Annotated in this window: 56 protein-coding genes, 1 tRNA gene and 1 pseudogene (2 of these 58 running past the window's edge); 21 read left to right on the plus strand and 37 right to left on the minus strand. The window is 57.4% G+C overall.

The window, feature by feature from the left end; all coding sequences use genetic code 11:
• From cyoA to QN399_RS05080, 6 genes are all read left to right on the plus strand, one after another.
• Positions 1-495, plus strand: the 3' portion of a protein-coding gene (gene cyoA, locus QN399_RS05055; protein ID WP_323565746.1) for a ubiquinol oxidase subunit II. 444 nt of this gene lie to the left of the window's left edge; the window shows 495 of its 939 coding nt (coding positions 445-939); its start codon lies beyond the left edge, outside the window; its stop codon occupies positions 493-495.
• Positions 496-498: 3 nt separating this feature from the next.
• Positions 499-2475, plus strand: coding sequence for a cytochrome o ubiquinol oxidase subunit I (gene cyoB, locus QN399_RS05060; protein WP_322215143.1), 1977 nt, complete (start codon positions 499-501; stop codon positions 2473-2475).
• A 3-nt stretch (positions 2476-2478) separates the two neighbouring features.
• The gene (locus QN399_RS05065; RefSeq protein ID WP_219060991.1) at positions 2479-3093 is read left to right on the plus strand and encodes a cytochrome o ubiquinol oxidase subunit III; all 615 of its coding nucleotides are present in this window, start codon (positions 2479-2481) and stop codon (positions 3091-3093) included.
• A complete protein-coding gene (cyoD, locus tag QN399_RS05070) occupies positions 3094-3426 on the plus strand; it encodes a cytochrome o ubiquinol oxidase subunit IV (RefSeq protein ID WP_219060992.1) in 333 nt (110 codons plus the stop codon).
• A gap of 10 nt (positions 3427-3436) precedes the next feature.
• Complete coding sequence (gene cyoE, locus QN399_RS05075; protein ID WP_322178095.1) at positions 3437-4324, plus strand: heme o synthase; 888 nt, start codon at positions 3437-3439, stop codon at positions 4322-4324.
• Between the two features lie 191 nt (positions 4325-4515).
• Positions 4516-5142 (plus strand): hypothetical protein, encoded by a 627-nt coding sequence (locus tag QN399_RS05080; RefSeq protein WP_322178096.1) that lies wholly within the window; start codon positions 4516-4518, stop codon positions 5140-5142.
• A gap of 45 nt (positions 5143-5187) precedes the next feature.
• Here the strand turns inward: QN399_RS05080 and QN399_RS05085 are convergent, their stop codons facing one another.
• From QN399_RS05085 to QN399_RS05105, 5 genes are all read right to left on the minus strand, one after another.
• Complete coding sequence (locus QN399_RS05085) at positions 5188-5763, minus strand: DUF6701 domain-containing protein (protein ID WP_322178097.1); 576 nt, start codon at positions 5761-5763, stop codon at positions 5188-5190.
• A 119-nt stretch (positions 5764-5882) separates the two neighbouring features.
• The gene (locus QN399_RS05090) at positions 5883-6215 is read right to left on the minus strand and encodes a hypothetical protein (protein ID WP_330200635.1); all 333 of its coding nucleotides are present in this window, start codon (positions 6213-6215) and stop codon (positions 5883-5885) included.
• Between the two features lie 276 nt (positions 6216-6491).
• On the minus strand, positions 6492-6806 hold the full coding sequence (locus QN399_RS05095; protein WP_330200636.1) for a hypothetical protein: 315 nt from the start codon (positions 6804-6806) through the stop codon (positions 6492-6494).
• Complete coding sequence (locus QN399_RS05100) at positions 6790-7404, minus strand: hypothetical protein (RefSeq protein WP_330200637.1); 615 nt, start codon at positions 7402-7404, stop codon at positions 6790-6792. Before QN399_RS05100 ends, QN399_RS05095 begins: the two co-directional genes overlap by 17 nt.
• 204 nt (positions 7405-7608) lie before the next feature.
• Entirely contained in the window at positions 7609-9957 is a 2349-nt protein-coding gene (locus tag QN399_RS05105; RefSeq protein ID WP_330200638.1) for a tetratricopeptide repeat protein, read from the minus strand.
• Between the two features lie 489 nt (positions 9958-10446).
• Between QN399_RS05105 and QN399_RS05110 the strand changes: the two genes are divergently transcribed.
• From QN399_RS05110 to QN399_RS05120, 3 genes are read left to right on the plus strand one after another with little or no spacing between them, the layout of a single operon-like run.
• On the plus strand, positions 10447-11997 hold the full coding sequence (locus QN399_RS05110; RefSeq protein ID WP_322183043.1) for an arylsulfatase: 1551 nt from the start codon (positions 10447-10449) through the stop codon (positions 11995-11997).
• Positions 11998-12053: 56 nt separating this feature from the next.
• Positions 12054-13331: an OmpP1/FadL family transporter gene (locus tag QN399_RS05115; RefSeq protein ID WP_323569508.1), complete on the plus strand. Its 1278-nt coding sequence runs from the start codon at positions 12054-12056 to the stop codon at positions 13329-13331.
• 47 nt (positions 13332-13378) lie between these two features.
• Complete coding sequence (locus tag QN399_RS05120) at positions 13379-14053, plus strand: DUF3313 domain-containing protein (protein ID WP_330200684.1); 675 nt, start codon at positions 13379-13381, stop codon at positions 14051-14053.
• Positions 14054-14287: 234 nt separating this feature from the next.
• Here QN399_RS05120 and phnE read toward each other — a convergent pair whose 3' ends face one another.
• The 5 genes from phnE to QN399_RS05145 form a co-directional block, all read right to left on the minus strand.
• On the minus strand, positions 14288-15055 hold the full coding sequence (gene phnE / locus QN399_RS05125) for a phosphonate ABC transporter, permease protein PhnE (protein ID WP_322215139.1): 768 nt from the start codon (positions 15053-15055) through the stop codon (positions 14288-14290).
• Positions 15052-15879 (minus strand): ABC transporter permease, encoded by an 828-nt coding sequence (locus tag QN399_RS05130; RefSeq protein WP_322215138.1) that lies wholly within the window; start codon positions 15877-15879, stop codon positions 15052-15054. The genes phnE and QN399_RS05130 overlap by 4 nt, the downstream gene beginning before the upstream one ends.
• The gene (locus QN399_RS05135; RefSeq protein ID WP_322178105.1) at positions 15873-16670 is read right to left on the minus strand and encodes an ATP-binding cassette domain-containing protein; all 798 of its coding nucleotides are present in this window, start codon (positions 16668-16670) and stop codon (positions 15873-15875) included. Before QN399_RS05135 ends, QN399_RS05130 begins: the two co-directional genes overlap by 7 nt.
• Positions 16667-17518 (minus strand): putative selenate ABC transporter substrate-binding protein, encoded by an 852-nt coding sequence (locus QN399_RS05140; RefSeq protein WP_219061017.1) that lies wholly within the window; start codon positions 17516-17518, stop codon positions 16667-16669. Before QN399_RS05140 ends, QN399_RS05135 begins: the two co-directional genes overlap by 4 nt.
• 156 nt (positions 17519-17674) lie before the next feature.
• The gene (locus tag QN399_RS05145) at positions 17675-19090 is read right to left on the minus strand and encodes a diguanylate cyclase (protein WP_330200639.1); all 1416 of its coding nucleotides are present in this window, start codon (positions 19088-19090) and stop codon (positions 17675-17677) included.
• Between the two features lie 227 nt (positions 19091-19317).
• On the opposite strand from QN399_RS05145, the gene QN399_RS05150 reads away from it, so the two are divergent.
• A complete protein-coding gene (locus tag QN399_RS05150) occupies positions 19318-19989 on the plus strand; it encodes an ATPase (protein ID WP_330200640.1) in 672 nt (223 codons plus the stop codon).
• 55 nt (positions 19990-20044) lie between these two features.
• On the opposite strand, the gene QN399_RS05155 is transcribed toward QN399_RS05150, so the two are convergent.
• On the minus strand, positions 20045-20905 hold the full coding sequence (locus QN399_RS05155) for a CAP domain-containing protein (RefSeq protein ID WP_322178108.1): 861 nt from the start codon (positions 20903-20905) through the stop codon (positions 20045-20047).
• A 286-nt stretch (positions 20906-21191) separates the two neighbouring features.
• Here QN399_RS05155 and QN399_RS05160 point away from each other — a divergent pair, with 286 nt between their 5' ends.
• The 4 genes from QN399_RS05160 (at position 21192) to QN399_RS05175 (ending at position 23231) form a co-directional block, all read left to right on the plus strand.
• A complete protein-coding gene (locus QN399_RS05160) occupies positions 21192-21563 on the plus strand; it encodes a hypothetical protein (RefSeq protein ID WP_330200641.1) in 372 nt (123 codons plus the stop codon).
• Between the two features lie 3 nt (positions 21564-21566).
• On the plus strand, positions 21567-21749 hold the full coding sequence (locus QN399_RS05165; RefSeq protein WP_322178110.1) for a DUF1289 domain-containing protein: 183 nt from the start codon (positions 21567-21569) through the stop codon (positions 21747-21749).
• Between the two features lie 115 nt (positions 21750-21864).
• A complete protein-coding gene (locus QN399_RS05170; RefSeq protein ID WP_322215132.1) occupies positions 21865-22245 on the plus strand; it encodes a hypothetical protein in 381 nt (126 codons plus the stop codon).
• A gap of 191 nt (positions 22246-22436) precedes the next feature.
• Positions 22437-23231 carry a hypothetical protein gene (locus QN399_RS05175; RefSeq protein WP_323569155.1) on the plus strand — a complete coding sequence of 265 codons (795 nt, stop codon included), beginning with the start codon at positions 22437-22439 and terminating at the stop codon, positions 23229-23231.
• A 52-nt stretch (positions 23232-23283) separates the two neighbouring features.
• On the opposite strand, the gene QN399_RS05180 is transcribed toward QN399_RS05175, so the two are convergent.
• From QN399_RS05180 to QN399_RS05195, 4 genes are read right to left on the minus strand one after another with little or no spacing between them, the layout of a single operon-like run.
• Positions 23284-23505, minus strand: a complete 222-nt coding sequence (locus tag QN399_RS05180; protein WP_322215130.1) for a formate dehydrogenase subunit delta — start codon at positions 23503-23505, stop codon at positions 23284-23286.
• On the minus strand, positions 23502-26390 hold the full coding sequence (gene fdhF, locus QN399_RS05185; RefSeq protein ID WP_330200642.1) for a formate dehydrogenase subunit alpha: 2889 nt from the start codon (positions 26388-26390) through the stop codon (positions 23502-23504). The genes QN399_RS05180 and fdhF overlap by 4 nt, the downstream gene beginning before the upstream one ends.
• Positions 26387-27955, minus strand: coding sequence for an NADH-ubiquinone oxidoreductase-F iron-sulfur binding region domain-containing protein (locus QN399_RS05190; RefSeq protein WP_330200643.1), 1569 nt, complete (start codon positions 27953-27955; stop codon positions 26387-26389). The genes fdhF and QN399_RS05190 overlap by 4 nt, the downstream gene beginning before the upstream one ends.
• Complete coding sequence (locus tag QN399_RS05195; RefSeq protein WP_330200644.1) at positions 27952-28428, minus strand: formate dehydrogenase subunit gamma; 477 nt, start codon at positions 28426-28428, stop codon at positions 27952-27954. Before QN399_RS05195 ends, QN399_RS05190 begins: the two co-directional genes overlap by 4 nt.
• Before the next feature lie 575 nt (positions 28429-29003).
• Between QN399_RS05195 and QN399_RS05200 the strand changes: the two genes are divergently transcribed.
• Positions 29004-29486, plus strand: coding sequence for an OsmC family protein (locus QN399_RS05200; RefSeq protein WP_330200645.1), 483 nt, complete (start codon positions 29004-29006; stop codon positions 29484-29486).
• A gap of 353 nt (positions 29487-29839) precedes the next feature.
• A complete protein-coding gene (locus QN399_RS05205) occupies positions 29840-30535 on the plus strand; it encodes a tRNA (adenine(22)-N(1))-methyltransferase TrmK (protein WP_330200685.1) in 696 nt (231 codons plus the stop codon).
• A 767-nt stretch (positions 30536-31302) separates the two neighbouring features.
• On the opposite strand, the gene QN399_RS05210 is transcribed toward QN399_RS05205, so the two are convergent.
• From QN399_RS05210 to QN399_RS05295, 18 genes and pseudogenes are all read right to left on the minus strand, one after another.
• Positions 31303-32568: an MFS transporter gene (locus tag QN399_RS05210; protein WP_322178118.1), complete on the minus strand. Its 1266-nt coding sequence runs from the start codon at positions 32566-32568 to the stop codon at positions 31303-31305.
• A 33-nt stretch (positions 32569-32601) separates the two neighbouring features.
• Complete coding sequence (locus tag QN399_RS05215; RefSeq protein ID WP_330200646.1) at positions 32602-33672, minus strand: TIM barrel protein; 1071 nt, start codon at positions 33670-33672, stop codon at positions 32602-32604.
• A 112-nt stretch (positions 33673-33784) separates the two neighbouring features.
• Positions 33785-35290, minus strand: coding sequence for a PLP-dependent aminotransferase family protein (locus QN399_RS05220; RefSeq protein ID WP_322215125.1), 1506 nt, complete (start codon positions 35288-35290; stop codon positions 33785-33787).
• 546 nt (positions 35291-35836) lie between these two features.
• Positions 35837-35995, minus strand: coding sequence for a hypothetical protein (locus tag QN399_RS05225; protein ID WP_330200647.1), 159 nt, complete (start codon positions 35993-35995; stop codon positions 35837-35839).
• A 64-nt stretch (positions 35996-36059) separates the two neighbouring features.
• A pseudogene (locus QN399_RS05230) lies at positions 36060-36566 on the minus strand (chromosome segregation protein SMC); the annotation flags it as partial.
• A 1201-nt stretch (positions 36567-37767) separates the two neighbouring features.
• Positions 37768-38781: a hypothetical protein gene (locus QN399_RS05235; protein ID WP_330200648.1), complete on the minus strand. Its 1014-nt coding sequence runs from the start codon at positions 38779-38781 to the stop codon at positions 37768-37770.
• Complete coding sequence (locus QN399_RS05240; protein WP_330200649.1) at positions 38781-40682, minus strand: DUF3696 domain-containing protein; 1902 nt, start codon at positions 40680-40682, stop codon at positions 38781-38783. Before QN399_RS05240 ends, QN399_RS05235 begins: the two co-directional genes overlap by 1 nt.
• A 355-nt stretch (positions 40683-41037) precedes the next feature.
• Positions 41038-41487 carry a tail assembly protein gene (locus QN399_RS05245; protein WP_330200650.1) on the minus strand — a complete coding sequence of 150 codons (450 nt, stop codon included), beginning with the start codon at positions 41485-41487 and terminating at the stop codon, positions 41038-41040.
• Between the two features lie 343 nt (positions 41488-41830).
• Positions 41831-42019, minus strand: coding sequence for a hypothetical protein (locus QN399_RS05250; RefSeq protein WP_330200651.1), 189 nt, complete (start codon positions 42017-42019; stop codon positions 41831-41833).
• A complete protein-coding gene (locus QN399_RS05255) occupies positions 42020-42508 on the minus strand; it encodes a terminase small subunit (protein WP_330200652.1) in 489 nt (162 codons plus the stop codon).
• A gap of 126 nt (positions 42509-42634) precedes the next feature.
• Entirely contained in the window at positions 42635-42841 is a 207-nt protein-coding gene (locus QN399_RS05260) for a hypothetical protein (RefSeq protein WP_330200653.1), read from the minus strand.
• Between the two features lie 50 nt (positions 42842-42891).
• Complete coding sequence (locus QN399_RS05265; protein ID WP_330200654.1) at positions 42892-44133, minus strand: phage major capsid protein; 1242 nt, start codon at positions 44131-44133, stop codon at positions 42892-42894.
• A 140-nt stretch (positions 44134-44273) separates the two neighbouring features.
• On the minus strand, positions 44274-44507 hold the full coding sequence (locus QN399_RS05270; protein WP_330200655.1) for a DNA-binding protein: 234 nt from the start codon (positions 44505-44507) through the stop codon (positions 44274-44276).
• Entirely contained in the window at positions 44500-45801 is a 1302-nt protein-coding gene (locus QN399_RS05275) for a site-specific integrase (RefSeq protein ID WP_330200656.1), read from the minus strand. The genes QN399_RS05270 and QN399_RS05275 overlap by 8 nt, the downstream gene beginning before the upstream one ends.
• A 185-nt stretch (positions 45802-45986) precedes the next feature.
• The gene (locus QN399_RS05280; RefSeq protein ID WP_330200657.1) at positions 45987-46277 is read right to left on the minus strand and encodes a hypothetical protein; all 291 of its coding nucleotides are present in this window, start codon (positions 46275-46277) and stop codon (positions 45987-45989) included.
• A complete protein-coding gene (locus QN399_RS05285; RefSeq protein WP_330200658.1) occupies positions 46277-47557 on the minus strand; it encodes an AAA family ATPase in 1281 nt (426 codons plus the stop codon). The genes QN399_RS05280 and QN399_RS05285 overlap by 1 nt, the downstream gene beginning before the upstream one ends.
• The gene (locus QN399_RS05290; RefSeq protein WP_330200659.1) at positions 47554-47961 is read right to left on the minus strand and encodes a CHC2 zinc finger domain-containing protein; all 408 of its coding nucleotides are present in this window, start codon (positions 47959-47961) and stop codon (positions 47554-47556) included. The genes QN399_RS05285 and QN399_RS05290 overlap by 4 nt, the downstream gene beginning before the upstream one ends.
• 2 nt (positions 47962-47963) lie before the next feature.
• Positions 47964-48260: a DUF3077 domain-containing protein gene (locus tag QN399_RS05295; RefSeq protein WP_330200660.1), complete on the minus strand. Its 297-nt coding sequence runs from the start codon at positions 48258-48260 to the stop codon at positions 47964-47966.
• 89 nt (positions 48261-48349) lie between these two features.
• Between QN399_RS05295 and QN399_RS05300 the strand changes: the two genes are divergently transcribed.
• Positions 48350-48508, plus strand: coding sequence for a hypothetical protein (locus tag QN399_RS05300; RefSeq protein WP_330200661.1), 159 nt, complete (start codon positions 48350-48352; stop codon positions 48506-48508).
• A gap of 559 nt (positions 48509-49067) precedes the next feature.
• Here QN399_RS05300 and QN399_RS05305 read toward each other — a convergent pair.
• The 4 genes from QN399_RS05305 to QN399_RS05320 all read right to left on the minus strand — a co-directional run bounded on the left by QN399_RS05305 (position 49068) and on the right by QN399_RS05320 (position 51697).
• On the minus strand, positions 49068-49277 hold the full coding sequence (locus QN399_RS05305) for an AlpA family phage regulatory protein (protein WP_330200662.1): 210 nt from the start codon (positions 49275-49277) through the stop codon (positions 49068-49070).
• A 104-nt stretch (positions 49278-49381) separates the two neighbouring features.
• The gene (locus QN399_RS05310) at positions 49382-50194 is read right to left on the minus strand and encodes a hypothetical protein (protein WP_330200663.1); all 813 of its coding nucleotides are present in this window, start codon (positions 50192-50194) and stop codon (positions 49382-49384) included.
• The gene (locus QN399_RS05315) at positions 50191-51402 is read right to left on the minus strand and encodes an integrase arm-type DNA-binding domain-containing protein (RefSeq protein ID WP_330200664.1); all 1212 of its coding nucleotides are present in this window, start codon (positions 51400-51402) and stop codon (positions 50191-50193) included. The genes QN399_RS05310 and QN399_RS05315 overlap by 4 nt, the downstream gene beginning before the upstream one ends.
• A 210-nt stretch (positions 51403-51612) precedes the next feature.
• Positions 51613-51697, minus strand: a tRNA-Leu gene (locus QN399_RS05320).
• A 108-nt stretch (positions 51698-51805) separates the two neighbouring features.
• Between QN399_RS05320 and queA the strand changes: the two genes are divergently transcribed.
• The 4 genes from queA to secD form a co-directional block, all read left to right on the plus strand.
• Positions 51806-52870: a tRNA preQ1(34) S-adenosylmethionine ribosyltransferase-isomerase QueA gene (queA, locus tag QN399_RS05325; protein WP_322215206.1), complete on the plus strand. Its 1065-nt coding sequence runs from the start codon at positions 51806-51808 to the stop codon at positions 52868-52870.
• Positions 52871-52884: 14 nt separating this feature from the next.
• Entirely contained in the window at positions 52885-54000 is a 1116-nt protein-coding gene (gene tgt / locus QN399_RS05330) for a tRNA guanosine(34) transglycosylase Tgt (protein WP_219061312.1), read from the plus strand.
• Between the two features lie 53 nt (positions 54001-54053).
• A complete protein-coding gene (gene yajC, locus QN399_RS05335; protein WP_219061116.1) occupies positions 54054-54389 on the plus strand; it encodes a preprotein translocase subunit YajC in 336 nt (111 codons plus the stop codon).
• A 63-nt stretch (positions 54390-54452) separates the two neighbouring features.
• On the plus strand, positions 54453-55575 hold the 5' portion of the coding sequence (gene secD, locus QN399_RS05340) for a protein translocase subunit SecD (RefSeq protein WP_322178123.1). Its footprint extends 746 nt past the window's final position; 1123 of the gene's 1869 nt are visible here — the first part of the coding sequence; its start codon is at positions 54453-54455; the stop codon falls past the right edge of the window.

Here is a 55575-nt window from a genome sequence, read left to right on the forward strand (position 1 = left end):
GTCAATGAGATCAAGTTCCCGGCCAATGTCCCGGTTAACTTCAGGATCACATCCGACTCCACCATGAACTCGTTCTTCATCCCGGGCCTTGGCGGTCAGATCTATGCCATGGCCGGTATGGAAACCAAGCTGCACTTGATCTCCAACGAAGAGCATGTGTACGACGGCATGGCGGCCAACTTGAGCGGCGAAGGCTTCTCGGACCAGAAATTCAAGGCCTATGCCACGTCGCAAGCGGACTTCGATGCTTGGGTCGCAGCAGCCAAAAAAGCACCACACCCGCTTGAAATCGCTGAATTCAATCAGTTGGCCAAGCCTAGCGTGAAAAACCCTGTTGAGTACTTCGCCAGCGTTCAGCCCAACCTGTTCCAGACCATCATTGATAAATATGAAGGGATGAACAAGGCCAAGGGGATGCACCACAAGGCGGACGATGCACCAGAAATGACGGGCATGGACATGAAAATGCATTCGGCTGCCGGCGCAGAGGAGTAAGAGATGTTCGGTAAATTAACGCTGGAAGCCATTCCCTTCCATGTACCGATCGTAATGGTGACGCTGGTTATCATCATGCTGGTGGGTGCGGGATTGGTTGCTGCAATCTCCTATCACCGCAAGTGGTCCTACCTGTGGACTGAATGGCTGACCTCGGTCGACCACAAGAAAATCGGTGTGATGTACATCATCGTTGCGCTGGTCATGCTCCTGCGCGGCTTCGCCGATGCGATCATGATGCGCTCGCAGCTGGCCCTCGCCAGCGCGGGTTCCGAAGGCTACTTGCCTCCGGAACATTACGACCAGATATTCACCGCTCACGGCGTGATCATGATCTTCTTCATGGCGATGCCTTTTGTGGTCGGCCTGATGAACATCGTCGTACCGCTGCAGATCGGCGCTCGCGACGTTGCCTTCCCGTTCCTCAACTCGTTGAGCTTCTGGTTGTTCGTGGTCGGCGCGGTACTGGTCAACCTGTCCTTGGGGCTCGGCGAGTTTGCCCGTACCGGTTGGGTTGCTTATCCGCCGCTCTCCGGCCTGGCGTATAGCCCAGGTGTCGGGGTCGATTACTACATTTGGGCATTGCAGTTGTCAGGATTGGGTACGTTGCTGACGGGGGTGAACTTCGTTGTCACCATCCTGAAAATGCGCACCCCTGGCATGACGTTGATGAAAATGCCGGTGTTTACCTGGAACTGCCTGTGCACCGCGATCTTGATCGTGGCGTCGTTCCCGATCCTCACCGCGACCTTGATTCTGCTGACGCTGGACCGTTACCTGGGCATGCACTTCTTCACCAACGAGCTTGGTGGCAACCCGATGATGTACGTCAACCTCATCTGGGCCTGGGGCCATCCCGAGGTGTACATCCTGATCCTGCCGGCCTTCGGCATATTCTCGGAAGTGACCTCGACGTTCTCCAAAAAGCGCCTGTTCGGTTACACCTCGCTGGTCTACGCGACCATCGCCATTACCGTGTTGTCCTTCGTTGTCTGGCTGCACCACTTCTTCACCATGGGCTCGGGGGCCAACGTCAACGCCTTCTTTGGCATCATGACGATCATTATCTCCGTGCCCACGGGAGTGAAGATTTTTACCTGGCTGTTCACCATGTTCCGCGGGCGAATTCAATTCACCACGCCGATCCTCTGGACCCTGGGCTTTATCGTGACCTTCAGCATCGGCGGCATGACCGGCGTACTGCTGGCGGTTCCGGGTGCTGACTTCGTGCTGCACAACAGCCTGTTCCTGATCGCGCACTTCCATAACGTGATCATCGGCGGTGCGGTGTTCGGTTACCTGGCGGGCTTCGCCTACTGGTTCCCGAAAGCGTTCGGCTTCACGTTGAACGAGCGTCTGGGCAAGTATGCGTTCTGGTGCTGGATCGTCGGTTTCTACCTGGCATTCATGCCGCTGTACGTGCTCGGCTTCATGGGCATGACCCGTCGTCTGAACCACTACGACAACCCGGCATGGACACCGTGGCTGATCGCTGCGTTCTGTGGTGCGCTGGTCATCATGGTCGGCATCATCTTCCAGATCGCGCAACTGGTGGTCAGCATCCGTGATCGCGAGAAAAACCGTGACCTCACAGGTGACCCGTGGGATGCCCGCACGCTGGAATGGTCGACCTCTTCGCCGCCGCCGTTCTACAACTTCGCCGAGCAACCGCACGTCAATGACCTGGACGCCCACTGGGAGACCAAGGAACGCGGTGTACAGAGCAAAAAAGCAGCCGATTACAAGAAGATCCACATGCCGCGCAACACCGGTGTTGGCGTGTATATCAGCTTTGGCAGTCTGGTCTTTGGCTTCGCGTTGATCTGGCACATCTGGTGGCTGGCCGCCGTCGGTCTGGTCGGCATGGTAGCCACCTTCATCATGCGCAGTAACGACGATGACATCGACTACTACGTTCCCGCCGAAGAAGTGGCGCGAATCGAAAATGCACGCCTTCAAACTTTGGCTAAGCAGGCTTAAACCATGTCGAACTTAGTATTAGAAACTCAGATTGCCCATGCTGAGGAGCATGGGCACGAGGATGCCGGGTCCATGACCGTGTTCGGTTTCTGGATCTACCTGATGACTGACTGCATCCTGTTCGCGACGATCTTCGCCGCATACTCGGTGCTCAGTAACAACGTCGCAGGTGGCCCGTCGGGCAAAGACATCTTCGAACTGCCTTACGTGCTGGTAGAAACCTTCTGCCTGCTGTTCAGCAGTATCACCTACGGCTTCGCCATGCTGGCGATGCACAAGGGCAACAAGAACGGGGTTATCGCCTGGTTGGCGGTAACGTTCTTGCTGGGCCTCGCGTTCATCGGCATGGAAATCAATGAATTCCATCACCTGATCGCCGAGGGCTTTGGCCCTGATCGCAGCGCCTTCCTGTCAGGCTTCTTCACGCTGGTCGGTACTCACGGCCTGCACGTGACATCCGGTCTGATCTGGATGGCGGTGCTGATGTTCCAGATCAAGAAGAAAGGTCTGACCGCAACCAACAACACGCGTCTGAGCTGCCTGAGTCTGTTCTGGCACTTCCTGGACGTGGTCTGGATCTGCGTGTTCACCGTTGTCTATCTGATGGGAGCGCTGTAAATGGCTAACGCACATATCAGCCATGGCGGTGCCGACCATGGCAGCCTGAAGTCCTACGCCGTCGGGTTTTTCCTCTCCGTGATTCTGACGGTGATCCCTTTCGGTCTTTTGATGCACCCGGTGTTCCCCAAGACGATGACCCTGGCCATTGTCGTGGCCTTCGCTGTGGTGCAGATATTCGTGCACCTGGTGTTCTTCCTGCACATGAACAGGTCGTCCGAACAGCGCTGGAACATCATCGCCTTCGCCTTTACCGCCCTGATCATTGCGATCGTGGTCGGCCTGTCGTTGTGGATTATGTACAACGTCCACACGAACATGATGGCGCACTGAGGATCTCCCCATGTCGCTGAAGCACTTTATCCAAATCACCAAGCCGGGGATCATTTTCGGTAATGTGCTTTCGGTGGCAGGTGGCTTTTTCCTGGCGTCCAAAGGGCATGTCGACTTTGGCCTGTTCCTGGCTGCTGTCATCGGCACTTCGTTAGTGGTGGCATCCGGGTGCGTGTTCAACAACTGCATCGACCGCGACATCGACGTGAAGATGGAGCGCACCAGGAATCGGGTACTGGTGCAGGGTCTGGTTTCATTGAGACTGGCCCTGATCTTCGCCAGCGTGCTTGGCATCGCCGGGGTGGGCTTGCTGTATACCAAGGCCAACCCGCTGGCGGCGTTGTTCGCGGTGATCGGTTTTGTGATTTACGTCGGCTTCTATAGCCTGTACCTGAAACGCAAATCGGTGCACGGCACACTGGTCGGCAGCTTGTCCGGGGCAATGCCGCCCGTGATCGGTTACGTCGCGGTGAGTAACAGCTTCGACTTGGCGGCACTGACCCTGTTGGTGATGTTCAGTTTGTGGCAGATGCCGCACTCGTACGCCATCGCGATCTTTCGCTTCAACGATTACCTCGCTGCGTCGATTCCGGTCTTGCCGGTGAAGCGTGGCATCGTCGTCGCCAAGCGTCATATCCTGATCTACACCCTGGCATTCCTGCTGGCCACCTTGATGTTGACCGTGGGGGGTTACGCCGGTCTTAGTTACCTGGCCGTCGCGGCCATCATGGGCATGTACTGGTTGTACATGGCCTGGAGCGGTTACAAGGCAGTGGATGACCGGGTCTGGGCGCGCAAGCTGTTCGTCTTCTCGATCTTCACCATTACCGCGCTGAGCGTGATGATGTCGCTGGATTTTCAGGCGCCCAGTGAGCTGCTGCTGACTTACGCACCTTGAGTTGAGCCAGCCGTTGCACCAGAAACGCCCCGTTCTTTGGATGAAGAACGGGGCGTTTTTTTGTGAGCCCATTGCCCCGGACAAACACGCACGTGCTGCTATCGTTTACACAGATATTTCTAGTGGCCGCAGAGCAAATTCTGGTTTTATGCATGTCTATGTGAAACACGTCTATAAAGGTTGCACGCGATATGAGGTTGGCAGACATCACTCAGTACGGCGGAATCACGGTCATGCTTCCGGCGGCAGTGGTCATCGGTGCCTGGCTTTGGTTTTCCAGGTCCAGACAGTCGGCGCTGTTATGGGGCGCATTACTGCTGTTTGTGTACGCGATTGTCGGGGCGAGCAAAATCCTCTTCAAAGGATGGGGCATAGGCCTTGAAAGCCTGAACATTGCGGTCATCAGCGGTCATGCCACGAATACTAGCCTGGTGCTACCCGTGGCGATGAGCCTGCTTGCGCGACAGATCAATCCTCGTCTTCGCTGGCCAGGAGCTGGTTTAGGGTTATTGATCGCGTGGTGGTTCAGTATCAACTGCGTGGCACCCTATATCCATCCGCTGCAGGAGGCGATTGCCGGGGCTCTCCTGGGGTCTGTCGCTGCCTGTGGGTTTTTGTATTACCTGGAAAACACAGAGATCAAAAAAATCCCTCATGCGGTGCTGGTGATTGGCCTTGTCCTCATCGCCCTCAACACGACCACCAAGAAATACACCGCCGAGCACGTGCTGAATCGTATCGCTGTCTCCATCTCCGGAGCGGAGACAGCGTTCAAGCGGCCTGAGTGGCGAGCACCAGTCGATACAACAAAGCTTTAAGCGCTTTGTCGATGTGAGTCGCCAGCGCCCGTGAGTAGCAGGTCGCTAGCGATACACTTCGCGGCGAAAAATCATTGGCGATGAGCCTCGATAGATGCCGAATCTGGCCAGCCCCGTTGCAGCTTCACGGCCCTTGCCATTCCAGTCGTAGAAAAGCCAGGACGGTGTTGCCGGTAATCCACCGAGTACCGATCCGTTGATCCCGGGAGGCTGCAAGCGCAACAGCCCCAATCCTGCGCTGGGTGCGATCAACGTAACCTTGTCATTGCCATAGACCTGTTGGCTGAGTTGCCCGGTGTAGCTACTCAGCGCGGGCGTTTGCAAAACGGCTGCCGTGGTGCAGGTATCCAGGCCTTCGACCCGAAAGCTGCCGCCCGCAAGGTTCTGCCACGTCTCGATGCGCAAGGGCAGATCCAATGCCTGCAACTCAGAGCCATGGGCATTGTCCAGACGCAAGCGTCCCAGACGAACTTCGCTGCCGGGGCTGTCGCTAAAGTCATAGCTGTACGCTGAACAACTGTTGCCATCGCCAAAACAGGCACCATCGGTATCGGTCAGTGTTGCAGCGCTGAAACCTTGACGAATGGCCGCGATAAACGGGTAATCATCGGCCAGCGGCAAGAGTGCCGTGTTGCGCGACGGACAGGCGTGCCATGGCGATCACCACCAGGGCGACCACGATGAGTAGGAACATCGCTGCAACCAGGCCAAAAACCTGGGCGCGATGGGGCCAGCGGGGATCAGGGCGCATTGTCGATGTGGACCTGTTGCAAGAGTTGAAAGCTTTCGCCGTCGAGGGTGGTATGCAGCATCAGGGACAGCAAACCGGCGCGCGCGGTGCTGCCGGCCTGGTAGGTAAAGCGTGTTTGCCCACAATCGACATTCAAAGCCAACGGCTCAGGGTTGGAACCGGGCGGCGGGGCGGCGGGCAGTGTAGAAAGCAGTTGGTTATAGGTATATCGAAGCAGTTGGCCATTTTGGCAGCGAAAGCCCACGACCGTCTGGGCCAGATACACACGCTGCTGCGGCGACGCATAGGCAAAGCGAAAACCGGTGGCGGGCAGGTTGCCCACCGCGATAATGCTTTCTCCAGCCGGTGCGCCTGGAAGCAGTACTGAAAGTACTGCCTGTTGGGGTTATCACACCTGGATTGGCCGGTGCCCAGAGATTACTCCCGACAACCGGGTTGCCACCGGACTCGGCACCGATGTTGTACATCACCATCCAGCGGGCCCCGGTCGGATCGAATGCCCCGTCCAGCACCTGCACCGCGAGGCAGCCCAGTAGCTGGAGTTTCTGCGGTCCGTGGTGCGCGTTTTTTTCTACCTGATAAAGGTTGAGGTTCTGCATCAGGAAGCCGTCTGGCGCAGAGCTGCGCCGACGGCTGCCATGCAGAGAGCCTGCATCTGTTCGTCCAGTTCAGCGGCGGGTTGCCCGCTGAACAATTCGCGCAGGTCGAGGGCCTGCAGTTTGACGGTCAGTCCATTACCCAGCGCTTGCAGTGCGGCTTCGCCATCGCGCTTCATGGGCAGTAACAGCAGGCGATTGATGTGCCCCTTGCCTAACTGGCTCTCGAAATAGTCAAGGGAACGCTGGATCTCCAGGGTGGCTGAAGAAAAATCCTGGCCAGCCTGTTCCAGTCGATGCTCAATGACGCGCGCCATGTACAGATCCGCGCCATGCTGCACGCAGATCAAGCCCTCGCTGGAACGCAAGCGCAGCAGTGCGATGTTCAGATTGTCGGCACCGGCCCAGACCAAGATTGCGAAATGCCATTTCGGTAACGTCGATGCTGACCAGATGGAGACCGGCGTGCTTGATCAGCTTGGCCCAGTCCTGCATGCGCGCTTTATTGAGCACTGCGCAGTAGGCCCTGCGCGAGCGGCCACGGTAGGCATCTTCGGGAAGAGCAAATGCGTCAACGACGACATCTTCAAGGGGCTCACTGATAAGGTCCTTGATGCGCCAGCGCATGGCGGCGCCCAAGTCTTCAGCGGGGACATAGGGGCTGTCGAGAAGCAGCATCTGGTAGGCAGCGGGGTGCAACACAAGGTTGACCGGCAAGCCGCCAAGGCCTGATTCGTCGACCATATTTTTCAATACGGTGGGGTGTTGTTCGGGCGTGGCTGCGCGGAAGTTGCAGTGGAGCAGGCGTGGAGCTTCGCCTTGGCTTCTCTGTACGTGGGCTAGAGCTATTCCATTTGGACCTGTTTCAACACCCACCAAACCGCGCGCTGTGGTTTTACTTCTTGGAAACCACATTAACTTCTTATCTCTTTACCTGGCGCACCTCGCCAGGATCACCGATCTTGCATACAGCGTGATGTCAAAACAATATCACGTATTGTAGGTCGATCATAATACTTAGATGGGCGGTCCAAAAACTGTGGTTTTGGGCAGCATTTCCGGCGATCCGCTTCATGCTGGCTGGCATAAAGAAAAGGGCATTTAAGTGGCGGAAAGGAATCATTTAAGGGCAGGGTCTTCAGGGTTGATGTGCGTCCATGCGTCTATCAACTTTCGCGCCTTTGGCTCATGACCGTTCTTCAGATCGTACTGGATCAGCAACAGCCTGGCATCGCGGTTGGCTGGCTGGTGTTCGAGCATCTGTTCCAGTTGTGAGCAGGCTTCATCGACCTGGCCGTTTTCGTACAAGGCCACTGCCAGCACGTAGCCATACTGAGCGTTTTGCGGTTCGAGTCGGGCAGCCCTGCGTAACGCGGGGATGGCCTGCACCCGCTGTCCCGCGCGAATCATTGCCAGGCCTTGGGCCTGGTGTAGCAAGGCGACGTCAGGGTGTTCGCGCAGGCCGTCGTCCAGCAACTGCCGAGCTTCTTTGCCGCGAGCATTTGATTCCAGCCACTCGACCAGCGTGACCAGCGCCGGAAAGAAATCCGGGTCACGTTGCAAGGCTGCACGCAGGCGGGGTTCGACATCTGCATTGCGGCCACTGGCCTGGTAGAGCATCGCCAGGTTGAGGTTGGCTTCGGCGCGTTCCATCAGGCTCAACTGCACAGCCTCGTACTCGCCGATGGCTGTATTCCAGCTTGGCTGCGATGCCCCCAATCCGCCATTCGCAGCGCCTGGCAGAGCACGGGCGGCGGCGATTCGTACGGCGCGGACCGGGTCATCGAGCCGCGGTGATAGCAACGCCAGACGTTGCGCCTCGGGCATAAGGGCGCTGACCGCGCGAATGGCACTTTCGCGCACATGCGGTGCCGGATTGTTCAGATCCTTGGTGACCAGCCTCAGCGCTTGTGCGCTGGGGTAGGCGGGCAGCTCGGCGAGTAGTGTTGCACGTTGGATGGCGGGCAGATTGCTACGTTGCAGCTGCTCGTACAACGCCTGTGCTGCACCGACCTGACCACCGCGAATCAGCGAGAGGCTTTCGTCGTAGCGCGATGCCTGGTCAGGCCGGTCGCCGGTCCAGAGCTTGAATTGCTCAATAATTTTGTTGCCCGCCACGCTTTGGTGGCAGCTCAAACAGGCATCCGGCGTACCGAGCGTCTGTGCGCGCAGGGGGTTGGGGATACTGAAACTGTGGTCGTGGCGAAAGTCATTGCCCATGTACCGCTTGCCAGGCATGTGGCAATCGACACATTGCGAGCCTGGCTTTCCAACCTGATGCCGATGGTGCTCGGGAGAGTCGTAGTTCTTCGCTTGCAGGCCCTTGCCATTGACACGCTCGACGGAGGTTTTGCCTGCTGTGTTGTGGCATTGCACGCACACACCGTTGCCTGGGGCCTTGAGTGCGGTGCTATGAGGGTTGTGGCAATTACTGCAGCGCACGCCCTTGTCGAACATTTTGCTTTGCAGGAAAGAACCGTATTCGAACACTTCATCCTTGATCTTGCCGTCCACCGTATAGAGTTCGGGCGTCAGCAGGCTGGGCAGGTAATCATCCATCAACCGTTTGCCGACCTGATAACCGTCGTCCAGCGGTGCGCGACGAGCATGGCACCGGGCGCAGGTCTCGATCTCGGTGGTGGCGTCTTTGTCTTTGAGGTCGACGACAAAGCCGGCATGCGTCAGGTCATTGGGCTTTGTCGCCCACGCTAAATGATTGGAGGCCGGACCATGGCAGGCCTGACAGCCGACTCCCAGACTGTTCCACTGGCTGGCAAAACTATTGCTCACGGCGTCGAAATTGCGTTTGAAGCCAGTGGTATGGCATTCGACACACATGAAGTTGGCGTTCTGGCTCGGCTTGCTCCAGTGCAAGGGATTCTTGAAGTTCACACCTTGGCCTGGATAGAGATGAAACCAGCGATGTTTCTCGGTATCCCAGGCCACCCCCAACGCTTGCAACCGCCCGCCGGGTGTCTCTATCAAATACTGCTGCAAGGGGGCGACGCCGAAGGTGTAAGCGACTTTGAAATCAGCGGGTTTACCGTCTGCGCCAGGAGTATTGACCCAGAAGCCGTCATTTTTATGAGAGAAGCGGGTGGTCTCTCTCTTGTTTTTGAACGTGACGTCACTGAAATTGGCGAGGACCGTTTCAGCGTTAGCCGGTTGCATGGCCAACTGGTGATGGGAGCCTTGCCAATCTTTTACCTGCGCACTGTGGCAACTCTGGCATTGCTGCTCGTCGACCATTTTTGCTGCTGGCGCGGGGGGGGGGGTCAGAGACGGCGGTGCTGATGTGATGGCGGGTGAATAGATCAAAGGTGCGGGCTTACTGTGTTGGAAGAACAGCCAACTACTAAAAATTGCCAGGGGTAACAGGATCGCTAAAACGATACGCAGAGAGGGCGTCATGAAAGTGCGTCGTAAACCCGATGTGGAGTGCGCTGATTTATTTTTATGTTTCGGCATTCCGTTGTCCTGATAGAACATTGTCCAATGCTGTTGCAGCTTTGACGCAGGATAGAGGTCTGTCAAATATTCATTCTGTGTTTTCTCACAGTATTTACACTAACGTGTTCGGCGGTTTTCGATATTCATTCCTGTTTATCTGCGGGCGCGGGGGTTCGTGTTCATAGTGAAACTGAATAATTATTATGTCTAAACGTTATGAATCTCTGTGAGGGCCGACGAAAGAGTGTCGGTAACGAACCTGCGCGATAGAGGGTTTTGCGAGCATATTGCAGGCCTGGAAGTTGGCAGCCGTTCCAGGGCGAGCGATAAAAAAGAAAGTGGCTATCTGAGTATTCTCGCCTAGGATTAAATTCAGCTACTGTGTGTATCCCGAATTTTCACGTTGTAGGCTAGTCCTGAGACTTTCATAAGAGTACTGAGGAACTGACCGTGACAAAAATAATCGATTTTTTGGCGCTGACAGTAACAACACTTCTGCTTACTGCCATGCCCCTGCACGTGCAGGCCGCGTCCGATAAACCCAACATTGTTGTCATCATGGCCGATGATGTCGGCTGGTTTAATATTGGCGCCTATCATCAAGGCATGATGGCGGGTAAAACACCGAACCTCGACAGTCTGGCGGCCCAGGGCATGCGGTTTACCGATTATTACGCCGAGGCGAGTTGCACCGCTGGCCGGGCCAACTTCATCACCGGTGAGTTACCCATCCGCACGGGCATGACCACCGTAGGCCAGGCCGGTTCACCGATTGGTATTCCCGATCAGGCATTGACCCTTGCGACAACGCTTAAGTCGATGGGCTATTCCACGGGGCAGTTTGGCAAAAACCATTTGGGTGACTTGAACGAGTTCCTGCCAACGGTTCACGGCTTTGACGAGTTCTTTGGCTACCTCTATCACCTTGACGCGATGGAAGATCCGGCCCACCCAAACTATCCACAGGCGCTTAAAGATACGGTCGGCCCGCGTAACATGGTGCACAGCTGGGCAACCGACACTGATGACCCTACGGTGATGCCGCGTTGGGGCAAAGTGGGCAAGCAGAAAGTCGAAGATGCCGGCACACTCTATCCGGAGAGAATGAGAACGGTCGACGAGGAGATTCGCGACGTTGCCTTGAGCTTCATTGATAAGGCCAAGAAGGATGACAAGCCGTTCTTCCTCTGGCTCAACCCTACACGTATGCACGTCACCACGCACCTGTCGCCCAAATATGAAGGGATGCGTAACGCGGACAACGACTGGACTATCCAAGAGGCCGGGATGGCCCAGCTGGATGACATCGTTGGCGATGTCCTGAAGAAGCTCAAGGACATGGGCCTCGACGATAACACCATCGTTGTATTCACCACCGATAACGGTGCCGAGAACTTTACGTGGCCGGACGGTGGTCAGACGCCATTTGCTGGCGGGAAGGGGACGGCGCTGGAAGGTGGCTTCCGTGTCCCGGCCATTCTGCGCTGGCCAGGGAAAGTTCCGGCCGGTAAGGTCGAGAACGGGATCATGTCAGGGATGGACTGGTTCCCGACGTTTGTCGCTGCGGCGGGTAATCCGAACATCGTCGAAGAGTTACTGAAGGGTAAACAAGTCGGCAGTCAAAGCTACAAGGTGCACCTTGATGGCTACAATCAGACCGACATGATCATGGGCAAGGGACCGTCGACGCGCCACGAAGTCTTCTATTTCACCGAAGGCACGCTCTCCGCCGTGCGTATCGACGATTTCAAATACCGCTTCACTGATCAACCCGATGGCTGGATCGGCAGTACCGTGAAGTTGGACATGCCGGTTCTCACCAACCTGCGCCTTGATCCCTTCGAGCGCACGGGCTTTACCAAAGGCGCTCAAGGCTCATACCAGTACATGAACTGGTTCCTCTACGAATTTTGGCGCTTTCAGTTCGTGCAAAAAGAAGTCGCCAAGGTGGCGGCGACTGCGATTGAGTTTCCTCCAATGCAAAAGGGTGCCAGCTTTAACCTGGATGCAGTGAAGGAGCAAATCCAGCACGCGATGTTGAGCCAGTCAGGTAAGTAACTCACTCAAAAATCGATCGGGTAGGCGGTGTGCGCCTACTTGATCCTGGAGTTCTTATGCCGTCAAAAACAGGTACGCTGCCGGTCTCCGCGTTTACTCTGCTGACGCTCTGTTACAGCCAACAGGCGCTGGCAGGAGGCATCATGCTTTATGAGATCGGTAGCGATAATACCGGTCTGGTCAATGCGGGTGCCGCGGCGCGTGCGCAAGGGCCGTCTACCATTGCGAGTAACCCGGCAGGCCTCAGTTATCTGGAGGGCACCCAGATCGCGGCCGGTGCTCAACTTATTTACGGCAATGTGAAGTTTGATGCTGACGGGGACACTAACGTGGCTGGCAGTGGCAGCGGCGATGTTATTGAACCGACACCGGGTGCCAGCTTCTTTATAAGCCATAAACTGGATGAACACTGGAGTGTCGGCTTTGGCACGTATGGCGACTTCGGTCTGGCGCTCAGTTATAAGAATGACTGGTACGGTCGCTACTTCAGTCAATATGGAAGTATTGGTGGTTTGTCATTTGTACCCAGTGTGGCCTATCGGTTCAATGACGAGTGGTCAGTGGGCGTTGGCATAAAGGCCATGTACGGCATGTTGCAAGCTCAGGCGGCGATCAATCGGTCTCCTTTTGGATTAACGGATCGTGCTGACGGGCAGTACAAATATGAGGACAGTACATGGGGGTACGGCGCTAACCTGGGGGTTATTTATGCACCCAAGCCGGGCACCCGGATTGGTTTGGCTTATACCAGTAAGATCAATCTTGATTTCAAGGACCGTATAGACGTTCAAGGGAATGGCCTGTTACTGGACCGCGTGAATGGTACGGACACCACGCTCGGTGTGCAGGTCCCACAAACGGTCACGCTCAGCCTCTATCAGCAACTCGACGCGCAATGGGCCGTGCTGGCGACCGTCAACTGGCAGGACTGGTCACAGTTCGGCGAGATCTATATCGATGTCGATACGTCCAGGGCGGGTGGGCAGTCAACCACCGTTAATGCGCCTTATAAGGACACCTATCAATTAGCGCTGGGCACACAGTACCGAGCCACACCGAAACTGCTTTGGAGTGGCGGTGTCGCCTACGATACCTCGGCGGTATCGAACAGTGATCGAACCTTGAATGTCCCTATGAGTGCTCAATGGCATGTGGGGGCCGGGGTCACTTATGCAGTGGATCATGATACCGACCTTAACCTCGGCTGGGATTTTGTGTGGATGGGCGATATGCCTGTCGACCAGAGCAAACGTCTGTCAGGTGACCGCGTTTCCGGCCAGTTCAGTAGCGCCTGGATTCAGTCTGTTACCGGCAATATGACGTGGCGTTTCTAACGCCTGACAACAATAAATACCCTATTAATCCCATGAGTACAAAGCACATGAAAGCATCACGTAAATTGCTTGTCGGCATTGCGCTGAGCAGCTTGTTGCTGGGTGGTTGTGTCTCGAAAGTGACTGAAAAGGAGCAGTTCTCAGGCTTTTTGCCGAATTACGATGGACTCCAGGAAACGACGTCGTCGAGCGGGAAGGAAGTGCTGCGCTGGGTGGCTCCCGACTTTAAACCCGGGGCGTACTCTACGGTGGTGTTCAACGAACTTGAGTTGTACCCCGCACCCAAGCCGACGGATCGGGTTGACATGAAAACGCTGAAGCAAATACAGGCGTATGCCAGCAGCAGTGCCAAGGGCGTTCTTTCACAAAGGTACCGGGTGGTGAACAGCCTGCAGGCTGTACCACCCGGTTCGCGAACCTTGATCATGCACGCGGCAATTACGGGTGTAACGGCCTCTAACGAAGGTATGCACTGGTACGAAGTGGTTCCGGTCGCGGCGGTTGTGGGGGCGGCCAGCGCTGCTTCCGGCCATCGCGATCAGAACAGTGAACTTTACATTGAGGCGAGTTTTGTCGACGCCGCCACGGGTTCGCCAGTGGTGAAAGTCGTGCGTAAAGTTTTCGGTAAAACCCTGAAAAATGAAAGCCAGGCGATTACCGTGGATGACTTCAAGGCCGCGATCGACGGGCTGGCAGGTGATATGAGAGCGTTCATCAAGTAGCGATAGAGTCACTCCGGAGCAACAAGGCCGCTTAAAGCGGCCTTGTATAACGGTGTCTATATGCTACTGAACAACACTTTTATTACCCTGCGCTCCTCAACGTCGACCACCGTGCCGGAATCGACCCGGAGCTGCCAGCCGTTAGTAGTCGAGAGCGAGCTATGGATGGCGTTTTTCAGGGCCATTCGGCGTCTTATCGTCACTTTTATGATTTTACCTGTTCGGTGGACACGATCAGGCCTTGACCCAGCGCTGGCGGCTCCAGCCGCTCAGGGCATCGACGGCGAATACCAGCAACAGCATGGCCAGGATCACCGTGCTGGCTTGGGCTTCCTGGAACAGACTGAGGCTGACATAGAGCATCTGCCCCAAACCGCCAGCGCCGACGAAGCCGAGCACGCTGGCCATGCGGATATTGTTTTCCCAGCGGTACAAACAGTAGGCCAGCAGTTGTGGCAACAGGTTGGGCAGTGTGCCGTAACAGAAGGCCCACACCGGATTACCGCCCTGCAGGCGGATAGCCTCGGCGGGTTCTGGCGGAGTGTTTTCCAGGGCTTCAGCGAACAGCCTGCCGAGTACACCGGTGGTGTGCAGGGCCAGGGCCAGGGTGCCGGCATTCGGGCCGAGGCCAGCGGCCAGTACCATCAGCGTCGCCCACACCATTTCCGGGATCGCGCGCAGGGCGTTGAGCACAAGGCGCGATGCGCTCTGCAGCGGCCAGCCAAAGCGGCCGGCGGCGGGCAGTGCCAACAGCAGACCGAACACGGCGGCGAGCAGGGTGCCGAGGGCGGACATGGCCAGGGTTTCCAGGGCGCCATAACCGATGGCCTGCAGATGGCCAGTGCTCAGGTCCGGGCTGAGAAAACGCTGCACATAGGCGCCCATCTGGTTCAGGCTGCGGGTGCTGCCCAGCTCACCGAAGTCGATGCCCAGATAGGCGAACGAGGCGATGACTGCTGCGCCGATGCCGAGGACCAGCAGCAGGTTGAACAGGCGATTCATGCCAGCCTCCAGCGCAGCAGGCGGCTGAGTTGGTCGGCGAGCATGACCAGGACGAAGAAGGTCAGCAGCATGCTGGCCACTTCGCCCCCGGCGAACATGCGCATCGACAGGTCGATCTGCTGGCCCAGGCCGCCGGCGCCGACGAAGCCCATTACCACCGAGGCGCGGATCGCGCATTCCCAGCGGTACACCGTGTACGACAGCAGCTCTGCAGCGACATTGGGCAGGATGCCGTAGCAGAAGGCCGCCAGCCGACCACTGCCAGCCTGCATCAGGGCGTGGGCCGGGCGCTGGTCGACCGACTCGAATATTTCCGCGTAGACCTTGCCGAGCATGCCGCTGTAGGTGATGGCAATGGCCAGTACCCCAGCAGCCGGGCCGAGGCCGACGGCACGGACGAACAGCAGGGCCCAAACGATTTCCGGCACGCTACGCAGGAAGATCAGCAGCCCGCGTACTGGCCAGCGCAGCAGTTGTGCCCAGCGGCTCGGGTGCCCGCCACGAGAGGCGGCGGACAGTGACAGCGCGCGACTGGCCAGCAGGCTGGCGGGTACTGCCAGTAGCAGGGCCAGGGCCATGCCGGCCGTGGCGATGGCCAGGGTCTGCAGGGTGGCTTGCAGCAGCAACTGGATGAACTCCTCGCCATGGGCGGGAGGCCAGAACGCGGAGACGAAGCGGCCTATCTCGCTCTGACTGTCGGTCGCCAGCAGAACGCTCAGGTCCAACTCGCTGAGCCGGATACCCGGCCACAGCAGGGCGATGGCCAGCAGGCTGAGCAGCAGACGAGGCCCGGCGGCCGGGTCGCGGTTGTCGCGCGTCAGCATCGGGGAATCTGCACGCTCAAGGGTGTATCTGGAACCGGTGCAGGCTGCAGAGATTCGTTGGCATAGAGCGTGTCGAGTAGGTCGCGGCTGACGTCGCTGGCTGGACGGTCAAACAGGATTTGCCCGTCGCGCACGCCAATGATGCGTGGGAAGTGCGACAGGGCCAGGTCCACTGCATGCAGACTGGCGACCAGGGTGACGTCGTGCTCCTGCGCATGCTGGCAGAGGACTGCCAGGGTGTGCGCCGCCAACACCGGGTCCATGGCCGACACGGGCTCATCGGCCAGTAACACCTCGGGAGCTTGGTACAGCACACGGGCAATGCCTACGCGCTGTAGTTGGCCGCCGGACAGTTGCTGGCACTGGGCGAATAGCTTGTCGCTAAGGTCCAGCCTGGCCAATGCCGCGCGCGCACCGGGAATATCCAGCGGATGCAGCAGGTTCAGCAAGCTCTTGCCCAGACCCCACTGGCCAAGTTTTCCGGCCAGTACCGCAGTGATTACGCGCTGGCGTGGTGGCAGTGGTGGCGACTGATGCACCAGACCGATGCGCGCGCGCAGGCGCTGACGCTGGTGCGCAGAAAGCTGCCAAGGCCGCTCGCCGAGCACCTGGACCTCGCCGCTGCTGGGCCGCAGGGCGGTGGCCAGCAGGTTGAGCAGGCTCGACTTGCCCGCGCCGGACGGGCCAATAATGGCGACCTGTTCGCGGGCACCGATGTGCAGGTCCACGCTGCGTAACGCGTGGACTCCATTGGCGTGGCTGAGGCTGGCCTGGATAAGGCGCAGGGTCATTTCAGCAGGTCGGCGGCGCGTGCGGCTTCCTCGATACCCTTGTAGTTCTCAGGCTTGGTTTCGATGAAACGGCTGGCGGCCTGCAGGTCGAGGATTGCCTTTTGCTCCGGGTTCGCAGGATCGAGGGCGAGGAAGGCGGCCTTGATTTTGGCAGTCAGTACCGGGTCGAGGGTGCCGCGCACGGTCCAGTTGTAGTCGTAGTAGGTCGGGGTGGTGGCGAATACTCTGACCTTGCTGGTGTCGACCTTGCCGGCGGCGACCAGTTTATCCCAGACGCTGGCGTTGAGTACCCCGGCGTCGACCTTGCCGGCCTGGACCCAGGCGACGGTGGCGTCATGGGCGCCGGAGTAGCCTACGCGGCTAAAGAAGGTTTCCGGCTTGATACCGTCCTTGAGCATGAAGTAGCGCGGCATAAGGCTGCCGGAGGTGGACGACACTGAACCGAAGGCGAAGGTCTTGCCCTTGAGATCCGCGAGGGATTTGACCGCAGGGTCGGCGGTGATGAACTTGCTGGTGAACTGGGCATCCTGCTCGCGCTGTACCAGCGGAATGGCGTTACCGGTTTTCAGGCGTGCCTGAACGAAGGTAAAGCCGCCCAGCCAGGCCAGGTCGATACGGTCGGTGGCCAGCGCCTCAACCACGGCCGGGTAGTCGGCAACCGGAATGAACTCGACCTTCATGCCCAACTGTTGTTCCAGATAGGCGCCCAGCGGCTTGAACTTGCGCAGCAGTTCGGTCGGGGCTTCATCAGGGATGGCGCTGACTTTCAGAGTGTCGGCGGCCTGTGCGAACAGGGTTGAAAGGGACAGGGCAAAGCCTGCGGCCAGCACCAGCGTACGCTTGAGCATGGAAGTTCTCCGGTTAAATAGCGGAAAAATGTCGAGGCGCCTGGCGCGAGCTGTTTGCTGCACGGCGCTTCGTGAGGGTAGACGAAACGGCGCGATTATATGACCCCCTGCGCGAAAGACCAGCTTTGCAAACCAGGGGGAGATTCAAATCATGTTCTATTCACAAAACCGAATCGTGTTTCGTCCATGCTCTTTGGCCTGATACATCGCTGAGTCAGCCGAATCTATGACGTGTTCTTCACTTGCTTCGCGTCCCTTGAAGAGGGTTACACCGATGCTGGCCGTGCAGCGATGCTCAATGGTGAGACTCAGCAAATAGGGCGTCGACAAACTGATGCGTATCTTTTCGGCAATGCGTCTTGCCTGAGCAATGGCTTCGCGCTTGTCGCAGCTCAGGTCACATAGCAGTACGACGAATTCGTCACCGCCAAAGCGGGCGACGGTGTCCGCTTCGCGTACGCAGGCTTTCAGGCGGTTGGCGACCTCGATCAGCAGCAGGTCGCCGACGCTGTGGCCGTGCGTGTCATTGAGTGGCTTGAAGTTATCCATGTCGAGGAATAACAGGGCGCCGTAGCAGTTACTGCGGTGACTGGACGACATTGCCTGGGTGAGGCGATCTTCCAGCAGGCGGCGATTGGGCAAGTGGGTCAGCGTGTCACGGAACGCCAACTGGTTGACCTGCTCTTCCAACAGCTTGCGCCGGGTGACCTCTCGCGTAATACCGTGGTAGCCGATAATCTCACCCTGTTCGTCAAGGTCCGGCTTCGACAGCACCTCCCCCCAGAGCAGGCTGCCGTCTTTACAGCGATGCTGTACCTCAAAGGTCACAAAGTCATCCGACGAAGGTCGCCGTTCAGATCGCCGTCTTTCCTCCATCAGGTGCTTGACCGTGGCCACACCCTCGTCGGTAAACAGTTCAAAGACGTGATGCCCGACTACCTCGTCGGCCTTGAAGCCACGCAGGCGTTCGTCGGCGGGGTTGATGTAGGTGATGAACAGGTCACGGTCTGTTTTCCAGTGGACATCGCGAGTGTCCTCGGTGAGCTGGCGATAGAGAGCTTCGCTTGCATGCAGTGCCTGGGTGCGTTCCTCGACCAGTGCCTCCAGAGTGCGGTTGCGCTCCTGCAGGCTCTTGAGGGGATACACCTCGCCATCCTCCGCCCGGTGATAGGGAATGGAGATACCGCTGTGAACGATTTTCCACTCCTCACCTTCGAGGCGGAAAATCAGCACCAGGCGTGCCGCTTCCTTTGCAAGCATATCGCCGTCAACGGGCAAGTGAATGCGGAATAAAGCGGTGGCAACCACCACCTCTTCACCCAGGTCCTGCAGAGAGAGATCGAGCATCTCAATGCGGATACGTTCAGGCACTTGAGAGAAGTCCTGGCGAGTGATCATCTGCCAGTCGGCGAGATCCTTGACCAGAAAATCGCCGCTCCCCGTATACCCACTGAAGTTTTTACTGAAGCGGGTCGTCAGGCGCTGATCACGAGAGGCGTACATCTCGATGTACTCTTCAAACAGGGCGCGAATCAGGCGCTGTCGATCCGGAGACTGGGTGCTGATGGTCATGGCTGGTGTGTACTCTGTTCTGCACCCATGGCGAAAAACCTGTTCGAGGCGTTTTTTTGGAGCACTTTACACGTTGCCCTCAATCAATAAACCAATAAACCAATAAACCGCTTCTGCTTTTACCATTCGTTTAGTTGATAGTTACCATCGACGAATGCGAGTTTTGTTTTTCCAGCGAAGGAGGAAGATAACGCCATACCGAATATGCTTCTAAGGGAAATAACGCGATGAGAATTTCCACCCTGCTGGCTCTTGTCGCCGTATTGACCGGTGGCGCTGCCGCCACTGTGCCTTCTTACGCTGCAGACGCGCCGTCCTGCCATTTGTTATCGGTGGCCGACAGTACCGCTGGCCTGCAGCATGCACAATCAGTCGGTGTGCTCTACAGCGAAAACACCCTCAACACCCTTGAGTACCTTGAGCATTACCATTCTGTCGCGCTGAACGGCGTGAAGAATGGTGCGATTGACTCTCGCATTAGCGACGCGTTCGTCAACAGCTCCGATCCGAAACTCGCGATCAATTGGCTCATGGGTTCGCTGCAGAAAGAATTCTCCTCAGTGACCGTCTACGACAACCTTGATGCGCTGGTGCAAGCCCACCCAGACGTAGTGGTCATGCTGGACACCTACAACCGTCTGGTGACACAGCGCAATACCCAGGTCGAAGCGCGCTTCGTCGCCAAATTTTACGATTCGAACCTGCAATACATTGGCAAGGCCGAAGGTTTGGGTGAAAAGCAAATGTCCGCTGTCTGGGTGCATGGCAAAGCCGCTCCAGAGATTGCCGCGCAAATCGACCAACAACGTGAGCTGCAATTAAACGCCCTGAAACAGTTCGATGCATCGTTGAAGGCGCTCGTGACATCCGGCGGGATGGCTCAAGTCGCAAGCAACTGACGGTGTGGTTCCATTGACGGCCTGTCCGTAAAAGTCCACAGCCCGTCCACGATCATCAGGGCGCGCCGAACAGCATCGTCCAATAGATACCCAAGTCGCTACGCGAGGCCGTGGCATAAGCAGCACCCACTTGGGTAAACATCGGGTTCATCAGGTTGGCGCAATGCCCAGGGCTGGCCAGCCACCCCTGCATCGCCTGGCTCGGGGAACCCTGCCCAGCAGCGATGTTCTCGCCGATCTGCCGACCACGGTAGCCAACGGCCCGAGCCCGGGCCGCTGGCGAGTCACCGTTTGGATCTTGGTGAGCGAAGTAATTGCCATAGGCCATCGCCCGGCTATGCCCCTGCGCTGCCGCCCCCAAGGCATTGTTCCACGTCAGTGGTCGTGCGGCGGCGAAGCGCTGATACCCACACAGACGCGGCTTCGCCCGTGCCGCATTGACCTCTGTCAGCAACGCTTTATCCGCTGTCCGCCGATCAGTCAGGTGATCATCGACCAAGGGGCGCGCCAGTACCATCTGCCACCGATTACCGACGTGAGTGACACCAATATCGGTCGCTTGGGTATTGAGTAGTTTGTCGCAGTAGTTGTTCTTGATCACGGCAAAGGCCGTCTCGGCATCGCGCGCACCTGCCACTTGGATGGCTTGCACTTTCCCTGCTTGATAACCGGCGGCCTTCAACCCGTCCCGTAAATCGCCGCCATAACCGACGGGCAAGGCCACGCTGGACTTCAGCGCCAACGGTGTCATTGCAGGGGTCATGCGTCCCTCGCAGCGCTGGGGGTGGGCGCGGTAGCCGTTGATGGCTTGCACCAGTTGCTGCTCCCCTTCGGCATAAGCGGGATTGGCGAGCAGGGGGAGCAAAGGTACGAGGCAGAGCGAAATAGAGCGGGAGGAACGAACGGTTAGGCGCATGAGTCGAACAGCTCAGATGGAATGACAGGGGGCTTGGCAGCAAAGGGGCTGCGGTAGTGACCGGCAAAGCCCGAATAGGACTGCGGGCTTCCACACAAGTTTCACTGGCAATAGATACAAATTCGCAGTTGAGGCCATGCGTTTGCTGAGCACTGTTGGTTTTATTCCTTTGCGTCTCAAGGTGCTGCACATCGATACTGGCAAAAGAGGCTCGCAGCAGCGAGCCGCGCGATATTAGACCGAGCGCCCCTCGGCAAGCCTTCGACACTGATTCAAGGATCAAACAATGCTGTTAAGCAAACGCGATCAGGCGCAGATCGAGCGTCGTCTGGTGGTGGCCCTGACCGACGCCTGTGAGACGGCCAAAGCCGAAATAGCAGGGTTCTGCTGGCTGACCCACGAGGTTGATTACACCGTATTCCCGTCCAGCCTGATGGTCGTCTGGGTCTTTGACACGCAGGCCAAAAAGAACCAGGCCCTTGCGAGTGGGCAGGGTGAACGCATGGTCGAACTGACGGCCGTGGCGTTAAGCGAAGCGGATATCCACGTCAGTCCGGTGTCGGCCCATGTGCACGTCGATACTGAAGAGCAATGTCAGCATGCCAATGCCGGAAACTGGCAGCAACGCTTGGCGCGCAAGCGCTCGACTCGGGGTTGAGTCGTGGCCAAGGACATCGAAAATCCCTGTATTTCCGTTTGCCAGTTGAGCGGTGATTTATGTGTAAGTTGTGGTCGCACCAAGGAGGACATCAGAAAATGGAAACGCATGAAGCGACCCGAAAAAATGGCCGCTGTGCAACGGGCGGGCCTGCGCCTGAAGAGCCTGCAGAAAAAGGACGCTTGAAATGCGGGTCTCAGTGCGGCTTCAGGTTCTGATCGACGCACCCTTGGGTAAAGCCTGATCCGCCTGAAAAAACGCATTCCCACAACTACACTGCGTGAACACCTCGGGAGCAAACATGAGCAACGCGAAAGAAGCGACTGCAATAAAATGGCTTCCAGATGTGGAAGAGCAGGACTACCCAGCCGCACAGTCCTACCTTCTTCTGCTATTCAGCGAAACCCGGGTGCAGAAAATAATTTCCGCCCTGCGTGCTGCAGACCTTACCCAATTCAAGGCAAAGGACATTTTCCGCGCGTCAGAACTTTCCCTGCTTGGCATCAGCAACTCCCATGTAGAGAAAGACCGCAGCAAAATCAAGAACGGAACGCCACTGTCACCGTTGCTGCTGGTCAGGGGAGAGAAGAACGACAAGCTGGTCATCGCGGACGGCTATCACCGCCTCTGCGCCATCTATGGCGTTGCCGAAGATGCCTGGATCAAGTGCAAGATTGTTTAGGCCGGGCCGCGTGAGATATCTGATTAGCGCCTTGTTTCATAGACTTGTCTTATGAGCGCTGCTGGCGGTGTTCGGCATAACCTCCGCGGAATCTCTTGCGGGTGCGCATAATGTGGCGTTGATGTGTGTAGACCAATGCCTAGAGTCCAATAGCTTCGCCGGTGGTGGAGTCAGTAGATCAATGGAGAGCCATGCATCAGCAAAAGACTAAGCACCGAATGTGGCCACTCAAACCGATCCTGCTGATGTGCTCACTCTACCTGCTGGCAGCAAGTGCCGTCGCCGCGCAGATGCCGCACGAGACGCTGACGATCATGGTCGAGGATGCTGCCGATCCCTGGTCGAAGAGCGACGGTACAGGTTACGCCAATGACGTAGTTGTCGCCGCGTTCAAGGAGATGGAGGTTGAGGTGCGCCTGAAAGTCGTGCCTTATTCACGTTGCAAATACATGGTGCTCAATGGTGAGGTCGCGGCCTGCTTCAACATGAGTTGGCTGCCCGAGTTCGATGGCAAGATCAAGCTGGCGGCGCTACCGATCTACGCGGCGAATGACGACATCTTCGAACATATCGAAGCCCCCTTGCCGAGGCCTCCAGACGGCATATGCACGTTGCCGCCCGGGACTGTACTGGGCATCACCAACGACTACGAATATTCGCCCCAGGTCATGGCGCTACAGAAGTCCGGAGTGCTGTTCGAGAACGTTCACTCGGACTTACTGAATCTGAAGAAGCTGGCCGCCCGGCGCTTCCAGGCGGCATTGATCATTACCACCGACCTTGAGGCAGAGGCTTATAAGGCCAGGCAGTCGGGCACAGAAAATTCGGTGCGCTTCGCCTTCAATTGCGGTGTGGTAAGCGCAACGATAGGCTTTAGCCTGGCCCACCCGGATGGATTGCGTGCACTGAAGACGTATGAAGAGGGATACCAACGTATCGGGGCCAAAGGCGTACTCAAGCAGATTCATGCACGCTGGTTTCCTTAGTTGCACCGCTGCCCGACAGGCAGCAGGTGCTCCGTAAGGGATCGTGTGAGCCTTAAGCCTCCCAGCCCGCCCCACTGACCGCAGCCTGCGCCAGTGGGTGCAAGTCGGCCCCATGATGCGTCGTCTGCCAGCCCAGCAACTCCTTGCGCATGCCGGGCGTCCAGAACATCTGCAGATGATTGCGCACGCCAAGCACGGCCTGTTGCTGGTCCGGTTCGCTGGCGAAGTACTGGGCGATCTGGTTGGCCATTTTGATCAGGTTGGCAGTGCTCATCGGCGTACCTCGGCCTTTGTTCCTGCTGTGCGTGCCCGGCGACGTTCGTCGAGTAGGCGTTGTTGTTCGTCGCTGAATGCCTGGTAACGTTTTTGCCACTCGGAAGGGTGGTAGACGCGGCTGACTTCCACGGCGGTGACCTTGTACTCCGGACAGTTGGTGGCCCAGTCGGAGTTGTCGGTGGTGATGACGTTGGCCCCCGATTCGGGGAAGTGGAAGGTGGTGTACACCACGCCTGGAGCGACCCGTTCGGTGACCCGCGCACGCAGTACGGTCTGTCCGGCGCGGCTGCCGATGCCGACCCAGTCACCTTCATTGATGCCACGGCTCTCGGCGTCGGTCGGGTGGATTTCCAGGCGGTCTTCGTCGTGCCAAGCGATGTTTTCGGTACGCCGGGTCTGGGCGCCGACGTTGTACTGGCTGAGGATGCGTCCGGTGGTCAGCAGCAGGGGATAGCGGTTGTTGACCTTTTCCTCGGTGGGCACGTAGCCGGTGAGCATGAAGCGCCCCTTGCCGCGCACGAATTCCTCGATGTGCATGGTCGGCGTGCCGTCCGGCGCTGCGGCGTTGCACGGCCATTGCAGGCTGCCGTGGCTATCCAGTGCGGCGTAGCTGACGTTGCTGAAGGTCGGCGTCAGGCTGGCGATTTCATCCATGATTTCCGACGGGTGCTGGTAGTTCATCGGGTAACCCAGGGCGTTGGCCAGGGCCACGGTGCCCTCCCAGTCGGCCTTGCCGCCCAGCGGTTCCATGACCTTGCGCACGCGCGAAATGCGTCGCTCGGCGTTAGTGAAGGTGCCGTCTTTTTCCAGGAACGAACTGCCCGGCAGGAATACGTGGGCGAACTTGGCGGTTTCGTTGAGGAAAATGTCCTGCACCACGATGCATTCCATCGCCGACAGAGCCGAGGTGACGTGCTGGGTATTGGGGTCGCTTTGGGCGATGTCTTCGCCCTGGCAATACAAGCCCTTAAAGCTGCCGTCCAGGGCTGCCTCGAACATATTGGGAATACGCAGGCCCGGGTCGGGTTGCAAGGTGACGTTCCAGGCCTGCTCGAACTGCGCCCGAACCACCTCGTTGGAGATGTGTCGGTAGCCAGGCAACTCGTGGGGGAAGGAGCCCATGTCGCAGGAGCCCTGAACGTTGTTCTGCCCACGCAGCGGGTTCACGCCCACGCCTTCGCGGCCGATGTTGCCAGTGACCATGGCCAGGTTGGCGATGCCCATGACGGCGGTGCTGCCCTGGCTGTGTTCGGTGACGCCCAGGCCGTAATAGATCGCCGCGTTGCCGCCGGTTGCGTACAGACGCGCGGCGGCACGGATGTCGGCAGCGGCGACACCGCAGATGGCGCCAAGGACTTCCGGCGAGTTTTCCGCGCGGCTGACGAACTCGCGCCAGTGGGCGAAATCGCTGCCTTCGCAACGGGCGTCGATAAAGGCCTGGTTGAGTAGGCCTTCGGTGACGATGACGTGGGCCAGGGCGTTGAGCATGGCGACGTTGGTGCCCGGGCGCAGGGCCAGGTGCAGTTCAGCGCGGGCATGCACCGAGTCCACCAGATCAATGCGACGTGGGTCGATGACGATCAGCCGTGCGCCTTCACGCAAGCGGCGCTTGAGCTGGGAGGCGAACACCGGGTGGGCGTCGCTGGGGTTGGCGCCCATCACCAGAATCACGTCGGCTTGCATTACCGAGTCGAAACTCTGAGTGCCAGCGGACTCGCCAAGGGTTTGTTTCAGGCCATAGCCGGTCGGCGAGTGGCAGACCCGCGCACAGGTGTCGACGTTATTGTTGCCGAACGCGGCACGCACCAGTTTTTGCACCAGATAGGTTTCTTCGTTGGTGCAGCGGCTGGAGGTGATGCCGCCAATGGAGTCGCGGCCGTATTTTTGCTGCAGACGGCGGAATTCGCTGGCGGCGTAGGTCACCGCCTCATCCCAGCTGACTTCCTGCCAAGGGTCGTTGATGTGCTTGCGGATCATCGGCGTGGTGATGCGATCCGGGTGGGTGGCGTAGCCCCAGGCAAAGCGCCCTTTGACACAGGAGTGGCCGTGGTTGGCCTGGCCGTTCTTGTCGGGAACCATCCGCACCAGCTTGTCGCCTTTCATCTCGGCGCGGAACGAGCAGCCCACGCCGCAATAGGCACAGGTGGTGATCACGGCGCGTTCGGGCTGACCCAGTTCGACCACGCTTTTTTCCATCAGGGTCGCGGTGGGGCAGGCTTGCACGCAGGCGCCGCAGGACACGCATTCCGAGTCGAGGAAGCTCTCGCCACCAGCGGCCGCGACCCGGGATTCGAAACCGCGCCCGGTAATCGTCAGGGCAAACGTGCCCTGGGTTTCTTCGCAGGCGCGTACGCAGCGGTTGCAGACGATGCACTTGCTCGGGTCGTAGTCGAAGTAGGGGTTGGAGGTGTCTTTCTTGTCGGCCAGATGGTTGTCGCCTTCATAGCCGTAACGCACCTCCCGCAGGCCGACCTGGCCGGCGACGGTTTGCAGCTCGCAGTTGCCGTTGGCCGAGCAGGTCAGGCAGTCCAGCGGGTGATCTGAGATGTACAGCTCCATGACATTGCGGCGCAGGGTGGCAAGCTTCGGCGTCTGGGTGTGCACGCTCATGCCTTCGCTGACCGGCGTGGTGCAGGACGCCGGGTAGCCGCGCATGCCGTCGATCTCGACCAGGCACATGCGGCAGGAGCCGAAGGCTTCCAGGCTGTCGGTGGCACACAGTTTGGGAATGGTAGTGCCCAGCAGCGCGGCGGCGCGCATCACCGAGGTCCCTTCGGGCACGCTGATGCTGCGGCCGTCGATGTTCAGGGTGACTTGCACCTGGCTGTCGCGGGCCGGGGTGCCCAGATCGATATCGGTTTTCGGGTCAAAGAGAGTAATCATTGCTCGGCCTCCGAGGCCAGCAGACCGAAGTCGGCGGGGAAGTGCTTGAGGGCGCTGGCGACCGGATAGGAGGTCATGCCGCCCAACGCGCACAGCGAACCGTAAAGCATGGTGTCGCACAGGTCCTTGAGGATGATCGCCTGCTCATCACGACCGCTCTGGTCAGGTGCGGCCAGCAGGCGGTCGATCACCTCCACGCCCCGGGTCGAGCCGATGCGGCATGGGGTGCATTTGCCACAGGATTCCTCGGCACAGAACTGCAGGGCGAAGCGCGCCATACGGGCCATGTCCAGGCTGTCGTCAGCCACCACCACACCACCGTGACCGAGCATGGCGCCGATGGAGGCGAAGGCTTCGTAATCCAGCGGCGTGTCGAATTGCCCTGGCGGCACCCAGGCGCCGAGGGGGCCGCCAACTTGCGCGGCCTTCAGCGGCCGGCCACTGGCAGTACCACCGCCGTAGTCTTCCACCAGTTCCCGCAGGGTCAGGCCAAACGCCCGTTCCACCAGACCGCCGTGACGAATATTGCCCGCCAATTGGAAGGGCATGGTGCCCAACGAGCGGCCCATGCCGTAATCGCGATAGAACTGCGCGCCCTTGGCCAGAATCAGTGGCACCGAAGCCAGGGTCAGCACGTTGTGCACCAGGGTAGGCAGGCCGAACAGGCCCTTCAACGCAGGAATCGGTGGCTTGGCGCGGACGATCCCGCGCTTGCCTTCGAGAGAGTCCAGCAGCGCGGTTTCCTCACCGCAGATGTAAGCGCCGGCACCGACGCGTACTTCCATATCGAAGGCCTGGCCGCTGCCGCCGACATTGGCGCCGAGGTAACCGGCGGACCGGGCGATGTCCAGCGCCTCGCGCAATGTGGCCACGGCCTGTGGATATTCCGAGCGCACATAGATGTAACCGTAGCTGGCCCCGACGGTGAGACCGGCAATGGCCATGCCTTCGATCAGCAGGAAGGGGTCGCCTTCCATCAACATGCGGTCGGCGAAGGTGCCGGAGTCGCCTTCGTCGGCGTTGCACACAATGTACTTCTGCGCAGCCTGGGTGGCGCGCACCGTGCGCCATTTGATCCCGGCCGGGAAGGCTGCGCCGCCACGGCCACGCAGGCCCGAATCGAACACGGCGGTCGCGGTCTGCTCGCCGCCCAGGGCGATGGCCTGGGTCAAGCCCTCGAAACCGCCGTGGGCCCGGTAATCCTCCAGGGACAGCGGCCGGGTAATGCCAGCGCGGGCAAACAGCAGGCGTTGTTGAGTCTTTAGATAAGGCAGTTCTTCCACCAGACCCAAGGCCAGTGGATGGGCGGACGACTCGCCTTGCAGCGCATCGAGCAGGGACGGCACATCGGCAGCGGTCAGCGGGCCGAAGCCGATACGGCCTTGCGGAGTGTCCATTTCCAGCAACGGCTCCAGCCAGTACAGGCCGCGCGAGCTGGTGCGTTGCAGGTCCAGGGACAGGGACAGTTGGCGTTCCTGGGCCTGAGTGGCAAGGGCCACAGCTACATCATCGGCACCTACGGCACGGGCAAGAGAATCAATCGGCAAATAGAGGCGCGGCATCATGCGTCCTCCTGGCAAGCGTCGAGCAATGCATCAAGACGCTCGGCACTGAGCCGCGCATGCACCTGGCCATCCAGCTCCAGGGCGGGCGAGCAGGCGCAGGCGCCGAGGCAATACACCGGGCGCAGACTGATGCTGCCGTCGGCGCTGCTGCCGTGGTCGTCCAGTTGCAGGCGTTCGCGCAACTGCGCTGCGAGCTGCTCGGCGCCGCGGCTCTGGCAGGACTCGGCGCGGCACAGACGCAGGATATGCCGCGCCGGGGGCGCGGTGCGGAAGTCATGGTAAAAGCTGATCACCCCGCGAACCTCGGCCTGACTCTGGTTGAGGGCGTGGGCAATCTCGGGGATGGCGGCATCCGGGATGTAACCGATGCCCTCCTGAATCTCATGAAGAATCGGCAACAGTGCGCCAGCAGAGCCCTTGTGGCGCTCCAGCACGCTGTTGACCACAGGCAATTGCAACATCTCATCAGGCATACAGCATTCCTCACGATCACGGGCAAACCAGGCAGTTGCCGGTTGTCCGAAAGTGTCGGCTGCGGCACTCACACCACGTCACGGTATCGTGGCATGTTCAGGCCGTTGGCCAGGGCACCCTTGGCGGGCATCTTGTTGGGCCCGATGCGGTCTTTGCCGCACCTCTTCAGGGCATAAAAGGCAGCTTGCCACGCCGCCTTTGATTCAACGGCACCAAAGCGACGTGTTCGGTTCTTTCTACGACCATGCGTTGAGTCTAGAAGAGGGTGGGCCGAGGTGTTGTCCTGAATGCTGTCGCACGAGCTGCGACATGTACAAGAAATGAGCCGAGACACTTTGACAAATGCGCTGCATGCCAACCACGTGGCGCGGTGCTGGCCTGGCTCGTCGCGGCGACTCTGCTGGTGGCGTTCTGGATTTGGTTTCACGGGTAACGCTGGAACTCAGGGTGTTGAGTTGCTAAATCCATGCGAAAGGCGGAAGTATCGAGCAAAGGCACGGGCAATGTTCAGCTTTCAATTCATAGGGCATGTACCGTAGCCTTTGGACGCAAAAACATGCTCAGGGAAGATCAAATGGCAGATAAATTTCACCGCTACGATGTCCAGGTCGTCTGGACGGGGAATGAGGGTACCGGTACCTCCTCTTATCGTGGTTACAGTCGCTCGCATGTTATTCAGGCCAAGGGCAAACCCCCTATTAATGGCTCATCCGACCCCAGTTTTCGAGGCGATCCGACTCGCTGGAACCCGGAGGAGCTTCTTCTCGCCTCCTTATCTGCGTGCCATAAACTGTGGTATTTGGGCCTTTGTGCTGAGGCCGGGATTGTGATCGTGGCCTACTTGGATAATCCGCAGGGCACAATGGTCGAGCAAAGCGATGGCGCTGGCCAGTTCACCTCAGTGGTGTTGAGGCCCAAGGTGACCCTGGCTCCCGGAGCCGATATCGAGAAAGCCCTAGCGCTGCATCATGCCGCCCATGAAAAATGCTTCATTGCGCGCTCTGTTAACTTTCCGATCAGTCTCGCTCCCGAAATATCGATAGGCTTGAGTACCTAGTCGTTACCAGCCTGTAACGATACGTCTTCTTGTGATTAGGTTGATTTTCACCCATTCCGCATCTCTATCATTCGAGTTGCCTGCTGCACAGGTCTTCCCCGCAACCTTGATCGGCCCCGCATGGGTAGACGCTTTCGAGTGTTTGCTAGGGGCGCTTTCCGCCGGTCGCAACAGACAAACGTCGACTAAAAGCCGCCCATGACCAGGGTTTGCTTTGGGCCGATACGCGAGCGGTAGGACGGGGCGAGCCATGGCCCCGGTCGCAGGCGTTTGAAATGCACGGCGTTACTCGACAGAATCTCGTCCCGATCCGGCCAAAGGTGCTGGACGTTCGTGGTGAAAAGGGGCTGCAGTTGAACGAACAAACATTGTCTATGCGCCTGGAGCGCGTGGCGGCGCATGTGCCAGCCGATGCGCGCCTGGCCGATATCGGCTCGGATCACGGCTACCTGCCGGTGGTGTTGATGCGCCGTGGAGCCATCACAGCAGCGGTGGCCGGCGAGGTGGCGTCGACGCCGTTCCGCTCGGCCGAACGCACCGTGCGCGAGAACGGCCTGGACCAGCGGATCACCGTGCGCCTGGCCAATGGCCTGGCGGCGATCGAGCCGGGAGACGGGATCACGGCGATCAGCATTTGTGGCATGGGCGGCGAGACGATCCGTGACATCCTCGACAGCGGCAAGGCGCGCCTGAGCGGCCAGGAGCGCTTGATCCTGCAGCCCAACGGCGGCGAGCAGCCACTGCGCCAATGGCTGATGGAAAATGGCTACCGCATCCTCTGCGAGGAAGTGCTGCGGGAAAACCGTTTCGACTACGAAATCATCGTCGCCGAGCGCGCCGGGCTGGTGATATACACCGCCGAGGAGTTGTACTTCGGCCCGCTGCAGATGCAGGCACGCAGCCCGGCGTTCCTGGCCAAGTGGCGGCGCATGCTGCGCCATAAGCAGCAAACCCTGACCAACTTCGCCCAGGCGCGGCAGGCTGTGCCCGTGGAGAAGTCGCAGGACATCTCCCGGCAGGCCCGGTGGATCACCGAACTGCTGGCTTGAGCCCGGTCTAGGGTTTGTACGAAAAGTCGTCGAGCGGCAATCAGGCAAGGCGATTTTTCGTACAAAACATAAGGCAAAGCGAGGGCCAATATGAATCGCCCTCTAATTCGTAGACACCGCTGAATAACAGCTTTTGGCCGACTCTGTTGAAAAGCCGGCCTTAGTTTCCATGCCAAAAAAGTAATCGCCTGAGATTTAAATCCAGAGTTTTCGCAGAGGCATTCGGACTGCGATTTCACCTGGCGGCGTGTCAAAAGGCGCTTTCACCGATCAATTTTGCGGCAGTTTGAGAAAATCGACTTTCTCAACACAATCGGCCGTTTTCTGCCTGTCGCGAAGGACGGCAATCGACCCGTTTCTGCCTGTCGTAACCGGCAGCTATCGGCCAAGGCTGTGTGAAAACGCATGCACCGTTTTCAAGTCTGCATTGCTACGTAAAATCTGCCAGCGTCTAGTTGGTCAGCAGATCTGAAATTTGCGTAGGAACGCGATTTTCGTTGCGGTTCTGACTGTCAAACTCGCTCTAAAACGTTTTCACACAGCCTCGGCCGATAGCTGCCTGTCGCGAAACGCTGCAGTCTCAAGCCACCGATCAAGAGTGCCAACGGTCGCCCAATAAGCCGGTGCGTCGCCATAAGATGAAAAAGCGTTCCGTCGCGCTAACGCGTTATCCAGATTGTGCGCAAGCTTCGGTTCATTCCTGCGTTGTGGCCGGAGGAGGGATCGGCGTGGTAGACGATTCCTCCTCCTGGAGTCCTTGGCGATGATCAGGCTTGCGCCGCGCTCATCCCGCCAGTGGCCATGGATTTTTTGCGCACCGCTTGATAGAGCAGGCTGGACACCATGAAGCCCGCAACGGCCAGTATGCTCATCAGGCTGAAGACATAGTTGTAACCCTGTTGACCGGGGAAGTGATCGAGGATCGCGCCATAGATGACGTAGGCAAACATGCCGGGTGCATAGCCGATCAGGCAACCGATGCCGAAGGCCGAGCCGGTGATGTGTTGGGGAATGCCGACTTCACCCATGGGGGCCCAGAACACGCCGCGCATGGAGAACACGATCAGGGCGAAGGACAGGGTGGCGGCCATGCCCGCATAGATGAAGCCCGGGCTTTTCGGAATCAGCATGATCACGCCCATCAGCGGCAACAGCGCCAGGAATGCCCATTTCAGGTAGCGGCTGGTGCTCTTGAACTGCTTGTCGGCAATGAAACCGCCGGCAGGCCCGCCGAGGATCTTCAGGAAGTACTGGTTGATGATGCCGTAGGCGCCCACCAATGCCACGGGCAACCCGTACATTTCCTTGAGGTAGGGAATGAAATAGGTCAGGCCGCAGTAGACGATGTAGACCATGAACACGTTGAGGCTGACCAGCCAGATTCCCGGTACCTTGATCGCTTCCATCAGGTTCGCCAGACCATTCTTTGGCTTGGCCACCGACTGCGCGTTGCCGCCCTTGAGCAGGAACCAGGTCAGGGTGCCGGCCAGAATGTCGATGACCGAGTAGAACAGGATCGCCGACTTCAGGCCGGTTTCGCCCGAACCCATGGCGACGAACACGCCCAGGGCGGAAAAGGCCACCAGTGTATCAACCACGCCACGCCCGCCTTCGAGCAGGCCGAACAACCGGCCTTGCTCCTGATCGTCACCCAGGTTGCGGATGGCTTTGAGCAGCGATGGCCAGAACAGGCAGTCGGCACAGACGGCCAACAGACAGAACACGATCAGCAAATTGCTGAAGGGCGGAAAGGTCGCCAGGTACAACCCCAGGCTACCGGTCCCGATCAGGCCGAGGGGGATTAGTTTGCGCGTGTCGTAGCGATCGGCGAGCAGGCCGCCAATCACAAACAGTGCAGTAGCGATGATCGCGTTGGCGCTCAGCAGCATACCGATTTCAGTGTGGCTCAAGCCCATCAATTCCTGCATGGGTACATAGAAGGCGTCCTTGAGGTTCGCCAGCTTGTAGATGGTGCCGCCACCGAGGATGAGGATCAGGAATCTGAGCCATTTGGCCTTGTTTTGAGTTGTCATTATTGTTCTCCGGGCGTAATCGGGTCGTCAGGTTCAGGCGTTGGAAGGGGTGGCAAGGGTCAGTTCGGCCAATGTGCGCAATTCGGCCAGCAGGCTACGGACATAGGCGACCTGGTTGTTCGCCCAGCGGTGTTCATCGGCCAGCATTCGCTCAAGCGAGTAGCCGTTCGGGAGCGGCGTTTCGCTCATCTCCCGGTAAGTAATGAAGGGATCGGCCGCCTCAAGGCTCTGGCGGAAAGCCGGGGCCACATAGTGGTTTTCCTGCTCGAGAATGAATGCGATCACCTGCGGGGTTGCTTCGCCCAGCATCAACAGCTCGAACAGCATGCGGGCGCTGGGCAGATCGTCCTCGTCGCTGCCCTGCAATACGCCGTAATGGCCGAAGCCGTTTTGTTCGGGGACGATGCGCACACCCTTGAGGTGAGTCTGGCGGATGTGTGGCGCCAGGTTACGCAGGGCCTGCAGGGGCGGTTCGCAGGCATTGATCATGTTGCCGAAGTCGAACAGAGCATGCAGGCGAGGGTGGTTGAGGCGGTTGAGCAGTTGCGCGATTTCGCCGCTCTTGAGTTCTTCATGCTGCTCGAAGTCAAAGTACAGATCGTGTGCGTCGGCCTGTTGTGCGAGGTAGTGCAGGTCAGTCTCGATCACGTCCATGACCCGCGACAGCGTGCCCTCGTAACGTGAGTAAACACGGATGTTGCGCACCCCCAGGGCCCTGGCGATGGCGATCACCTGGTCGACATCCTTTTTCAGCGTGCTGCTGATTTCCAGGTGCACATCCAGCCCCAGCGCTTTGGCCTTGGCGGCAAACGCCTGGAGCTGCGCGGGTGACATTTGGCTCAGGCTGTTTTCCTCGCCGTCGAGCAAGTGCAGGCTCAGGCCTTGCAGCTCGTGGCGATAGGCGAAGTCCAGCAGGTCGGCAGGGGTGACACGACCGTGGGTGAGGTTGGTCAGTAGCGGGTAGGCGTGGGCAAACAGGCGCAATTGCCCGAGACGCTCAAGCAACCGCTGGGCCAGTGCGTCCGTCAGCACGGGAGCAGCCCCGTGTTCGACCACCTTATGGCTCAGCAAGGCGTTGAATCGTTCCTGGATCTTATTGTTCATTAGAGTCGTTCCTGGTTCAGACACCGGGTCTACCGGCGCAGCCTTTATCGCGCCAGTCAGGAACTCTCGATAGATCCATTATCAGTTAATTGATAAGACCACTTGCCTCGCATCAAGTGGTCGGCGGCAGATAACCTAATGTGCGCAAGGCCCGGGCCAGCGCCTCGACACGCTCCCGGGCCTGGTTTTCAGGCGTGCCGGCAAAGCCGATCAACAGGGCCGGCGACAGGGCATGCTTGATGCGGTAGTCGCTCAAGGCGTAGGTGTGGATGTTGTGCTGGGCCAGTTGCCGGGCGATATCAGTGTCACTGAGTTCGGGGGACAGCCAGGCGATCAGGTGCATGCCAGCATCCGTCGGAGTGATCCTGAAGAAGCTGCCAATCTGCTTTTCAAGCTGTTCGATCAATGCCTGCTGGCGCGCCTTGTACAGCGCACGCATGCGGCGGATGTGCCCCAGAAAGTGGCCTTCGCACATGAAGTCCGTCGTTGTCGCCTGAAGCAGTGTGGGCGGACTGCGATCCATGACCGCGCGCAAGGTGCAAAAGGGTTCGACCAGGGCCTGCGGCAGAATCACGTAACCCAGTCTCAGTGACGGAAAGAGAACTTTGCTGAACGTTCCGACGTAGATCACCCGGGCCATCTGGTCCATGGCATACAACGCCGGGAGGAGGCGGCCACTGTAGCGAAACTCACTGTCGCAATCGTCCTCGATGATCCAGCTCTGATGTTGCGCAGCCCAGTCGATGAGTGCCTGGCGCCGCGCATAACTCAGCGTGACACCCAAAGGATGCTGGCGCGAAGGCGTACAAAACACCAAACGGGCATCAGGGCACTCGGTCAGGCCTTGCTGGACATCGATCCCCTGTTCATCGATACGCAACGGAATCACCTGAGCCCCCTGGGCTTGCAGCGCAATGCGCGCGGCGATGTGCCCCGGGTCCTCCATCCAGACACTGTCCTGCGGATTGAGCAGCAGCATGCCCAGCAGGTTGAACGCTTGCTGCGCGCCGGAAACGATCACCACTTGCCCGGCACTGCAGTCGATGCCACGCGCATCGAAGACGTATTCGGCAATCGCTGTGCGAAACGCGTGCAAGCCTTGTAACTCGCCATAACCCAGAATGGCCTTGGTTGGCTTGAGCAGATGACGGTTCATCAGGCGCCGCCAGATCGCCTGCGGGAATGCATCATAGGTGCTGTGGCTGGGCAGGAAGGAGGTCGGGGTCGCGGGGTCCCAGTCGGCATAGGACACCCCACGAAAATGATCGCTGCGCAGCGACAGCATCGACTGGCTCAGGTCGGACAGGCGTGGTGGCTGGCGCTGTTGCTCGTCCTCGATACCCCGGCTTTCCCACTCAGTGCCGACATACGTACCGGCGCCAGTGCGCGAGGCCAGGAAACCTTCGGCAATCAGTTGATCGAAAGCATTGAGAATGGTGATCCGCGACAACCCCAACTCGTTGCTTAAGGTCCGGGTCGACGGCAGGCGCACGCCCCCCTGGATTCTGCCGTTGAGTATCTGTTTGCGAATCTGCAGATACAGTTGGCGGTACAGGGGAATGGCACTGGCACGGTCCAGCTTGATAGCCGACAGCAGCAAACCTGCGGGGAATTTCATGACATGCTCGTCTGGGTGAAATGGGATTTGATCTGGAAACCGTCAGGCGACGGGGAGGTAAGGGTATCGAGCGATATCCGATAAGTCATCCGTCTGGCGTTGATGTCCGGCGCAATCCGGTCCCTAGATACCACTGAACAGGCCGATGATCACGGCATTGACCAGGTCGATGAAAAAGCCAGTGTTGTAATGCGTCTTGAAAACGGCGCAGTTCTCACCTCAAAGAAACGATAAAGCCCTGTAAAATCATGGGTCTGTCGTATAAGGATGGCGGAGGCGATGTCTGACTGACAGGTTCTTTCAAAGTCCCAAAAAGGGCAGATTCACGTCACCTCATAAGCGTCCGCTTCTGGCCCTGAGTGTGTAAAAACGCAGCCACTGTTTTGAAGTCTGCGTCGCTACGTAAAATCTGCCAGTGATTGGTTGATCAGTGGATCTGAAATTTGCGTAGGAACGCGATTTCGGCTCCGATTCGGACATTCAAACCGGCTCTAAAACGTTTTTACACAGCCTCGGCCGATTGCTGCCGGTCATGAATGACCGGAATCAACCCATTTCTGCCTTGATCGTAGTGATTGTGAGCTTCTGCATCGCTGTGCTTTTTCCGATGTTGGTATCCACGATCTTGAGTAGGGCGGTCAGGTGGGCTCTTCTCGCTCTAAGCGTTTCGGATATGGATGAGCTGTTTTGTGTCGCAGCGTTCATGGCTTCGATCCTTGGAGTGATTTAAACAGCCCGCGAAAGCAGGCTGTTTCAGGGTAAACGGCTGTTACATCGCGAGCAGATCGCGCGTGCGATGCTTGCTCCCACGGTCTACCAGGTCGCGCCACCTCCAACTGCCCGAGTTTTCACCCTGCTCAGGGATGTCGAGCTTGAACAAGGACACTAGGTCGCGGCCAATCAGGTTGGCTGCAGCGTAAAGCTTACCTCCCACATCAAGCAGCGCTTGGGCGGCTTCATTCCACGTTTCCTCCAGGGCGTCGTGGGCCAGTCGCAAGGCGGTGATGATCAGTAGCTGGCGGCGATGTTGTTCGGTCGCGGTAGTGAGGTTTTTCGCCGCTTTCTGAGCGTCTGTGCTGGCTGCTTTTTCGCCTTCGACGTCGCCCCAGGCCACTGCCTGTGCGTAAGCGGTAGCGGCCCGAGTCTCAGCCTGCCGTGCGCTGGCCATCTCTTCCTGCGTTTGCTGGCGAATTTCCTCCAGGCGAGTGCTCAGGCTGTGCCGTTTAGCGTTGAGTTCCAATTCATCCGCCATCCAGTTCGCCATGTCGGCAATGTAGACCAGCCATGCAGCTTGCCGGGCTCACAGAAGGGAGATAGGAACGTGGTGATGCCGGTCGTCACTACGAAATTTGCTGGTCGATGGCGACGCAGCAGGCCACGTGCGATGCGATTACGAATCACGAAAAGAGATTTCGCTCCGTCTTCGGTTCGGCTATGTCGTCCGGCGAACTCGGTGTGGTGGAGCCGGATTGCCCAGGACGGGTCGGCACGACCTTACAGCGGTGTTGAATTCATTCTTTTGTCAGCGCTTCGGTCGGACGCGACCCCGGCTAGATCGCAGACAAGTCAGCTCCTACGCCCTCCGGGCAGAATCGGCTCCCAGTTTGCTGCGCGACAGCGCGGCGACGAAGGTGGGGCGGGATCTCCTACCGCCTGGCGGCCAGAAGCGGATTTGTAGTGCGACACATACTGCTCTGTGGGGAATGGTTGCGGCGCGTTGTGTCTGGCAGACCTCATTGCCTGATTCGCAGGCACGTCTGCGCCCGCAGATTTGCGAAAATTCGCTTTCTATATTTCAGATAAAAGAAGAGTTTCAGGCACAAAAAAACCGGCTCAAATGGCCGGTTTCTTTGGATCTGTGAGTCGGTAGAAACTCACAATGTGTAGCTATTTGGTGCCCGAGGGAGACTCGAACTGTAGCCCTATAGCCCTTGAAGAGTTGGCTTTGAGTGTTCGGACTGAGTTTCTCTACTCCCATTCCTACTCACATAACTTGGCCATGCTGGCTATATGGTTTTGCCATCAATTCGGACGATCGCCTTGCCGCTATCCGAAGCAGGAATTCTCACTTCTACGAGCTTCCCCGAATCCGTAGTCACCTTGATGATCACGCTTGTGGGAGGTGGGCGCAGGTCGTCTCCACATACTAGGTCAACCGCGTCCTGGCATGATGCATTGTCTTCGTCCAGTGGGTCCCACAAATCCCCATTCACTAGTGGCGCAGTTATCTGGATGATCGGCATTTCCTTTCTCCTATTCAGGTTTGACGTCGCTTCATGGCTGAGCCAACGATCGGGGATCATAGCGAATATCTAGCGGGTCAGAGACGGAATCGAACCGTGCTTTTACAGCCTTATAAATAGTAGGCAAATTCAGTTACGTTTCTCGGCGTGCCCCCAAATCCGCCCCCAAAAATAAATCCTCTCCATAAGCGTTGCGCTGTCACGGAGTTCTACCTCTCATGAATAGACATCGGCCTAGAAGATTTCCAAGGCGTTCTTATTGCCAACATTTGCCAGCTCGATACTACCATCAGAGGTCGTCCAGGACATGAGCCTGAGTGCCTGCATACCTTTTGTGACATGGGTACGCCATGCTAATTGACCATTTCGAACTATTTGTTTCCCTCTATCAGCTCCAGTACAGAAAGGACTGTTCTCGTACTTCTCCAGTCTAGCGACAACATGTCTTAGAACGTCAAAGCAGGTACTGGCGAAGTTTTGTGTCCCGTAGCATTGGTGAGATTTCAGCGACTCTATAAATCGAGGCCCCAAGGTGAATGTCTGCCAAACGTCAAGGTCGGTATGATGACCTCTGTCTCGGAGCGCAGTGAGTGCCCCTACAAATATCGCAAGCTTGAGCTCATAATCAGAAACCGCCGCCTCATAAAGCTTGTAAGCATCCAAACCTAATAGATAGTCTTTGTAGGATTGGTAAAGCGGGATATTCACCGACACGTCGAAAGGTATGGTTTGTGTGCCGATAGGCTCTAGAGATTCAACAGTGCCATTAAATTCGATGTTTGCAGCACCTGGTGCAACTGGGTGATGAAGGAATGATATAGAACGTTGGTGTATCTTCATCGCAAGTGACACCTCCTCAAACATCTCGTTAAGCTCGGAGGTGCGAACCATATTACGACCAGTTACGTTAGGATTTAAGCTCCTGTTTGTCCAGTCAGCGACACAGTATGGTGGCGCGATTTCTTTATTCAAGTGCATTGACAGAATATTATTCACCGTCCTGGCAATGTCTCTTCCCGAATAGTCAGTGTTTCCCATGGAGGCAAGGTTACTATTGAAGGCCTGAGCGCTGGGAAACAAATTTTGCGCAGATAGCTTGTTTATTGCATCATCTTCTATCAGCACGCTGCTAGACTCATTTTCTAAGTCTCGCTTTATGGCTATTAGGCTTTCAACAAGAATCCCAATTTCCGCGTCGGTGCAACTAGCTGGTGCGATCAAGAAGTCGCAGCTTACCAAGACTTGCATCAGCCGCGCTCCGCAAGGCTTTTACTTTCCCGTTTTTTCTTTGTTGCTTCGAGCAATATGTTTTCGACTTCGATGTCTGTTTGATCAAAGAACTCGTCGGGCCATTCGGTGATCGCGCCGTACTCTGAAATATCAACAGGCCTGAACGATGACTTACCGCCACTCTTCTCTATAAAAAGTATAGATGACGAGTTCTGTATTTCATTCGAGCGGCTTTGAGCGATCCTAAGTCGAAGCCTATTGATCAAGTACTCACTATGCGTCTCGACTATGCATTGAACCTTTCGCTGCGAAATCGCGATGAAAAAATCGCACAGCCTTGACTGCACCTTCGGGTGCAAGTGCAATTCTGGTTGCTCGAAAATTAGTATGTCGTTCGGAACAGCAAGTAGGCACATGATGACAATTGGCAGGATCTGGCTGACACCGACTCCAACGTGTGTCAAATCTTGCCAATTGTCTGTTTCTGTTGTTTTTACTAAGAGCTCGTACCCGAGCTTCCCTTTGTCGGATGTTTGTACGGATGTCACCACTCCAAGGTGGGTTAGCCAGTCCGTACACGCCTGCTCAAGGGTGGCACCTTTAATCTCAAAGCTAAGGCGATTATTTTCGAGTACGGACGGGGCCGGATACCAAACTCTTTTAGTCTTGTTTATGTGAAGAATTGCCGCAGTATATTCGCCTTTCAAACCAACTTTGGTTGGGTCGGTTAGGTCGAAAGCCTGATACATGGCTTGCGGTTCATTTCGCAGTGGGCCAAGATATTTCACGCTTCGCTCAAAGTAGAATGACAGATAATTATCTACTTGATGGAAAGAACTGAGTTCGAAGTTGGTACGCCTTCGGTTCTTCTTCGCATTCACATACCAAAAGCCCTGCAGCTCGTCTCGATTTCGGATCAAAAAATCAAATAGCGCTTTACTGTCTTTTTCATCTAAGCCCGAGACGAAGGCGCGCCAAGTGCCTATGTCTGCCCCTTCTTCGCTTAGCAGTTCTTTTGAAATTACTTCAGGTCGCAACACAATCGCATGGGTTGCAAATAACTCCTTCACTTTAGCGAGGCTCAGATTTTTGTCTTTTTTTCCATCAATTAGACTCAAAATATCTTCTGGGATAACAAAGTTTCTTAGTCGCTCGTCATTTTCGGTACTTATGAGATTTCTTAGTTTGTCGAAGAAGGATTTTGGTAATACAAGTTTGTCTAGGTCGATGATTTCAGGTGTTTTAATTTGGCGCATAAAACTGGCGCCCCCTATTAGAAAGGGTACAAGCTGTAGTGCTAGTTTCTTGGTGTGGTCGTAGTTAATCGCGACATTGTTTGGGATTATATTTTGTCGGTCACAACCCTCGATACGGTAATCTGGATATTCTTTTTCAAGCAGGTCTTTGCTTTTAGAGTTTAGCGAAACTAATTTGTATAGTGATTCGCTGTTGGTGTTGGTCGGCTCTAGCTCTCTAAAGGATAAAGTCTCCTCTCTGCCCTCTCTGTCTGTGAGCTTAATTAGTCCCTTTAAAATAGTGGGGTGAAACTGGCTCTCGTAACCTTTTACATGTTTTTCATCTTTTGAGCCGAAGGTATAATCAAGATGAATGGCGCTAAAGGATGAGGGCCAGAATCCATCTTCCTCAAACGATAGATCTATTTTTATAGCTATATTGTTCTCGTCGGAAGTGTAGTCCAAAATATCGCTGAATGAGCCGAGGCGAACTAAATGGCCGTTCAATGAAATGGAGCTTTTAAAGTATCTTAGAGAGAATGTCTGGCTAAGCATCAGCAAGGCTTGAATTATCGAGCTTTTGCCTGAGCTGTTGGATCCGCACAAAATTGACATGTTAGTGAGCTGTATAGGCTCGTGGTTCGTCAAAGACTTAAATCGCGTTAATTCTAGTGTATTTATCATTCTTCCCTGGCTGCGTGCAAAATCTTATATAGATAGGACTGAATGGAGGTTAATTTTCGACCTGACCAGCCTCGTTAGCGCGAAGCTATCACAGGCTTAAATGCCAATCTAGTGCAAGTTTTGCGGCTTGTTTTCGCCTAGCCCCGGCAACACTCACGTGACCCTGACGCTTTCAGACTTTTGCCTACCTAGTACGGGTGAGTGATACGCCGCCGCTGCGGCAGATGCGTATCATAGGAGTAGGCGGCGGATAGCTGGTGATGCGCTACCAGACAGGCGCGTGGTAATTACTTCAAATCAGATGTTATTTTGCGTGTAGACCCCGCCAGAATCAACGACGCCCCCTCCAAGATCATTATTGCTGATCCTCAGCAACGATGCCGAGGGAAGCACAGGCGGAACCGACGATCATCTCGCCGTAGCAGAGAGGGACTGGGCCACCTTGGGTCATGGTGTTTTTGATGCCGGAGAAGTTGTAGCTTGGCCGGTTGTCGGCCGACTCCGAGCTGCTCAGGCCTGGCTGGGTTCCAGCGACCATCTGGGCTACGCCACCAAGGGCAAGGGATATCCCGACGGACCCGATCAGCGAGCCAGCCGTGGTGCCGAACAAAGCAGTGGATCCCACGGCGCCAGCAGCGAGGCCGCCAGAGAAGTAACTTGCAGCCACCACCAGCGCGATTCCCACGACCGTTTGCAATCCTCCACTGCTCTTGCTGCCTTCGACTACTGGTACGATCCGGATGGTCCCGCTGCCAGGCGGATTACGGATCTCATCCATACCGATATTGCGATCGCCGTAGTACATGGCGAAGACGATCCCTTTTGACCGGGCCTCGTTCATGTATTGCGTAAAGCCCTTATGAAGCACGCTAAGTGCCCGCACTACTTCAGCAATGTCGCTTACGACTAGGTTGTGTTCTTTGCCGAAGCGCTAACCGAGTGCGACGCCCAGCTGGATATTTCGCATGCGCTCTGTCATATCTTGACCTTCCTATTCATTGAGATTGTGACGCCTTGCACGCTGTTCAGTCGTCGGGATCGTTATCTTCATTAAGTACCTTAAAGCTATGGCACACACACACATGCGGGGAAATCCCGTATGTCAAAACCAGCAGGGCTCGTATGAATCGGAGCGGCGGCACGTGGATTCATCCTAGGTCGTCGTCATCTTCATCTTCGAGCTCGCCAAGCGGTTCGTGGAAGTAGGGCATCAGGTCGGCGGCCGCATCCAGGCGATCAGCTACGCTGGCCGATTCGTCATTCATAATCACCAGCAGGAAATCCAGCGGATCGTTGTATTGCCCGAACACGTCTGGCTTTTCTTCATCAGAAGTCATTTATTTCACCGAACGCAGATGAGTGGGCGGTGGTGCAGAGGGGCCAAACTTCCCTTTTGCCGCTTTCTGAGAGGCAGTTTCGGCCGCTTCCTTCTTGCCGACATCGCCTTTCTTGGGGTGGTCATACGGCATTAACCCCAACGCAATTTTCGCGGCCAGGTCTGGGTTCAGCTTTTCGTTGTCACGCGCAATGCGCTCAAGCAGAGCCCTGGTGTCAAACGTCAAAGCGTCTGGAGTTCCGGCTTCATCGGAGTTAACTTTTTTAACCTCAGACTTAACCTTTTTAACCTCGGACTTGACTTTTGGGGGCGGTTGATCTGATGTGCCGCGCCGCTGCAGATAGCCGGTCACGTCTTTGTCCTTGGATAGCTTGGAGCCCGCTTGGGGCGCGGTCTTCACGCTGTAGCCTGCATCGATTGCGGCCTGGGATTTGCTCGCTCTGGACAAGAGAGCGTCAGCAAACCGGCGCTTTTTGTCGGTTAACGCCATTTAACTTTTCCTGAGCGGGGGAGAAAATCTCTACGTGCGGTGGGGGGCGGTGTCCGGCACAAAGGCCTCTACGGTTTCGCACCGCCCCACCCCTGGTTCACGCTGTAAGAGTGAACCAGATCGATCCTAGTAGCCGGGGTCAATGGTCGGCGGGTTCGTGCGCAGCGCCTCGATGGCCTGCTGGTAACTCATGCCCTGGGCGAGGAAGCCATCGATCTCTTTGCGGATACGGTCACGGCACGCAGCCTGATAGAGCAAGGCACGACTGTGAGCGATCTGGTTCAGCGCCTGCTGGATCGGCTTTGGGAGCGGTTCGGGTTTGATGTGGCTCATCGGAATGTCCTCAAGAGGCGACCCGATACAGGCCGCCCCTTTGCTGATCGTTAAGGCGTGGTGGTCAAAGGCACCAGGCGCATTGATGTGGGTGCGTACACCGCCAGGCCTGCGCGCAGCTCGGCCAGGATGGTCACGAGGTTGCGTTTGAAGTTGTCCCCATCCATCCGGCTCGCTTCTACCGTGACTTCTTGGCGGTCGAGCAATGCCGTGGTGCTGGTGTCGAGGATGAGCGCGCCCAGCTCCGGCATCCCCATGGTCACCACGACAGGCGTACCCCACAGGCTTGGTGGTGCCGGGTCGCGAGGCGTACCAATCACGTACTGTCCATCACCGGTATCGGCGCGCTCGCTCTCGATAGCGAACCAGTCACGCGGGTTCATCACGATCACGTTAGGGTTCCAGCCGGCGGCCTTGAGGTCAGTCAGGGCCAGGCCAATACGGTCCACAGGACGACCCGTCAGCCCGGGCGTTACTGTGGTTGCTTGCGCGATCAGACCGAGAATCTCGCCCGCACCACCATCACCGATCAGCAGTTCCTGCTCCAGCTTCTGCCGTACGCCCACGCTCATCAGCAAGCCGATCTGCTGTTGGAGCTGGGAGTTATCGTTGAGTACTTGAAGGCTTGCCGGAATCCAGGTGGCGATGGTGGCGATCTCTGCGCGAGAAAGCTTGGTGGGCAGTTGGCCCTCGGCTTTGGTGTCGCCTTCTTTCGCCTGATAGGCGGCACCACTCAGGTAACCGTCAAGCTGGACGTACTCATAGGTGGAACCTTCGACCGGCACGATGGGCAACACATCCAGCAGGCTCAGCCGCGGTTGAGGGATACCCTGAATACCAGGTGCGCGAGTGGGCGCGGTCGGGTAGCTGGTCGAGCCAGTGGTGCCCTTGTCAGGGTTGGTCACCGCAGCGCGCAGGCCAGATTCTACCGTGATACGGCCGGTCGACTTCTGGCCTGCCCGGATACCGGACAGGCCCTCGGCATCACACACTGCCGCGCTGATCGCCTGGGCATCGCCGGTAGTGGTGCCGGTAGCGGCCTTCAAGCCACCCGCCACGGCGCGCTGCTCCAGCTCATGCAGCCGAGCGCCGAATTCGGTCTGCTTCTGGCCTTGGCCTTCAATGGTTTCCTTGTGCGCTTTGAGCACAGTAACCAGTTGGTCCACGTCCTGGGTCATTTCGGTAATCTCTTGGGTGATGGTCGCCATTGCCTGGCGGCCATCCGTGGGAGTTTGGTTAGCGTTGAGGGCAGCTTTGAGCTTGCTCCAGCGCTGATCGTGAGTAGTTGTCATGGGTAATCCCATTTGCGGTCTATGGGCACCTCGACAGCGCACGGCGTGAGGAGGTGTGGCATTCCCCCAGCGCATAGCGTGAGTTCATGCCAACTACGTTATGCACGCACGCCAATCCCCGTCTGCGGTTAACTCCGACGTTAAGCGGCGGTATTCGTCGCGAATCGCGCAATGTCGACGATTTTGTAGAAGCGCCGATTCCCCCGGCGCACAAACGGGATGGGGGCCAGGCCATCAGCAGCCAGTCGGCGCAGGTAGCTGGGGGCGTATCCCAGCAGGTCAGCGGCGGCGAACTCCGGCACCAGACCGCCAATCAACGGCGTCACACCCACAGCGGTAAGGCGATCAGTGATCTCCTGTTCGATCTCACTCATGGTTAAACGTACTCCTCTGTAGTGGAATCTCGATTGGGCTGGAGGGCTTGTGTTCCGTGGGCTGTAATGGTTTTTGCGAAACGCTTTGTCCCGGCGTTGTCTCGCCGCCGATAAGGCTTAGCCCGTCCTGATCTAACCGGGCGTGCCACTTCTCCAACGCCTGGCGCTTCAAGGTCTCGGCGGTGGTGTGGATGTAGGTGGCGTCCATGTTCTTCAGTGCATGGTTCACCAGCATCTCGCCCACCAGGTAATCGATCCCCAGATCCATCCAGGCGGTGCGGGCCACCTTGCGCAGATCGTGGCTGCTCCACTGGTGATCGCTCAGTGTGGAGAACACCAGCGTGGCGGTGGTGGCACTCATGGCCCCGCGCTTGGTGCCAGGGAACAGGTAGGCCCCCTGATAACCGTTGACCAACTGACGGGCCTGATAACGGCGCAGCAGCGCGCAGGTCTGCTCGGTCAGCGGCAGGGTGTGCTCGGCCTTGGTCTTGGTGTCTGCGGCGGGGATGAACCACAGGCGCGTGGTCAGGTTGATGTTTCTCCACAAGGCCGTTCGGGTTTCGCCCAGGCGCGTCCCATGGCACAGCATCATTAGGGGCAACATGGCGTCGGCGGGCCGCGTACCGAACTGGGCGGCGAGCTTGGCCAGCACGTCGGGCAGATCATCACTGCGCAGCCGGGAGGGCTTGGGCTTGATGCGTGCCGACACAAAGTCGCTGTACTTGAGGCCCGCCATGGGGTTGAGGCGCAGCAGTCCCAAGCGTTGGGCCTGGCGCATCGCCGCAGCCAACACGCTGTAGACCAGGCGCACATACGACAGCTTGTAGCGTTCCTGTAGTGGCCACATCAGCAAGCTATCCAATGATGCCTTGTCGAAGTCGGACAGCGGCAGGTTGGCCAACCTCGGCACCAGGTGGCAGGTCAGCGCGGATTTAGCCCCAGCCTTACGCTTGGCGGAAAGGCTGCGGTCCCGCAACATTCGGTCGGTGTACCAATTCAGCAGATCGCCCGTGATTGCCCAGGCATTCTCTGTTGAGGCTGCGTCCGGATCGATCGCCCGCCGCGCAAGGATGGCAGGCAAGGTGGCCTGCATCAGCTTGGCGTTGATACCGGGATAGTTACCAGCTTTGCCCCACTTACCGCGCACCACAACGTGCCAGGCACCTTTGGCACGACTGGCCGTGGAGTAACGAAACCTCAGCTCAGGAAATCGAGGGTCGCGCAGTTGGCGCGCGGTGCCGGTCGCCTGCCTGCGGATCTCGGCATCAGTAACAGTGACGTGCAGCGTGGTCATGATTTCAGTCTCTGAGATGTGCCGAAAACTCGGCCGATCTAATGTGTTGCCCAACTTCCCCTAACGGGGAGAGTTAACTTCCTCAATCTGAGCGCATCTCTGGTAACGATCAGGTAGCGGTGTGAGCGTTAGTGGTCTTCCACCATTGGTGGAGCAGATCTGCGCCATCCACCAATGATGGGGGCCTATGCAAGATCAGCGTCCGGCCAGCGCCACCGGACTACCTCCAAGGCTTCTGCTCGCGTTATGGGCTCCCCGATCATCGTGCAGAGTGGTTTCCCGTCACGCATGACCTGCCAATGGCAGCGGCGCTCGATACCGTCATTCGAGGCAAGCTCCGCGATCAGTTCAAGGCGGTGGTTTTTGATGTAGGCCCGCACCCGGTCATTGAGTTTGCTTGCAGGCGAAACCCGAACACGCTTGCCGCTCAATTTCGCCGCAAATCCGAGATTGATCAGGTAGGCGAGGGCGGCCATCAGACCTCCTCCGAATCGTCATCGGTGAAGTTCTGAGGATGTGCCTGATTAATGAATTTGTTCCAGTCGTGCCCTTTTTCTCCAGTCGTGCCCATGTCCAAGGCTGGGCGCGACTGACCGTCAGAGGGCACGACTGGTGGGAAGGGCGCGTACTCACCCTTGGCCTGGGGCAGCGACCAACTCACAATTGTCTCTCCGCCAAAGCCTGATCGAGCCGTCACAATCGAGAGCCGTTCGCGGGCATTGCGGATCTGCTTTTGCGTGTAACCGTTGCCGGTCATTAGCGCCTTAGCTGCCTTACCTGTCAGAGGGCCGTCACTCAATATCCGCCGAAGCGCCTCGGCGGGATCGTCGGCATCGTCCAGGCGATCGTCATCGACTGACTCAACATCGCCGAGAATGTCACGCGCTGACCCCTGTATCAGGTCGCCCCACGCAACACAGGTAGTCTCGATCCCGCCATCAATGGTTACTGGCTCGATGGTGTAAGAGACGCCGCCTTCGTCGGTGCCAATATTGGATTTAGCCCGCGCCAATACTCGCGCATCAGAATCTTGCTGTTTTGCGGCCACCAGCACTGTCCGGGCCAATGCCGAGAATGCTTGCGAGCCGATCACCCGATCTGCTGGCGCCGAACCCGCGCCACCCTTGGCAAAGTGGCTGATACCGACCACGGCGCACAAATTGGCCTCGGCGAAGTCCACCACGCATTGCAGGCCACGCCTGACATCATTGGCCTTGTGCATATCCCCTTTCACGGCACTGACCACCGGATCGAGCATCATTAATGACACACCGCCCAGCTCGCGCACCGTGTCGCGCAGCAACCCGATATCGTTCGATGGGTCGAAGGGGTCAGCGTCGCCTTGAGCGTTGGTGCGCCCCTGAATGATGTGCACTCGCGACAAGTCAGCGCCCGCAGCGATCAGGCGCGGCACCAACGTGTCTGCCGGGTCATCTTCGCTCGACCAGATCAAGACACTGCCGCGCTCAGGACAAATCTCACCGTCTGGCCACCGTCCGCCCGTGGTAATGGTCGCAATCAGGCTAATGAGCAGCGTGGTTTTCCCTGTACCACCAGCACCCGCGAGGATGTGCAATTTCCCCTTGGCCAACCAGCCAGGCCAAAGCCACCGAATGGCAACAGGCTTGATATTGGCTGCGCTGACAGCGTTTACCTTCCATACGGCGGGGACATTGGGCGCTGCTTTGATATCGGCAACCTGTAACGGGCTTATCGGGCCTTTCCACTGTTCTGCGAATCTATCTTTATTGCTCATATGGCCCCCAAGCGCTGTTTGGAAAGGTTGAAGCGTTCGATGTCGTCACCCTCAAGTTTTCCTTGTTCGAATAACGACTTACCAACGCGGTAAACCATGCGCTCATGCTCAATGGCCTGTTTACTTGGTCCGCGAGGTTCACGCCTCTCGCCAGGGAATAGATCGCGCAACTCTAGGCCGATAGCTGAAACAATGCCCTGAGCGGTACAGCCAGCCCAGCACTTGAGTAAAATAGTGCCGTCCGAAGTTTCAGTTATTGCCAAGCTTGGGTTCTTATCATCGTGTGCAGGACAGCAGGCTTTCCAATTGTTAGCGCCAGAAGGTTTAACTTTGTCGAGGTAACTAAGCACTTTATCCAGGCAAGCCGATCCCGACAGCGCAAGTGCGCCGTTTTGAGTTTTCATGGTTATGCCTCTTTGACTTGCCCTAGACCTTCGAGATCCAATGTAGTCCAAAGAGCGTCAATAATTGCCTTGGCACTCTCGACGGCGTGAAGCACAAGCCAGGCGTGCTGACCTTTCAGTTCTGTCACGCCCATTGCCGCATCATCAATACTGAGCATAACCACCTCCATCAAGCTGGAAGCTTTCTCTAGCGCATGCTCCGCGTCGATGCCTTCAACTACTTTAAACATCGAAAGCTTTTCTTGAGCCGGACCAGCGCGGCAGAAGTTCTTTTCGGTGGTTGCGAGGCGCTTATTCATTTCCGCACCTCGATTTCAGCCTTGTCACAAAGATCGAAACCAGCGTCACGAACCAAGGCGGCGATAGAACTCACTGCCCAGGCAAGGCCATGCGCTTGAGAATCACTGAGGCCATGTTCGCTACCGTCAAGGCCAAGCAAATTGGCGAGCGTTTCGAGTGCCATGCCAGCAGTAGCCAAGCGATTACCGTGATCGTCGGCAGAGTGGGCGAGTGTTCCGCATTGGAAAGTCATTTCGCCACCGCCTGAGCTTCAAGGCTGCGGGCAATTTCGATGTGATGGTTGTAGCGCTTCAGTCTAACGGAGAGGCTTGAGTCTGCGTGAAGTGCGGCGATTGCCATAGCGCGGTGCGCGGCGGCTTTGCCGAGAGTTACGGACGGATCTTGGGTAGGGGAGAACTGCATTGGTGACGCTCCTAGAGTTGAGGAGCTGCCACGCTTCGCGGCAAAACGAATTAGGGTGGCAGCTGTACGCGGGTTTGCCGACCGGGACTCTAGGAACCCGGCACACCCGAAGGTGTCCCACGCACAGCCACCATAACGCGAAAATTCAGGCACAAAAAAAGCGTCTATTTTCGGGACATGGACGCTGGTGCGTCTAGAGTTGGTCGGGCGGCAAAACCCGGTCGCTGAATTTGCAGCGACGGGGGAAATGTAGCGATCTTGAGTGGCAAGCGCAAGCGGTTTCACACGATCAGTTTTTGCCAGTCGTGCCCTTGTGCCTTCAGTTGTGCCCAGCCTTGGGCATGGGCACGACTGGGGAAAAAGGGCACAACTGGGGAAAAGGGCCTGAGTGGAGGTCTGCAAATTCATGCCGCCTCACCCCGGCATTCAGCGATACGGGCAGCACACCAGGCGTTAACCTCTGATTCGATCCAGACGACATGACCAGGTGCAAGCCTGACCTGAGCAGGGAACGTCCCGGCCTTGATGCGGCGGTACAGCTCTGAATTGCTCAGCGAAGTTATATCGAGGACTTCTTTGACTCGAATAAAACGGCGGGGTTCTTGAGTAGCCATTCCGTGCGCCTCCTAAGGCGTGCTGGGTATGGCTAGGGATTCTGTTCAGTCGCTCAGTAAAGGTCATCGCAATTGCGGAAGGAATATTCGCAATTGCGGAGCGGTCATCTCTCTGAGTGGCTTGCCGCTTTTTTGGCAGTAGCAAATATGGCCTCTAAATTTCGTTTGCTCAGGCCTCGTCTGGTTGGGTATAGATCCAAAATTTTGGCAATCACCGCAGACTGATTTAGAGCGGAACCACCCTTGATACTTAGAAGCTCAAGAAGCGCTGCCACGGCAAGAGGAGTAGAGGGTGAATCGATCACACGCGGCTGCTCTGTAGGGCTCTGTACTTTTACTGATTTTGCAAGGCGTTGCGGCTTGCGAGTTACTTTTTTTCCTTCTTCATCGAAGAACCATACGACAGTATCGTCTGCTTGCTCTTTGTCAGTCGGTAGTTGTGAGACGTTATTGGCTTCGTTCGCGATGCTAAGAATATCACTCGGAAGAACCACCAAGTCATCGTCAGTATTGATCGGTTCCAAATTGTTTGAATTTCTTGCCGGACCTGAGCTTGGATTATATCCTTCCGTTATTTTAAACCACGCATAGGGCACTCCATCGACCATGTTTAGCAAAGTTTGCCCCATCGATGTTTCGCAAACTTGGTATGGGTAGCTAAGTGCTTTTGTGAAAAAATCGCATTTCGTTAAGCATTCATTCGTGATGAATTGCCAAGGCCCGTCGAATTCAGTTTCAGCCGTTGGCGGGCTAACAGGAAGACCCACAAGGTTTCCTCCTATGTACGCATTAATCTTGCCCATAATGAAAAGGCTATATATATCCTCTTCGGCAACTTCTTCACTAATAAGTTGTTCTAGGTAAGCCGCTGCTTCATCCATATGCAGGTATGGGCGGAATTTATAAAGCTTGCTCACTTATTGGCGCTCCTAATTGGAACCACATTTTTACCCGCGCAAAGGGCCTCAACTGAATCTGCCCACGCCTGCATCATTCCCCGGCGCGGTTCTAGGTAGTTGGCGTGGTTGTACGTGTCGCGGATTTCGTCCTGATCACCGTGGGCGAGCTGGCGTTCGATCCAGTCGCGGTTGTAACCACGGCTGTTGAGTTCGGTACTGAGCAGGTGACGGAATCCGTGGCCGGTCTGCCGACCTTCGTAGCCGATCTGGTGCAGCGCCTTGTTCACCGTATTCTCCGACTGGGGGCGCTCCCGGTTGTTGCGGCCCGGGAAGGCAATGGGATAGCTGCCGGAGATTTCCTTGAGCTCTAGCAGCGTCGCCACCGCCTGGCGGGGCAGAGGCACGATATGCGGTCTACGGGACTTCATCCGGGCAGCGGGGATTGTCCAGGTCGCTGACTCAAGATCGAACTCATGCCATGGCGCGTGACGCAGTTCACCAGGTCGCACGCCGGTCAGCAGTAGCAAGCGCACTGCCATACGGGTCATAACGTCGCATTTGGCGGCATCCAGCTTGCCCAGCAGCGTGGGTATCTCTGAAAGCGGAACGTGGGGGTGGTTCTTCGTCCTCGGTGCGATAGCGGCTACCACGTCAAGGTCAGTTGCCGGGTTAGATTCCACGGAACCCTTGGCCAGGCCGTAGCGGAATATCTGACTCAGCCACTGGCGGACTTTACCGGCAACATTAAATGCGCCGCGCTTCTCGACTTTGCGCACCAGAGCGACTAGCTCGGGCCGCTTGATCTCTGCCAGTGGGCGTTGGCCAATCACAGAGAGAATGTCAGCTTCTAGGTATTGCAGAGCTTTGGCGGCGGTGGAGGCTGCCCAGCGTGGCGAGTTGTAGGCGTACCACTCGCGCGCCAGCTCTTCAAAGAGGTGAACATGCGCAGCCTGGGCGCGCTTCTCGTCCTGCTTGTAAGCGGTGGGGTCTATGCCGTCAGCCAACAAACGGCGGGCGTCTTCTCGGCGCTCCCGGGCCTTGGCCAAGGTGACCGAGGGGTAAGCACCCAATCCCATCATTTTTGCTTTGCCCCCGAAGCGGTATCGGAATCGCCATAGCTTTGAGCCTCCGGTTGTAACCTCGAGGCACAGGCCTGCAGCATCCGCCAGACGGTAAAGTTTTTCGCGGGGCTTTGCCGTGCGAGCGGCGGTGTCGGTGAGTGCCATGGCAAACCCTCAGGGCTGGCGCTGGCGGGGAGATTTACCCGTCAGGATGTGAGTAGATTTTTCGACCGAACTCAGTCTACTCACGAATCTACTCACAATAATTCGGGCTTACAAGGGATGGTTGGGGAATCGTAGGCACAAAAAAAACCGGCGCTAGGGCCGGTTTTTCTGGTGTTCAGGGTCTTTTAGGGACCGCTGGGTACTGCTATTTGGTGCCCCGAGGGAGACTCGAACTCCCACTCCTTTCGAAAACGGATTTTGAATCCGCCGCGTCTACCGATTCCGCCATCAGGGCTTGATGGGCGCGGAGTATAGAGATGAGATTACCGTTGGTCAATCATGTTTCGTGGTGAATGTTCATTATTTCCGCTAAACTTTCCGGCCCTGCTAGACGAACCCCATCATGCGTGTTGCTGACTTTACCTTCGAGCTCCCTGATTCTTTGATTGCTCGCCATCCTTTGGCCGAGCGTTGTGGCAGCCGCTTGTTGACCCTGGATGGGGTTAGCGGCGCACTGGCGCACCGTCAATTCACCGATTTGCTGGAGCATTTGCGCCCCGGCGACTTGATGGTGTTCAACAATACCCGGGTGATCCCGGCGCGCCTGTTCGGGCAGAAGGCTTCCGGCGGCAAGCTGGAGATTCTGGTTGAGCGTGTGCTCGACAGCCATCGGGTATTGGCCCATGTGCGTTCGAGCAAGTCCCCCAAGCCGGGCACGATGATCCTGATCGATGGCGGCGGTGAGGCGGAGATGGTGGTCCGTCATGACACCCTGTTCGAGCTGCGTTTTGCCGAAGAGGTGTTGCCGTTGCTGGAGCGGGTCGGCCATATGCCGTTGCCTCCTTATATAGACCGTCCCGATGACAGCGCCGATCGTGAGCGTTATCAGACGGTATATGCCGAGCGCGCCGGGGCGGTTGCCGCGCCGACTGCGGGGCTGCATTTCGATCAGGCGCTGCTCGATGCGATTGCGCAGAAGGGCGTTTCAACGGCTTTCGTGACCCTGCATGTCGGTGCGGGTACGTTCCAGCCGGTACGCGTTGAGCTGCTCGAAGATCACCATATGCACAATGAGTGGCTGGAAGTCAGTCAGGACGTTGTCGATGCCGTGGCGGCGTGCCGTGCGCGGGGCGGTCGAGTGATTGCCGTGGGCACCACCAGCGTGCGCTCGCTGGAGAGTGCGGCGCGCGACGGTCAGCTCAAGGCGTTCAGTGGTGACACCGATATCTTTATTTTTCCCGGGCGTCCGTTCCATGTGGTCGATGCCCTGGTGACCAACTTTCATTTGCCTGAATCCACGCTGTTGATGCTGGTTTCGGCGTTCGCCGGTTACCCCGAAACCATGGCTGCCTATGCGGCGGCAGTGGAGCATGGGTACCGCTTCTTCAGTTACGGTGATGCAATGTTCATCACCCGCAATCCCGCGCCGACAGCTCCCAAGGAATCGGCCCCAGAGGATCACGCATGAGCAACACCAGTCGTATGTCTTTCGAGTTGCTGGCCACTGACGGCAAAGCACGTCGCGGTCGTTTGACCTTTCCTCGGGGTGTGGTCGAAACCCCTGCTTTCATGCCGGTCGGTACTTACGGCACGGTCAAAGGCATGCTACCTCGGGATATCGAAGCGACTGGCGCGCAGATCATCCTCGGTAATACGTTCCACTTGTGGCTGCGTCCCGGGACTGAAGTGATCAAGCGTCACGGCGACCTGCACGATTTCATGCAGTGGAGCGGGCCGATTCTCACTGACTCCGGTGGTTTTCAGGTGTTCAGCCTGGGCGCCATGCGCAAAATCAAGGAGGAGGGAGTGACCTTCGCCTCTCCGGTCGATGGCGCCAAGGTGTTCATGGGGCCGGAAGAGTCGATGCAGGTTCAGCGTGATCTGGGCTCTGACATCGTGATGATTTTCGACGAGTGCACACCATACCCGGCTGATGAAGACGTTGCGCGGGTCTCCATGGAGCTGTCGTTACGTTGGGCCAAACGCTCGAAAATCGCCCACGGCGAAAACACGGCGGCGCTGTTTGGTATCGTTCAGGGCGGCATGCACCAGGATTTGCGCATGCGCTCGCTGGAAGGCCTGGATCAGATCGGTTTCGACGGTCTGGCTATCGGCGGTCTGTCGGTCGGTGAGCCCAAGCACGAGATGATCAAGGTGCTGGACTACTTGCCGGGCATGATGCCGGCTGACAAACCTCGTTACTTGATGGGCGTGGGCAAGCCAGAAGATCTGGTTGAAGGTGTGCGCCGCGGTATCGATATGTTCGATTGCGTGATGCCAACCCGCAACGCGCGCAACGGCCATTTGTTCATTGATACGGGTGTGTTGAAAATCCGTAACGCGTTCCATCGTCATGACGATTCGTCACTGGATCCGACCTGCGATTGCTATACCTGCAAGAACTTCTCGCGTGCGTATCTGCATCATCTGGATAAGTGCGGGGAAATGCTGGGGAGCATGCTCAATACCATTCACAATTTGCGGCATTACCAAGTGCTTATGGCTGGTTTGCGCGAGTCTATTCAACAAGGTACATTGGCCGCCTTTGTCGATGCCTTCTATGCCAAACGCGGGCTTCCAACGCCGCCTTTGGATTGATTGAGTACTGAGTTTTCTACCCTCTTAACAAAATTTTGCAATTGGAGTGCTAAATGAGCTTTTTTATCCCTACCGCTTTCGCGGACGCTGCTGCACCTGCCGCCGGTCCTGCTGGTTCGGGCTTTGAATGGATTTTCCTGGTCGGCTTCCTGGTCATCTTCTATCTGATGATCTGGCGTCCACAGGCCAAGCGCGCGAAAGAACAGAAAAACCTGCTGGGCAACCTGCAAAAAGGTGACGAAGTTGTCACTTCCGGTGGTATTGCGGGCAAGATCAACAAAGTGACCGACGACTTCGTGGTCATCGAAGTGTCTGACACCGTTGAACTGAAAATCCAAAAGGCCGCTATCGCTGCCACGCTGCCTAAGGGCACCTTGAAAGCGATCTAAGTTTCAGTCTTTTACCAATCGACGGGGCGCGCAAGGCGCCCCGCGTTATAAGCGGGCGGCGTGATGCTGAACAAATACCCTCTGTGGAAATACGTACTGATCCTGGCGGTGCTGGTGGTCGGTTTTATTTATTCCGCACCCAATCTCTACCCTGACGATCCGGCCATTCAAATCAGTGGCGCAAGCACTGCGTTGCAGGTGAACCAGGCTGACCTGGATCGTGTGAGCCGAGCGCTTACCGATGCGGGCATTACGGTCAAAGGCTCCACCCTGGCCGAGAAGGGCAAGGGCGGTTTGTTGCGTCTGACCAAGCAAGAAGACCAGTTGCCAGCGAAGGACGTCGTGCGCAAGGCTTTGGGTGACGACTATGTCGTTGCGTTGAACCTGGCTCCGACCACGCCGAAGTGGTTGCGCAGCATTGGTGCAAGCCCGATGAAGATGGGTCTGGACTTGTCCGGTGGTGTGCACTTCCTGCTGGAAGTGGACATGGATAAGGCTCTGGATGCGCGCCTTAAGGTGTATGAAGGCGAAGTCAAATCCCTGTTGCGTAAAGAGCGTGTGCGTTATCGCAGCCTGCCGCAACTCGACGGTGGTATCCAGCTTGGTTTCAGCGATGCAGACTCTCGCGAACAAGCGCGTACCCTGATCCGCAAGAGCTTCAACGATTTTGACGTGACCACCAGCGAGCGCGGCGGTTTGTCCGTGCTGCGTCTGGCGATGACTCCGGCCAAGCTGGCCGAGATTCGTGAATACTCAATCAAGCAGAACTTGACCACGGTACGTAACCGAGTCAACGAACTGGGTGTCGCCGAGCCTTTGGTTCAGCGTCAGGGCGCCAACCGTATCGTGGTTGAGCTGCCGGGCGTGCAGGACACCGCTGAAGCCAAGCGTATTCTGGGCAAGACTGCCAACCTGGAGTTCCGTCTAGGCGCAGGTCCTGAAGATTCGAAAGCCACTACCGAGATGTTCGAGTTTCGTGAGGGCGGTCGTCCTGCGGCACCGGTCGAGCGTGGGCTGATCATCACGGGTGACCAGGTGACCGATGCCAAGGCCGGCTTCGACGAACACGGTCGTCCGCAAGTGAACATCCGTCTGGATGGTCATGGTGGCGAGCTGATGAGTCGTTCGACTCGCAGTAACGTGGGTCGCAGCATGGCGGTGATCTTCATCGAGCAGAAGCCGACGA

This window comes from Pseudomonas sp. 10C3, from assembly GCF_036346185.1.
In the GTDB taxonomy this organism is placed as follows: Bacteria; Pseudomonadota; Gammaproteobacteria; order Pseudomonadales; family Pseudomonadaceae; genus Aquipseudomonas.

What these genes read in the sequence shown, in the direction of transcription:
- cyoB (WP_322215143.1), top strand. Translation starts at nt 499, where the DNA reads ATGTTCGGTAAATTAACGCTGGAAGCCATTCCCTTCCATGTACCGATC.
- QN399_RS05065 (WP_219060991.1), top strand. Translation starts at nt 2,479, where the DNA reads ATGTCGAACTTAGTATTAGAAACTCAGATTGCCCATGCTGAGGAGCAT.
- cyoD (WP_219060992.1), top strand. Translation starts at nt 3,094, where the DNA reads ATGGCTAACGCACATATCAGCCATGGCGGTGCCGACCATGGCAGCCTG.
- cyoE (WP_322178095.1), top strand. Translation starts at nt 3,437, where the DNA reads ATGTCGCTGAAGCACTTTATCCAAATCACCAAGCCGGGGATCATTTTC.
- QN399_RS05080 (WP_322178096.1), top strand. Translation starts at nt 4,516, where the DNA reads ATGAGGTTGGCAGACATCACTCAGTACGGCGGAATCACGGTCATGCTT.
- QN399_RS05095 (WP_330200636.1), bottom strand. Translation starts at nt 6,806, where the DNA reads ATGGCGCGCGTCATTGAGCATCGACTGGAACAGGCTGGCCAGGATTTT.
- QN399_RS05100 (WP_330200637.1), bottom strand. Translation starts at nt 7,404, where the DNA reads ATGTGGTTTCCAAGAAGTAAAACCACAGCGCGCGGTTTGGTGGGTGTT.
- QN399_RS05105 (WP_330200638.1), bottom strand. Translation starts at nt 9,957, where the DNA reads ATGCCGAAACATAAAAATAAATCAGCGCACTCCACATCGGGTTTACGA.
- QN399_RS05110 (WP_322183043.1), top strand. Translation starts at nt 10,447, where the DNA reads ATGCCCCTGCACGTGCAGGCCGCGTCCGATAAACCCAACATTGTTGTC.
- QN399_RS05115 (WP_323569508.1), top strand. Translation starts at nt 12,054, where the DNA reads ATGCCGTCAAAAACAGGTACGCTGCCGGTCTCCGCGTTTACTCTGCTG.
- QN399_RS05120 (WP_330200684.1), top strand. Translation starts at nt 13,379, where the DNA reads ATGAAAGCATCACGTAAATTGCTTGTCGGCATTGCGCTGAGCAGCTTG.
- phnE (WP_322215139.1), bottom strand. Translation starts at nt 15,055, where the DNA reads ATGAATCGCCTGTTCAACCTGCTGCTGGTCCTCGGCATCGGCGCAGCA.
- QN399_RS05130 (WP_322215138.1), bottom strand. Translation starts at nt 15,879, where the DNA reads ATGCTGACGCGCGACAACCGCGACCCGGCCGCCGGGCCTCGTCTGCTG.
- QN399_RS05135 (WP_322178105.1), bottom strand. Translation starts at nt 16,670, where the DNA reads ATGACCCTGCGCCTTATCCAGGCCAGCCTCAGCCACGCCAATGGAGTC.
- QN399_RS05140 (WP_219061017.1), bottom strand. Translation starts at nt 17,518, where the DNA reads ATGCTCAAGCGTACGCTGGTGCTGGCCGCAGGCTTTGCCCTGTCCCTT.
- QN399_RS05145 (WP_330200639.1), bottom strand. Translation starts at nt 19,090, where the DNA reads ATGACCATCAGCACCCAGTCTCCGGATCGACAGCGCCTGATTCGCGCC.
- QN399_RS05150 (WP_330200640.1), top strand. Translation starts at nt 19,318, where the DNA reads ATGAGAATTTCCACCCTGCTGGCTCTTGTCGCCGTATTGACCGGTGGC.
- QN399_RS05155 (WP_322178108.1), bottom strand. Translation starts at nt 20,905, where the DNA reads ATGCGCCTAACCGTTCGTTCCTCCCGCTCTATTTCGCTCTGCCTCGTA.
- QN399_RS05160 (WP_330200641.1), top strand. Translation starts at nt 21,192, where the DNA reads ATGCTGTTAAGCAAACGCGATCAGGCGCAGATCGAGCGTCGTCTGGTG.
- QN399_RS05170 (WP_322215132.1), top strand. Translation starts at nt 21,865, where the DNA reads ATGAGCAACGCGAAAGAAGCGACTGCAATAAAATGGCTTCCAGATGTG.
- QN399_RS05175 (WP_323569155.1), top strand. Translation starts at nt 22,437, where the DNA reads ATGCATCAGCAAAAGACTAAGCACCGAATGTGGCCACTCAAACCGATC.
- QN399_RS05180 (WP_322215130.1), bottom strand. Translation starts at nt 23,505, where the DNA reads ATGAGCACTGCCAACCTGATCAAAATGGCCAACCAGATCGCCCAGTAC.
- fdhF (WP_330200642.1), bottom strand. Translation starts at nt 26,390, where the DNA reads ATGATTACTCTCTTTGACCCGAAAACCGATATCGATCTGGGCACCCCG.
- QN399_RS05190 (WP_330200643.1), bottom strand. Translation starts at nt 27,955, where the DNA reads ATGATGCCGCGCCTCTATTTGCCGATTGATTCTCTTGCCCGTGCCGTA.
- QN399_RS05195 (WP_330200644.1), bottom strand. Translation starts at nt 28,428, where the DNA reads ATGCCTGATGAGATGTTGCAATTGCCTGTGGTCAACAGCGTGCTGGAG.
- QN399_RS05200 (WP_330200645.1), top strand. Translation starts at nt 29,004, where the DNA reads ATGGCAGATAAATTTCACCGCTACGATGTCCAGGTCGTCTGGACGGGG.
- QN399_RS05210 (WP_322178118.1), bottom strand. Translation starts at nt 32,568, where the DNA reads ATGACAACTCAAAACAAGGCCAAATGGCTCAGATTCCTGATCCTCATC.
- QN399_RS05215 (WP_330200646.1), bottom strand. Translation starts at nt 33,672, where the DNA reads ATGAACAATAAGATCCAGGAACGATTCAACGCCTTGCTGAGCCATAAG.
- QN399_RS05220 (WP_322215125.1), bottom strand. Translation starts at nt 35,290, where the DNA reads ATGAAATTCCCCGCAGGTTTGCTGCTGTCGGCTATCAAGCTGGACCGT.
- QN399_RS05225 (WP_330200647.1), bottom strand. Translation starts at nt 35,995, where the DNA reads ATGAACGCTGCGACACAAAACAGCTCATCCATATCCGAAACGCTTAGA.
- QN399_RS05235 (WP_330200648.1), bottom strand. Translation starts at nt 38,781, where the DNA reads ATGCAAGTCTTGGTAAGCTGCGACTTCTTGATCGCACCAGCTAGTTGC.
- QN399_RS05240 (WP_330200649.1), bottom strand. Translation starts at nt 40,682, where the DNA reads ATGATAAATACACTAGAATTAACGCGATTTAAGTCTTTGACGAACCAC.
- QN399_RS05245 (WP_330200650.1), bottom strand. Translation starts at nt 41,487, where the DNA reads ATGTACTACGGCGATCGCAATATCGGTATGGATGAGATCCGTAATCCG.
- QN399_RS05250 (WP_330200651.1), bottom strand. Translation starts at nt 42,019, where the DNA reads ATGACTTCTGATGAAGAAAAGCCAGACGTGTTCGGGCAATACAACGAT.
- QN399_RS05255 (WP_330200652.1), bottom strand. Translation starts at nt 42,508, where the DNA reads ATGGCGTTAACCGACAAAAAGCGCCGGTTTGCTGACGCTCTCTTGTCC.
- QN399_RS05260 (WP_330200653.1), bottom strand. Translation starts at nt 42,841, where the DNA reads ATGAGCCACATCAAACCCGAACCGCTCCCAAAGCCGATCCAGCAGGCG.
- QN399_RS05265 (WP_330200654.1), bottom strand. Translation starts at nt 44,133, where the DNA reads ATGACAACTACTCACGATCAGCGCTGGAGCAAGCTCAAAGCTGCCCTC.
- QN399_RS05270 (WP_330200655.1), bottom strand. Translation starts at nt 44,507, where the DNA reads ATGAGTGAGATCGAACAGGAGATCACTGATCGCCTTACCGCTGTGGGT.
- QN399_RS05275 (WP_330200656.1), bottom strand. Translation starts at nt 45,801, where the DNA reads ATGACCACGCTGCACGTCACTGTTACTGATGCCGAGATCCGCAGGCAG.
- QN399_RS05280 (WP_330200657.1), bottom strand. Translation starts at nt 46,277, where the DNA reads ATGGCCGCCCTCGCCTACCTGATCAATCTCGGATTTGCGGCGAAATTG.
- QN399_RS05285 (WP_330200658.1), bottom strand. Translation starts at nt 47,557, where the DNA reads ATGAGCAATAAAGATAGATTCGCAGAACAGTGGAAAGGCCCGATAAGC.
- QN399_RS05290 (WP_330200659.1), bottom strand. Translation starts at nt 47,961, where the DNA reads ATGAAAACTCAAAACGGCGCACTTGCGCTGTCGGGATCGGCTTGCCTG.
- QN399_RS05295 (WP_330200660.1), bottom strand. Translation starts at nt 48,260, where the DNA reads ATGAATAAGCGCCTCGCAACCACCGAAAAGAACTTCTGCCGCGCTGGT.
- QN399_RS05300 (WP_330200661.1), top strand. Translation starts at nt 48,350, where the DNA reads ATGCGCTTGAGAATCACTGAGGCCATGTTCGCTACCGTCAAGGCCAAG.
- QN399_RS05305 (WP_330200662.1), bottom strand. Translation starts at nt 49,277, where the DNA reads ATGGCTACTCAAGAACCCCGCCGTTTTATTCGAGTCAAAGAAGTCCTC.
- QN399_RS05315 (WP_330200664.1), bottom strand. Translation starts at nt 51,402, where the DNA reads ATGGCACTCACCGACACCGCCGCTCGCACGGCAAAGCCCCGCGAAAAA.
- queA (WP_322215206.1), top strand. Translation starts at nt 51,806, where the DNA reads ATGCGTGTTGCTGACTTTACCTTCGAGCTCCCTGATTCTTTGATTGCT.
- tgt (WP_219061312.1), top strand. Translation starts at nt 52,885, where the DNA reads ATGTCTTTCGAGTTGCTGGCCACTGACGGCAAAGCACGTCGCGGTCGT.
- yajC (WP_219061116.1), top strand. Translation starts at nt 54,054, where the DNA reads ATGAGCTTTTTTATCCCTACCGCTTTCGCGGACGCTGCTGCACCTGCC.